Raw genomic sequence first — 56,502 nt, 5'->3', positions numbered from 1 at the left:
TGGGCGCGGGCAGCGTGGCCGCAGCGGCGCCTCAGATCGACGAATGGCAGCGCAACGTCGTCGCCGCGGCTCGCAGCGTCACAAGCGACCTCGGGATCGACGGCGGATACGCCACCATGTTCGGGCAGGCGTTCGGTCAGGTGACGTCGGCCAGCCTCGGCGCCGTCGCCGGTGGCGCGGCGGGCGCCGGGTGGGGCTTCGCCGTCGACACGAACAACCGCCAATTGCACTCGTCCGAAGTCCAGCGGGTCAGGGAGCTCGCCCAAGGTGACAAAGAGAAGGAGCTGCGCCTTCTCGCTGCCGCCTGCGCCATGACGCGGTGTGCCGACGGCGTGCCGACGGACGACCCCCATTACGACTTCCTCTCGAAGCTGCAGGCGGTCGGCGCCAGCATGGCGTCTGAACAGAGCCTGCTGAACCAGCAGTACGGGCGAAAGGGCCGGGTGATCGAGCGGCTGTTTCAGTACTCGTGGGTCGACGACTACCTCATCGACCCCTCGACGAAGGCCAAGCTCGGGACCCGTACGGCTGGCGCCGGCCAGTTCGTGCTCGGAGGCTTGGGCACGCTGGCAAGCGGAAGCGTCTGCGTGACCGGCTGGGGCTGCGCAGCGGGCTTGATCGGCGGGACGGTGAGCCTCGACTACGCTCAGTCCGGACTGACCCAAGCATGGACCGGCCAGGGCAGCGTGCCCTACGGCGAACAGTTGCTTCGATCGGCCGGATTGAGCGACGAGGCAGCAGCCTTGGGGTACGGCTTGCTGGGACTGGCTGCACCGGCAGCGCAGGGCGCCTCGGCGATGGGCAGAACCGCAGGCCAGGGGACACTGGTGGGATCCCAGGGGGTTGCACCCTCCTCCCGCGGCAGGCTTCTGGCGAACGATGGCGGACCGACAATTGCAGGGAACGGTAGTGCGTCTGGAGCGGGATCTTCCCAGGCAAGTGGGCGCCAGTTTGGCAAAGTGGAATCGGTGGCGGTAGGAGCCCCCGGAGCGGCAGTCCCGGAGTTCGTCGGACCCGGCATCGGGCGCTCGGGCTTTACGACTTCTAGTGACTTCGCGGATGCGAGCTTCCAGCGCTACCAGGGCTACGTGACCGATGCTTACGGCGCAGCGCGTGCAGCAGAAGACGCCGGACTGCTGCGCGGGAATCCGAACACTCGAATAGGTAACTTCGTTGACCGCGACAGTGCCGCTCGCTTCCGCGGCTGGCTCAGTTCAGAGGGAATTTCTGAGGGCTCGAGTGAGTTTGTCCAGATGAATCGGTGGCTTAGGGACCCGGCCGGGACTGGACTTTATGTTCGTCCTGATATTAGAATTTCAGCTGCGGAGTCCATACTAGATGCGACCGTCGGGATGAAATGGTCGACCGATACGCAGATTGCGCGATTCAGCGCATTCTCAGGCGGCGATGCGATCACAATCGTCCGGCCTCAGCAGTTGGGTGGCAGCTATAGCATTTGGCCATCAAGAAGGAATCGATATGGCATGGGTAAACAATCTAGACGGCCTATACGACTTCATTGGCTATGTCGTGCTTCGCGCCCCTGATAGTTTTCCCAAGGAGGACTATTTAAAGCCCGAGGAGCAAATGACCTTGGAAAAGGCATTTTCGGAGCTTCGTGCTGGGCTGAATTTTGTTGAGTCCGAAGTAGTAGGTGTCGAAACAAAGCTTCAGCTTTCTTCTTTGTTGGAAGAAGCTCAAACTGCTTATGTGCAAGGCGAGCAAAAAAAGGGAGCACACTTGCTTCAAGATTTCGAAGCGCTGATATTCAAGACATAGTCACAAGTCGACTTGAATTTATTGGACCGCTCGTGGCGGGTCATTTGGCAATACCGGAATTGCCAGCGCCAGCAGCCCAAGATTTCTCGACGATAAGCGCCGCAACCACGCACCATGGACCAACTCCCATGGACCGGCGGCCTCGCTGGACTTGGCCCGATCGGAAAGACGGGAAGCGCACCTCTCACTAATCCCGATTTCCGGTCGCAGGCCGCCAAATGAACTGCGTAAACTGGGTGGTTGAGACCGACGCAACCATTGCTAGTCGCCCGGCAACCGCGCTTCCATAGTTTGGACCCTCGTGGAGTGCCCATCAGCGATATTCCAAACGCACTGGGCGTGGAAAACTAGCTTTGCTCGCGCCTGCTTAATTGAGGGGGATAAACGCGGTGTTCGAAGGGTTCGGCCCGGGTGCGCTTGGCGTTGTTTGGCGACCGAGGGCGAGGGCAAGTCGGCCACGTCTTCAATGTAGTGGTCGACCCACGAGGTGCGGTTAAATGCTGGGACGTTCAGTCCGTGATTCGCCCTGCGTTGAGGGCCAAGGGTAAAGCTTTGGTGGCTGAGGAGCGATCAATGACACACAGGCAGTTAGACCTCGCATTAGCTCGGCAGGCGGCGCAGCGTTTCTTGGACGCATTGCCTCAACCAAGCGGGTTCAGCCACGTCCTACTTGATGAAGATGTGATCGCTAGGGTTAAGTGCTGGGCCTTTTTCTACGAGTCGAGCATGCACCTGGAAAGCGGCCGGTTCGAGGATCGGCTCGTGGGAAATGGCCTGATCTTGGTCAGTTGAGCATCCGGCGACGCTCGTCAACTGGGGCCTGGGAAGCCGGTCGAGGCCTACATCCAAGAATTTGAAGGGGAATGAGAGGACGGGCGGCTCCGCCGACGTCATCGACACAGGACTTCCTCACGCACGGCGCACCGCGTCGAGGGCGAGATAGCGCGGCAACCTGAGCATCGAGATGCCTGCAGGACCGCAGCACCTACGACAGCAAGCAGGAGAGCGCCGGCCTGAATGTGAGCCTCTGCGTGCCGCCCATCTGCTACGGCACCTTCGTCTCCGCCGCCGGCTTTCACTTCGGCAGCACGAAGATCCAGGCCAACCAGCGCTACGTGGCCGAGCAGAGCGGCTTCTTCGCGGGCGACGGCGGCTACGACATCCGCGTGGGCGGGAGCACCGATCTGGTGGGCGGCGTGATCGCCGCCAGCCCGACGGCGCTCGAGCAGGGCCTGACCCGGTTCGAAAGTCGGGGCGGGCTGACGCAGCGGGATGTCGTCAACGTCGCCGAGTTCAATGCCGACGCCTTCGCCATGAGCGCGCAGGTCAGCAGCGAGACCTCCCGGCGAAACCCTGCCAACGGCGCGGCAACCTCTGCGGCACCAAGCAGCGGCGCGCCTGAGCAAGGCGGCAGGCCCACCGCCGGTGTCGGCTTCGGCGCGGACGGCGAGCACCTGGAGAGCGTGACCCGCAGCGGCGTCGGCGTGTCCACCGCCACCGACACCGCCGGCATCCTGCGTCCCACCTTCAACGCCGAGCGCGCCCGCCGCGAGATGGCCGCGCAGGTGCAGATCACCCAGACCTTCAGCCAGAAGGCTCCCCAGGCCGTGGCCCGCCTGTCGGACCATTTGGTGAAATCGGCCGCCGAGCAGTCCCTGCAAGCCCGCCAGTACCTCGCCCTGTGGCGCGAACGCGAAGCCGGCACCCTCACCGACCCGGCGCTGCACGACGAACTCGTTCGGCTGGAGCAAGGGGCGAACATGTCGCCCGAGCGCGCCATCGCGACCCTGGAAGACCCGGCGCTGCGCGAGCGGCAGGAACTGTTTGCCGAGGGTGGCGCGGGCCGCATTGCGTTGCACACGTTGACCGGTGCGCTCGGCGGCGGCCTTGGCGGTGCACTGGGCGCAGGCGGCGTGGCCGCAGCGGCGCCTCAGATCGACGAATGGCAGCGCAACGTCGTCGCCGCGGCTCGCAGCGTCACAAGCGACCTCGGGATCGACGGCGGATACGCCACCATGTTCGGGCAGGCGTTCGGTCAGGTGACGTCGGCCAGCCTCGGCGCCGTCGCCGGTGGCGCGGCGGGCGCCGGGTGGGGCTTCGCCGTCGACACGAACAACCGCCAATTGCACTCGTCCGAAGTCCAGCGGGTCAGGGAGCTCGCCCAAGGTGACAAAGAGAAGGAGCTGCGCCTTCTCGCTGCCGCATGCGCCATGACGCGGTGTGCCGACGGCGTGCCGACGGACGACCCCCATTACGACTTCCTCTCGAAGCTGCAGGCGGTCGGCGCCAGCATGGCGTCTGAACAGAGCCTGCTGAACCAGCAGTACGGGCGAAAGGGCCGGGTGATCGAGCGGCTGTTTCAGTACTGGTGGGTCGACGAGTACCTCATCGACCCCTCGACGAAGGCCAAGCTCGGGACCCGTTCGGTTGGAGCCGGCCAGTTCGTGCTCGGAGGCTTGGGCACGCTGGCAAGCGGAAGCGTCTGCGTGACCGGCTGGGGCTGCGCAGCGGGCTTGATCGGCGGGACGGTGAGCCTCGACTACGCTCAGTCCGGACTGACCCAAGCATGGACCGGCCAGGGCAGCGTGCCCTACGGCGAACAGTTGCTTCGATCGGCCGGATTGAGCGACGAGGCAGCAGCCTTGGGGTACGGCTTGCTGGGACTGGCTGCACCGGCAGCGCAGGGCGCCTCGGCGATGGGCAGAACCGCAGGCCAGGGGACACTGGTGGGATCCCAGGGGGTTGCACCCTCCTCCCGCGGCAGGCTTCTGGCGGACGATGGCGGACCGACAATAGCGGGGAGCGGCAGTGCGTCTGGAGCGGGCTCTTCCCAGTCGGGTGGGCGCCAGTTTGGCAATGCCGGCGCGGGCACCCTAAACGCCGAACCGAACCGCATCTATTCGGCGCGCGAACTGATGCGAAGAGTTGAGGATCCCGGTCCGTTCCATAATTTTCCCGAATCGTTGAATACGGAAATCTACAACGGCACTCGAACGAAAATTAGCGAGACATACGTTTTGTACTCGAAGGAGGGAACCATAGTTCGTCCTGGCGAACCGGTTTTCGGCCGAGCCCACGTGAGAGTTGGCGAAGGTCAGCCCGTTCGAGAGATCGTTGGATACACTGAGCCGCGTGTTTTCGAGGGGACTTACGAAATTGGGGTTCGACCGTCGCCTTCCGGGCGTACTGAGACAATCACGCATAGATTCTTCCGTCCGAAAGTTTCGCGATGAAAATCGAGATGTTTTTTGCCGAGCATCCGTATGCAATTCGGCCTTACAACGAATTAGATGAGTCTCTGGAATGCTATGCTTATCCGGGCGCTCTAAGCGACCGTTGGGTAGCCGGAGTCAGCATCAGAATTGATTCCGCGCTGCGCGATCCGTGGGTTGGACATTTTCTCTCTGGACGTGAATCGCCGAGGTCTACGAGCGTTTGCTGCGATCATCCTGACGGGGTGCATGCCGTAATTGTCGCCGGAGGGGTCGCGTATCAAATATCCCCAGTTAATCCAGAAGAGTGGGCCGAATTACCCATCAGGCCCGTCATGGGTCTTTGCCCCTCCATATCGGCAAAGGCTCTTGCGCTCTTCGATTACTCGCGCATCTTAGTGCTATATGCTGACGGAAGACATTGGATTACCGGCGCCCTTTCATGGGATGGTCTGAAGAACTTGCGAGAAGTTGATGGCGTGATCCTTGGCGAAGGCTGGGACGCTACTACTGGCAGAGATCTGCCCTTCGAAGTGGACCTCGCTTCGCGGAACATCGTAGGTGGCGCCTCTCCGCCAACTGTCTGACTGTCAGTTCGTCTAGAACTTCGGCGAATTCAACGCCGAGGCCTTCGCCACAAGCGCGCAGGTCCGCAATGGGGACTCGAAAAGGCATCTAGTTCCTGGCAGACCGGGCAACAACTCCTCCGGGCAAGGCAGCAGGCAAACCGCCGGCGTCGGCTTCGGCGCGGACGGCGAGCACCTGGAGAGCGTGACCCGCAGCGGCGTTGGCGTGTCCACCGCCACCGACACCGCCGGCATCCTGCGTCCCACCTTCAACGCCGAGCGCACCCGCCGCGAGATGGCCGCGCAGGTGCAGATCACCCAGACCTTCAGCCAGAAGGCTCCCCAGGCCGTGGCCCGCCTGTCGGACCATTTGGTGAGATCAGCCGCCGAGCAGTCCCTGCAAGCCCGCCAGTACCTCGCCCTGTGGCGCGAACGCGAAGCCGGCACCCTCACCGACCCGGCGCTGCACGACGAACTCGTTCGGCTGGAGCAAGGGGCGAACATGTCGCCCGAGCGCGCCATCGCGACCCTGGAAGACCCGGCGTTGCGCGAGCGGCAGGAACTGTTTGCCGAAGGCGGCGCGGGCCGCATTGCCTTGCATACGTTGGCAGGAGCGATCGGCGGCGGTTGGCAAGGCGCGGCCGGCGCAGACGGCGCGGCTGCGGCCGCCCCGCAGCTCGACGCGATACAGAACCGGCTCCAGGGGTCGGTGCTGCAGACGACTCGATCGCTCGGGCTGGACGACGGCTACGCGCGCATGGCAGGCCAAGCCGGCGGCATGCTGGTCAGTGCGGGGTTGGGCTCCGTTCTGGGAGGGGCCACGGGCGCCGGCTTCGCCTTTACGACCGACACCAACAACCGCCAGCTCCACCGCCGAGAGGAGCTTGACCTGGCCGCGCGCCTTGCATGAGCAAGTGGTGGTCGCTTCACCGCGGCACAGATCGAGGACGCCATGCGAGCCTCGGGGCACACCGGCTACGGCGAGTCGATCATCGCCGGCATGGCCGTCGGCGAAGACGGGGTGTACGACAAGGGTGCAGCCTTCTGGCCCAGCAAGACCGGCGACGGTCAGGTGCGCCTCGGGCAGGCCCTGCGCCCCGTTGACCCCGCCGTCGCCGCATTTCTCGTCGCGCAAACCGGCGGCGCCGATTCACCCTATATCAACCTGCGCCCCCGAACTTCTGCTCCGCAACTCGAAACTCAGACCGCCCCAGCACCCCGCTATGGCCGCTTCACCGCCAACGGCGAAACCTTCCATCTCAAGCTTGCGGATTGCCCGGCGGTTGCATGTCAAAACACCTCGCCCATCGCCCGCTTTGACTTGAACGAACGTGATCAGCGCACGCTGCAGTCATATGAGGCAGCCGCTAACAAGGAGGGAGCAAAAGACATCTTCTCTTTCACGATAGGCGCTGCAGGGCTGTCCCTGCCGCCCACCGCGTTGGCCATGATCGGTGGCGGAGCGTTCGTGGGCGGCACTGAGAATCTGTTTGGGCAAGTTGTCGATACTGAGGGACGATGGGACCAGATCGACTATGGAGCCGTGGGCCTCCATACAACCGGTGGCGCGGCATTTGGCGCGATAGCCTTCGGGATCGTGTCCAAAGTGCCCGACGTGTGGGGCTGGGTGGGCTCGAGATTCGGCAATAGTGCGCCTGATCTCGCGATTGGGGCCGGCGGGACCGCAGGACGGCCAAATCTTGTAAACCCAAGCAATGGACGGTACAACTGCACGGCCTGTGTTTCCGCGAATATCACTAACAAGTTGATGGGAAATGCGCCTGCAGACTTGGTTACCGCCGACATGATTGAACTGCGTTTCGGGTCGACCGGTAGACAAATGCAATTCTCGGAAGCGCAATCCCTCGCGTATATTGAAAGAGCTACGGGCACGAGCGCAGTCAAGATGCCAATAGGTGCTCCGAACGCACCGACGGGAAATTATGCCGTCTACGCCACAACCGCAGACGGTGGGCACGTTCTGTACGGTCAAGTTCTTCCGAATGGGAAATACTATTTTTATGACCCGCAAATCGGCGGCCGCGCGATGACGCTCGAACAAGCCCGGGGGACTTACAATCTTCTGCGGACTTACCATATGAGGCCAAATCCATGAGCCGGTTTTGCGAAATCTGTGGCGCTCCCATCGGCGATTCGGAAGGGATTTGCCAATCGTGTGGAGTCTCTCACTTGGCGCCGCATGCCGAAGAAGTCGTCATTGTCGGTAACTCGCGCTGGGGTGTAATTCACATTGAATTGCCGCTTGAGTCCGTGGAGACCGCCTCGCCTCTCATTGCACTTCGAACTGTATGGGTCGCGCTTGAGGCGAGTTCTTTTCAAAGGCTGGCGCCCACGCAGCTTCATTTGATAACTCCTGGCCGCTCCTCGATTGAACTGATTGGTCCTTATACAAGCTTTAGGAAGGTCCAGAATGCGCTGAACGCCGATTGGAAAGCAACCTTCTTAGACAGATCCTCTTCTGAAATCGACGACCTTCTGAGCAAGATCCCTTCGTCGTCCTAGTCGGGCAACGACACATCCTGCGAAGGTTCCGAAGAGTGCGGCACCTCTGCCGCACCAGTCTGCGGCTTTGCTGGACAACGCGGCAGGCCCACCGCCGGTGTCGGCTTCGGCGCGGACGGCGAGCACCTGGAGAGCGTGACCCGCAGCGGCGTCGGCGTGTCCACCGCCACCGACACCGCCGGCATCCTGCGTCCCACCTTCAACGCCGAGCGCACCCGCCGCGAGATGGCCGCGCAGGTGCAGATCACCCAGACCTTCAGCCAGAAGGCTCCCCAGGCCGTGGCCCGCCTGTCGGACCATTTGGTGAAATCGGCCGCCGAACAGTCCCTGCAAGCCCGCCAGTACCTCGCCCTGTGGCGCGAACGCGAAGCCGGCACCCTCACCGACCCGGCGCTGCACGACGAACTCGTTCGGCTGGAGCAAGGGGCGAACATGTCGCCCGAGCGCGCCATCGCGACCCTGGAAGACCCGGCGTTGCGCGAGCGGCAGGAACTGTTTGCTGAAGGCGGCGCGGGCCGCATTGCCTTGCATACGTTGACCGGTGCGATCGGCGGCGGCCTTGGGGGCGCATTGGGCGCGGGCAGCGTGGCCGCGGCGGCGCCTCAGATCGACGAATGGCAGCGCAACGTCGTCGCCGCGGCTCGCAACGTCACAAGCGACCTCGGGATCGACGGCGGGTACGCCACCATGTTCGGGCAGGCCTTCGGTCAGGTGACGTCGGCCAGCCTCGGCGCCGTCGCCGGTGGCGCGGCGGGCGCCGGGTGGGGCTTCGCCGTCGACACGAACAACCGCCAATTGCACTCGTCCGAAGTCCAGCGGGTCAGGGAGCTCGCCCAAGGTGACAAAGAGAAGGAGCTGCGCCTTCTCGCTGCCGCATGCGCCATGACGCGGTGTGCCGACGGCGTGCCGACGGACGACCCCCATTACGACTTCCTCTCGAAGCTGCAGGCGGTCGGCGCCAGCATGGCGTCTGAACAGAGCCTGCTGAACCAGCAGTACGGGCGAAAGGGCCGGGTGATCGAGCGGCTGTTTCAGTACTCGTGGGTCGACGACTACCTCATCGACCCGTCGACGAAGGCCAAGCTCGGGACCCGTACGGCTGGCGCCGGCCAGTTCGTGCTCGGAGGCTTGGGCACGCTGGCAAGCGGAAGCGTCTGCGTGACCGGCTGGGGCTGCGCAGCGGGCTTGATCGGCGGGACGGTGAGCCTCGACTACGCCCAGTCGGGACTGACCCAAGCATGGACCGGCCAGGGCAGCGTGCCCTACGGCGAACAGTTGCTTCGATCGGCCGGATTGAGCGACGAGGTAGCGGCCTTGGGGTACGGCTTGCTCGGACTGGCTGCACCGGCAGCGCAGGGCGCCTCGGCGCTGGGCAGAACCGCAGGCCAGGGGACGTTGGTGGGATCCCAGGGCCTTGCACCGTCGTCAGGCGCCAGGCTCTTGACGGACGATGGCGGCGCGACAATAGCGCGGAGCGGCAGTTCCCACGCAAGTGGGCGCCAGTTTGGCACTGTCGAAGTCGGCGCTGGCAACGCTGCTTCAATGCTGTCGCGAATCGAGGGAAGATTCGCAAACGCATCTCGTGAAGTCGGTTTCGTCGTTGACAGCGAATCCGGCGCCATCTTGGCTATGGCGCGCCAACCTTATGGACAAGCCCGCGCCAGCTTCCGGTTCAGTGATGAACAGTGGGCCACGGCTGAGGGGAACTGGATCACCCACAACCATCCAAGTGGCAACACGTTTGGTATAGAAGACCTTGCCGGAGCGGTTGCGAGCGGCGCACGCGGTATTCGAGCGTCTACGAATTCTGGAGTCTATGAACTCGCGTTCGACGGTTCGTTCGCCTCAGCGTATAGAGGAGAGAAACTTGGAGCAGTCGGGTTCTTGGGCGCCGAAACCAATAAAATCGGCACAGGCATCATTGCCGATGTGCGCGCAGGCACTCTTATAGTGCCTTCAGGTTTGACGGGTTCCGCTCGCAACGGCTTCTTGGCGAATGAGATGTGGACTCGGTACGCGAATCAAACGCCAGGTCTCCAGTACACCTTCAATCCGTGGTGACACAAATGCTTCCAAAGACGTTTAATGCTGCTGTTGCCGCTGGCCTCGCCGTTTTGACGAGCGATGCACGTAAAGAGTTGGCAGAGGTGGGATTCGTTGACCCTCACACAAAGTACCGAATCGACTTCGAGAAGGTAGTTGCTAACGCCCTAGGTTTGAATGATGGATCAAACCAGGAGCTGCTAATAGATGTGGCCAGGAATCATGCAGATGCGTTGAACTTCCTTGAGTCGGACGAGCATAGGGCCGAGCCGCAGGCAGTTTTGCGAATTGTGCTTGCGGAGATGGCGAGGGCCGTGCAAGGCGAATAATTAAATTTGGCAATACTGCCGCTGACCCTGCCATATCACGGTTGCTCAGCGAGGTGGCCTCTATGAAACGGAAGGCACCGAAGTAGCCCGTATGGATAGAAGCCGCAGGGAGGAAGAAATGCTGTCAGCGATACATACAAGCGGCTACGCAAGATGAAGCAAAAAAGCTCTTGGCAGCGTTCCTTGAAATCTATGAACAGCGATACCGGGAAGCAACAACTTCCATAGACACTGAATCTTTGAACCTTGCCGTGAACTAAAGGCCTTCCACGACAAATGTGATTCATTGCATCCCCCTCAAACAGTGGGTTTGGACGTGTCCCCTTGGATGCCTCCCGATACAGCTTTCGTGCGTCCTGTGACGCTTCGCGCGAGACAATCCTGGAACCCGGCGAAATCCATTTGAATACGGCAGTCTGCTGTGCGTGCGTTCACCTCGGTCAAGCGACCGCGACCGCAGGACCGATCCGCCCCGGCGCGAAACCGTTGTGGCGGACTCCATGTTCCAACTCCTCATCCCTCACCGACCGCACCCTGTCCCGCATCGCCATGACCCATTTTTTTCACAAGCATCGCTTGATTGCTGTTGCGACCGCTGCTGTTGCCATCTCGCTGCTGAGCGGCTGCGCCGGCGGCGCCCTTCAGGGCCGCGCCTACGTCGAGCCGGAAGCCTCGCCTTTAACGGCGGTGCTGGTCAATGCCAATGCCGTTCACGCGGACGGCACGATTTCGATTCTGTCGTTCAACCCGAAAGGTTGCTATGCCGGCATGACAGCGATCGAACCCGGAGGCGGGGCAGGCCTGCGCGTCGCCTCAGGCCGTGAGACGCTGCTGACCTTCAGCGTCGCCATGATCATCGAGAAATGCCGCGTCACCGAAGCCTTCGTCCCGGTGGCCGGCGCACGTTACGAAGTCGACAGTGTCGAGAAGGCCGGTGTATGCACGCTAAAGGTGACGCAGCGTCTTCCCGATGGCACGGCGATGACCGTGCCGACGACATCGCGAGCAATGCGCATGTCGCGGCCGGGCTGCGTCAAGCCGGCCCCTTGAATCAGGCGAGCGGGCCCGACGTGACTCATCCGGGGCTATGAGGATCAGGCCTTGCCGATTGCCTCCCTTGTCACGGCAAGTTGCGTCGGTGCTCCTTGAACGAGGCGACTGATGATGTCATGGGTGGTGGCGTCAGTCGTCGGCCCGACAGGTCGAGGTTCACATGGCCGGCGTGCCAGCGCGGACTGCTAAGCCAGGGAATCCACCCGGGCGCCTCTCGCCACGGCTCGGGGCCGCCGCGTCGATCGCAGCCGAGCCGACCTCGGGTTGCGCGGGTCGCAAGCGACGACGGATGGCCAATGACCATGTTGTCGCACCACCGCGGCCACGTGGAGCCTCGTGCCGCTCACGGGAACCAAGCGGCACGACGGCGCCATCAACGGCCCTCACGGGCCGCGCCGCTCAAGGCAGGCGACTCAGGGTCGGGGCCGGAAGCAGCGTCGTGGGATAACCCTCCGCATCCAGGGTGTCGCCGCCGAACGTGATGGCGTTGCCCTCGACAAGGATGATTTCCTTCCATTCCTCGGAGTTGGTGAAGTAGTCACCCGGCAGCACGATGCCGTTGAGCGTGATGGTGGTGCCGGCGGAGAAGCCGGGATCAATGGCCGCGAAGCGGAGGACGACCTTGTCGACCGGCTTGCCGGTGACGGTCGCAGCGCCGGTGACCGTCAGCGAGCTGGCGCCGGCAGTGGCGGGCAGGTTGACGGCAGCGCCCGAGCAGTCTTGCGTCGAATAAACCTTGGGCTGGACCACGACGCTCAAGGCCGTATCGCTCACGCGGGTGAATGCAAACGAGGTGGTGCTCATGAGGTTCACGCTGGGTGCGGAGGCCGCGGCGAAGACGCTCTCGAAGCAGGGGGTGGTCCAGTTGCCAACGTACTTGGCCGAGGCCGCGGGCTGGTTGCCGGTGTCCGGGCCAGGATCGGCAGGCGTGCCTGCCGCGCCGCTGTCGCCGCCACCGCCGCACGCGCTGACGAGAAGGGATGCGGCCAATGCGGCGGCGAGTTGGGTGAATTTCATGTGGTGTGTTCCCTGAACAGAATGCCCTGATGGATGAACGACGCCGTCGCCGGGCCAGCGATGGCGGGGGATCGGTCGACCGGCGGGTGCCGGGCCGGCTCGCGATGTTCGTCGCGGCACGGCGCCGGGCGCAGACCAGTGGCGTGCGCAAGGCGCAGGCCATGCGGCGCTGCGACACACCGCGCAGGCCGTGACCGACTGACCGGGATGACGCCCGGATCAGGCGATATTGGAGCCGGGGTGGCGCTGGAGCGTCGTTTCATTCCGTAAGCGACTCCGGCCTGCAACAGCCCCCTAGGTTTGCGCTTGACGCGGCAGTGCGGGGCGCACCCTCCGCACGCCTCGGCACCAGCACCAGCACCAGCACCAGCACCAGCACCAGCACCAGCACCAGCCATCCGGGGCGGAACTGCGCTGCAGGCCACCCAGCGCTTGCCGGACAATGGCAGCGGGCTTGACCTGTTCGCCCGTTCCGGCCTGTCACCGGCGAAGCCGACAGATGCCTGGATCGCTGCCCCCGCCCCGTCGCCCCACACGCTGCCTGATCACCCTCGCCATGCCGTTCCACTACCGCACCCTGCCCGTCACCGCCTTCCAGCAGAACTGCTCCGTCGTGTGGTGCGACCGCACGCGGAAGGCGGCGGTGATCGACCCCGGGGGCAACCTGCCGCGGTTGCTGGCCTTCGTGGAGGAAGAGGGGTTGGCGCTGGAGCAGATCTGGCTGACCCACGCCCACATCGATCACGCCGGCGGCGCGGGCCAGTTGGCGCGCGAGCGCGGCCTGCCGATCGTCGGGCCGCATCCGGCGGATCAGTTCTGGATCGACGGGCTGCCGCAGCAAAGCCGCATGTTCGGCTTTCCGGCGGCCGAGGCGTTCACGCCGACGCGCTGGCTGCACGACGGGGACACGGTGACGGTGGGCGAGTGCACGCTGCACGTGCGCCACTGCCCCGGGCACACCCCGGGGCATGTGGTCTTCTTCGAGCCGGAGAGCCGTCGCGCCTTCGTGGGCGACGTGCTGTTTGCGGGGAGCATCGGCCGCACGGACTTTCCACAGGGCAACTTCGACCAGCTGATCGCGTCGATCACGCAGCGGCTCTGGCCGATGGGTGACGACGTGGTGTTCATTCCCGGGCACGGGCCGGAGAGCAGCTTCGGGGAGGAGCGGCGCAGCAACCCCTATGTGCACGGCACTTGAACGCTGACCACTCGCGCGCGGACCGGCGAGCAGGCGACGGCCGCCCTCCCGGACGGCCGCGTCGGCTCAGCGCTTGGGCGGCGGCGAGAAGCGCCGGCTCGGCTTGGGCGCCCGTGCGTACAGCGGGGTCACCTGCGGCAGCGCCGTCTGGATCTCCTTGATGCGAGTGGGACCCGACGGGTGGGTCGACAGGAACTCGGGCGGCGCGCCCTTGCTCGCCTGGCCCATCTTCTCCCACAGCGACACGCCGGCACGCGGGTCGTAGCCGGCACGGGCGGTGAGCTCCATGCCGACCAGGTCGGCCTCGGACTCGTCTTCGCGGCCGAAGCGCAGGGTGAGGAGCTGGCCACCGATGTCGGCCGCCATGCGCCCGCCGTTGCCCAGGCCGAAGATGGCCGCGCCGATCTCGATGGCGCCGCGGGTGGCGACGTTCTTGCCCATGCGCTCGCGGGCGTGCTCGCGCAGGGCATGGGCGATCTCATGGCCCATGACCATGGAGACCTCGTCGTCGGTGAGCTGCAGCTCTTCGAGGATGCCGGTATAGAAGGCGATCTTGCCGCCCGGCATGCAGAAGGCGTTCACCTGCTTGGCGTTGAGGAGGTTGATCTCCCACTTCCAGTCGCGGGCGCGGGGGTTCCATTCGTAGCTGAACGGGATGAGGCGCTGGGCGATGGTGCGCAAGCGCTGCACCTGGGGATCGCTCTCCGGCACGAGGGCGTTCTTCTGGCGGGCCTCCTGCTTGAGCTGGCCGTACTGCTGGAACGCGGCGGCCTCGATCTCTTCGGCCGGAACGATCTTGGAGAACTTGGACTGGCTGCCCACGTCCACGCCTTCGCGGGCGAGCGCGGGCCAGGCGGCGGAGGCACCCGCACCCAGCAGGGCGCCGGTGAAGAGACGCCGGCTGTGGAGCCGGCAACCGCACATGAAGGAGTGAGTGCCGGCTCGCGGCTGGACGATGTCGTTCGGCATGTCGTTCGAGTCGTGGTGTGGCATGGGAGGTTGAGACCCTTGGGCGGTGAGGATGTTCCGGCGGTCAGTCATCTTGAAGCAAGGGCGCGTCCGGGTCCACCTCGAGGGCCTGGACCGGTGTGCGAAGCACCCACAGCAAGGCCAACGCAGGCACGGCCACGACGGTGGACACGAGGAAGAACACCGGCCAGCCGATGGTCTCGGCCAGCACGCCGGCCAGCGGCCCTACCCACACCCGGCCGACCGACGCGAAGGCGGACAGCAACGCGTACTGCGTGGCGGTGAACCGCTGGTTGCACAGGCTCATGAGAAAGGCCACGAAGGCGGCGGTGCCCATGCCGCCCGAAAGGTTCTCGAAGGCGATGACCATGAGCAGGCCGCCATCGACCACGGTGGGCTGGGCCAGCGACACGATGCCCCAGTCGAAGGCCGGAATGGTGAGGCCGGCCATCGCCCCCTTGCCGTTCACCGCCAGCCACCAGAAGCCGAGGTTGCTCAGCATCTGCAGCACGCCGAAGGCCATCAGCGAGCGCCACAGGCCGAGCTTGAACATCAGGGCGCCGCCCAGCAGCGCCCCGCCGATCGTCAGCCACAGCCCGATCAGCTTGTTGGCCACGCCGAACTCGGCCGGCGAGAACGCCATGGACTTGAGCAGGAACGGCGTCATCAGGGAGCCGGCGAAGGCGTCGCCCAGCTTGTAGAGCACGATGAAGGCGAGGAACGCTCCGGCGCCGGGTTGCTGGAAGTAGCTTTGCAGGCCGCCGAGCAGCGTCTCGAAGCGGGCCCGGCGGGCGGCCCAGGCCGCGAGCGGCAAGGTGAAACCGATGCCCATGAGCAGCGTGAGCAGGTCGATCCAACGCTCCTGCAAGGAGGCTGACAGCGACGTGGTGACCAACCAGGGCGACAGCAGCGCGGACGCCACCGGCCGGAAGATGCCGCCGGCGAGCAAGGGGTGGGCACGCCCGAAGTCGCCCAGGCCGGCGGTGAGCACGTAGCCCACGCCGATCGCCAGCGCCATGCAGGCGAAGCCGCGCAGGTCGTTCGAGGCAACGCTGACCGGGCGTGGCGCAGCGGGCAGGCGAGGCAGGAAGATGGCGGACAACACCGCGGTGCCGGCCATCAGCGCGGCCATCACGCGGTAGACCTCCGGCCAGGTCCAGCCGCCACCCTGCACCGGATCGACCCAGATGAGGGCCACGCCGCCGGAGAGGATCATGGCCAGTCGGTAGCCCAGCACGTTGAGCGACGAGCCCAGGCCGCGTTCGTTCGCGGGCAGCAGGTCCGTGCGGTAGGCGTCGATGACGATGTCCTGCGACGCGGAGACCAGCGCCACCAGCACGGCGAGCAGCGCGAAGAGCCGCGTGGCGTCGGTGGGCGAGGTGGCGGCCATCCACCACAGCGCGCCGGCCAGGCCGAACTGGGTGAGCACGAGCCAGCCCCGGCGGCGCCCGAGCCACGGCAGCTCGAAGCGGTCCATCAGCGGCGCCCAGAGGAACTTGAAGGTGTACGGCAGGCCGACCAGGCTCAGGAAGCCGATCGTGGCGACGTCGATGCCCTCACCGCTCAGCCATGCCTGCATCGCCTGGCCGGTGAGGGCCAGGGGCAGGCCCGAGGCGAACCCGAGCACCGTGACGACCACGAGGCGATGCAAGGCCAGGGCGCGCGCATGGAGGGGAGACAGCGGACGGCCTGCGGTCAGTTCGGTCATCGGAACATTCTAGGAGGCGCCGCGTCGGCGACAGCAAGCGGCGGGCACTTCGCGGACAATGGCCGAATGAGTCGTTCCTCGCGTGTCGTGCCACCCAGTTTCTCGTCGCTCGAGTTCCGGCGCGCGCTGGGCATGTTCGCCACGGGCGTCACCATCGTGACGGCGCGCGACGCCACCGGCGCGCTCGTCGGCCTCACGGCCAACTCGTTCAATTCGGTGTCGCTCGACCCGCCGCTGGTGTTGTGGAGCCTCGCGCTGCGCGCCGGCTCCATGCCCACCTTCACCCGCGGTTCGCACTACGCCATCCACATCCTCGCGGCCGACCAGGTGGCCTTGGCGGAACGATTCGCCACGAAGGACATCGACCGCTTCGCCGGACTGCCCTGGCGCGAAGGCGCAGGCGGCGTGCCGGTGCTCGACGGCGCGGTGGCCCGCTTCGAATGCTTCAACCGCAGCCAGTACGAGGAGGGCGACCACGTCATCTTCGTCGGCGAGGTCGAGCACTGCGAACACCGCGTGGGTGGCCAGCCGCTGCTCTACCACGGCGGGCGCTATTACACGGAGCTCCCGTTGTCCTGAGGCGGCGGGGCGCGCCGAGGCGTTCCTCAGCGGCCACCGAGCGTTTCGTACTCCTGCGCCACCGCCGACACCAAGGTGGACGCGAGGGACTCCCGACTCAGCCAACCCGGGCTGTCGTGGCCTGAATGCACGAAGCCGCTGGGCGCATCCACCAGTTCGATGATGGCCAGCCGCGGCTGGCTCGCACGCAGCTCGTCGATGAAGTCGACGATGTCGGGATCGGCCACCGGAAAGCCGGTGAGCAGCACGTCCGGCTCACGATCGCGCAACGCCAGACGGGCCTGCTCCACGTTGGCCGCGGCGTCGGCATGCAGGCCGGCGGCCAGCAGCAGTTCCCTGGCCTGCAGCCGCGAACGGGATCGCGGGTCGAGGACCAGCACCTGGCAGCGGTGCAGGTTCTTGCGCGGGGTTGACAGCCCGGCGGCCGGCTCGGCGCCGTACCAGTTCCCCAACTCGGCCGCCGGGAAGGTGAGCACGAGGCTCAGCATGCTGCCGGATCGCTCGCGACGGCTGGCGATGCCGCTGGCTCGGGCCAGCTGACTCAGCATCAACCAGCGCAGGTCGTCGCTGCCGTCCTGTTCGGCGCCGACGGGCATGGCGCGCGACGTGGCGGGGGTGATGGCGCCGCTTCGCTGCACATCGATGAGCAGCAAGGTCTGCCGGCTCGACGGCTGGGACCGGAGGCGCAGGCTGATGGCGTCGCCGGTGACGAGGGCGTGGTCGAGCGCGAGGTCAAGCAGTTGCTCCAGCACGGCCGGGTCGACCGAGACACGGCTGGCGAGTTCGTCAGGGGCCGCCAGCACCGCGCCGCGGGCCTCGGCCTGTGGCGCCCACAGCACGACGGCGCGCTGCACCGCGTCGGCCAGGTCGACCGACTCGAGCGAACCGACGCTCTCGTGCCCCATCACCCGGGCGACCTGCTGCACCTGCACGCCGAGGTTCTCGAGGCGCCCGAGTTCGGCCAGGCATGCCTGGTAATCCGCGGCGTCCGCCGTGCGCAGCCGTTCCTGGAGCGAGGCCAGCGCGGCGGCGAAGGCCTCGCCCACCTTCGCCAGCAGCCGCGGCGAGACGGGCATGGCAGGTGGCCTCGTGACCGACGGACGCCAAGGCGCCGGCTGCGCGGCTGCGTCGCCCAGCCACATCGGGTCGAGGGGCGCCGGAGCAGCGTGATTCGGGGAGCGGGCATCGACGGCCATGGGCATCTCCTCGGGCCGGCGGAGGTCAGCCCGTGCGGGCCATCCTATGCCCGGCCCGTGGTCGCGTCCACACCGCGCGCAGGGTGAGGTTGAAATCGGTCCGTCCGGCGGCATGTGCAGAAATGGAGTCGACTTCGGAGTTCGCCATGCACCTTGCCTGCCCTCACTGCCTTTCCACCAACCGGGTGCCCGAGGAACGGCTCGGCGACGAGCCGGTGTGCGGCCGCTGCGGCAAGGCCCTGCTCGCGGCGCATCCGATCGAACTGACGGACGAGAACTTCGACGCCTTCGTGGCGCGCACGGAGCTTCCCGTGGTAGTGGACTTCTGGGCCGCGTGGTGCGGCCCGTGCCGCATCATGGCGCCGCAGTTCGAGGCGGCGGCGCGAGAGCTGATGGGCCGCGCCGTGCTGGTCAAGGTGGACAGCGACGCCAGCCCGCGCACGGCCGGCCGCTTCGCCATCCGCAGCATTCCCACGCTCATCAAGCTGGACGCGGGACGGGAGGTGAAGCGCCAGGCCGGGGCGGTGCAATCGGCGCAGATCGTCGCCTGGGCCACGCGCTGAGCGAGCGCCGTTGCGTGGCGCCGCGGCGGGCTCAGCGCTCGCGCCGCATCGTCATGTCGACGTCCATGCGGTGCCACTGGTTGCGCCAGAACGTGGGGCGCCGGTAGCCGATCACCCAGGGCTGCGTCAGGTCGGTGTACAGCCGGTGCACGTTGAACTTGTAGGGCATGTAGGCCACCATCAGCTTCTTGGCTTCGCGGAAGGCCGCCATCCGCTCGGGCCCGTCAGGCAGCTGGTCGATGCGGCGGTACAGGGCATCGAACGCCTCGAGCTTGAAGCGCGAGAGGTTCGAGCCGCCGGAACCGGGACCGTAGGCAAGTTGCAGTGAACCCTGGCCATCCGGCGAGGTGGATGACGAACCGAGTTGCCAGACCATCAACTGACCGGCGCGGGCGCGCTTGAGCTGCTCGGGCCACTGGCGGACCTCGAACTCGAGGCGCACGCCGAGCGCGTCCATGTTCTTCTTCCACAGTTCGTCGAACTGCCGCGAGATCTGGTCGGGCTGGGTGGCGTACCGGATGACGAGCGGCTGGCCATCGGACTGGTCGCGCCAGCCGTCGCCGTTGCGGTCGACGTAGCCGTTGAGGTCGAGCAGCGCCTTCGCACGCGCCAGGTTGAATTCGCTGTTCTCTGACTTGAAATCCGGGTCGTAGCCATAGGTGTGCGGTGCCACGCCGGACTGCGCCGGGATCGCCTGGCCGCGCCGGGCAAGCCGGATCTCGCGTTCAACGTCGGTGGCCAACCCGATGGCACGCCGCAGCGCCACCTGCTGCGGCGTGTAGCCGCCCACCAGCGGGTCTTCCATGTTGAAGTAGAAGAGCGTGACATCGGAGGCCAGGCCCTGGTACATGCGGATGCCGCGCTTGGCGAGGTGCGGTGCGAGTTCCCCGTTCGGCGCGGCGACGTTGACGAACTCGAGCGGCACGCCCACGAGGTCGAATTCGTTGTTGAGGAACGCCAGCCAGCGCGGCTGGCTTTCCTCCACCACGCTCACCTCGACGCGATCGACCATCGGCAGGCGCCGTCCCTTGAAGCGCGCCAGCAGCGCCTGGCCCTCGGCATCGTCCGCGTTGGGCTCGGCGTCGTACAGCACTTCACGGTAGTTGGGATTGCGCTCGAAGACCATCAGCGAGCTGCGCCGCCATTGCGTCAGGCGGAACGGGCCGGTGCCGACGGGGTGTTCCATGATGCGGTCGCCATAGTGCTCGACGACCTCTCGCGCCATGCCGGGCAGGTCGGCCAGCACGTACATGAAACGCGGGCGCGGCGCCTCGAGGCGGATCTGCAGGGTGTAGCGGTCAAGGGCGCGCAGGCCCTCCACCTCGCGGTCGTAGTCGAAGGGCTTCTTCGCCTTGAGGGCGGTCTCGCGCAAGGCGTCGAGGCCGATGATGCCCTCTTCGCTCATGCCGGTGTAGCTCGGACTCTTGAGCGCCGGGTCGAACAGGCGCTTGATGGCGTACACGTAGTCGTCTGCCACCAGTTCGCGCTTGCGGCCCTTGAAGGCCGGGTCGTCGCTGTAGAAGATGCCGGGCTTGAGCCGGACGGTGTAGGTGCGGAAGTCGGCCGAGATCTCCGGCATGGCCGCGGCCGTGGCCGGCTTGATCTTGAAGGGCCGTGCGAGGTGGTCGTACTCGTAGGGCGACTCGAAGATGTGCGAGATGGCGATGTTCGAGTACAGGTCGCTCACCTGCGCCGGATCGAAGCCGGTTTCGGGGGCGACGAAGGGAATGCGCAGAACCTTCGGGGTGGCGGGCGCGGGGGCCTGCTGCGCCCATGCCAGCACCGGCGCCAGCAGCAGCGCCCCACCCAGCCGCCGGAAAAATGCGAGCCATGTGTTCATGCGCCAAGTCTAGGGCCTGTGGCCGTAGACTCGACACCGCATCCACCAACCCTGGTCCCGAGGCTCCCACCGCATGACGGCCTACCTGTTGCGACGACTGTGGCAGATGATCCCGACCCTGATCGGGGTCGTGCTGCTGGTGTTCTTCCTCTTCAAGCACTTCGGAAGTGACCCGGCCGAAATCCTGGCCGGCCAGAACGCCTCGGCCGAGGTGGTGCAGGCCATCCGCGAACAACTGGGCCTGAATCGACCGGTGTGGGAGCAGCTGTGGATCTTCACCAAGCAGATCCTCACCTTCGACTGGGGTCGCAGCTGGGCCACGAACGAGTCCGTCGCCGGACTGTTCGCCAACCGCCTGCCCGCCACCCTCACGGTGATGGTGCCCATCCTCGTGTTGGAAGTGCTGCTGGCGATCCCCTTCGCGCTGGGTGTCGCCTACCTGCGCGGCTCGCTCACCGACCGCGCCATCATGGTGGTGACGACCATTGCCCTGTCGATCTCGTTCCTGGTGTACGTCATCGTCGGGCAGTACGTGTTTGCCTTCCGGCTGGGCTGGTTCCCGGTGCAGGGATGGAGCGATTCGCTGTGGACCAACCTCGTGCGCTATGCGCCGCTGCCGGTGCTGCTGGCGGTGTTCGTGTCGCTTTCGCCGCAGACGCGCCTGTACCGCAGCTTCTTCCTCGACGAGATCGGCAACGACTATGTGCGAACCGCGCGGGCCAAGGGGCTGACCGAGAAGCGCATCCTGCTCACTCACGTGATGCGCAACGCGATGATTCCCATCCTCACCGGCATCGGCGGCGCGCTGCCGGGCATCTTCCTCGGCTCCTTTCTCATCGAGGTGTTCTTCTCCATTCCCGGGCTGGGCCGCGAGGTGCTCCTGGCGGTGAACCGCAGCGACTATCCCGTCATCCAGGCGGTGACCATCTACCTCGCCGTGATCACGATGGTGGTGAACCTGCTGACCGACGTGCTCTACAAGGTGGCCGATCCGCGGGTGGTGCTCAAATGAGCAGGACGACGCAGGGCATCTGGGGCGCGGCATGGCAACGGCTGCGCCAGGACCACGTGGGCATGGTGTCGCTGGCCATCGTGCTGGCCTTCGGGGTGATGGTGCTGCTCGCGGCCACGGGGCTCGTGGCCTCCGACTGGCAACGCGAGCGCGGCGTGTCGAATGCACCGCCCTCCTTCCTCGGGCCGGCGACTGCAACCCAGCTGGCGGCGGTCGCCGTGCCGAAGGGGCCGAACGTCGACCTGGCCGACGTGGACCCGCTGGCGCCGCAGTACGAGGCCTGGCGCGAGCGCGCGGCACAGTACGAGCACAGCGAGCCCGACCGTGCCGAGACCCTCCCCTTCGGCGCCGATCGCCTGGGCCGCGACGTGCTGGCCAAGGCCGTGCAGGGCGCCAAGATCTCGGTGTTCGTCGGCGTGCTCGCGGCGCTGGTCGCCACGGCCATCGGCACCGTGCTGGGAGCGCTCGCCGGCTTCTTCGGCGGCAAGGTGGGCGACCTGCTCGAATGGGTCTACAACGTGTTCACCTCCATCCCGGGCATCCTGCTCATCTTCGCCTTCGCGGCCGTGGCGGGGCGCGGTACCCAATCGGTCGTGCTGATCCTCGGCCTCGCCGGCTGGACCGGCATCTACCGCCTGGTGCGCGCCGAGTTCCTGAAGCACTCCGTGCGCGAGTACGTGCGGGCCGCCGAAGCGGTGGGCGCGAGCACCAGCTCGCGCATGTTCCGGCACATCCTGCCCAACATCAGCCACGTCCTGCTGGTGCAACTCTCGATCCACGTCGTCGGCTTCATCAAGGCCGAGGTCATCCTGTCGTACCTCGGGCTCGGCGTGGCGGTCGACGAGGTCAGCTGGGGCACCATGCTGGCCGAGGCCCAGAGTGAACTCATCCTCGGCCATTGGTGGCAACTGGCCGCGGCCACCGCCTTCATGGCCGTCTTCGTCACCGCGTTCTCGCTCTTCACCGATGCACTGCGCGACGCCCTGGACCCCAAGCTGCGAGGACTCGAATGAACACCCAGCCGCTGCTGCTGAGCCTTCAGGACCTGCATGTGGCCTTTCGCACCGGCGTCGAGGACGGCGTCGTGCAACGGGTCGAGGCGGTGGGTCGCGGCGACACGGGGGTCAGCTTCGACATCCCGGAGCACACGACCGTGGCCCTGGTCGGGGAGTCGGGGTCGGGCAAGTCGGTGACGGCCATGTCGATCCTCAACCTTCTGCCGGACAACGCCGAGCGTCGCGGCCGCATCCTGTTCCAGGGCCGGGACCTGCTGCAGGCCGACCTGCGGGCGCTGCAGGCGCTGCGCGGGCGGGAGATCGCCTGCGTGTTCCAGGACCCGATGAGCTCGCTGAACCCGGTGTTCACCATCGGCCGGCAGGTGAGCGAGCCGCTGCGCCGGCACCTGGGCATGTCCGCACGACAGGCGCTCACCCGTGCCGAGGCGCTGCTGGAGGAGGTCGGCCTGCCGGAACCGCGGCGCCGCCTGGCGAGCTACCCGCACGAGTTGTCGGGCGGCCAGCAGCAACGCGTGATGATCGCCATGGCGCTGGCCTGCGAGCCGCGGCTGCTGATTGCCGACGAGCCCACCACGGCACTCGACGTCACCATCCAGCGCCAGATCCTCGAGCTGCTCGCCACGCTCAAGGACAAGCACCGCATGAGCATGCTCTTCATCAGCCACGACCTGGGGGTGGTCGGCGAGATCGCCGATCAGGTGGTGGTCATGCGCCAGGGCACGGTGCGCGAGCAGGGGCCGGTCGCCCGCATCTTCTCGGCGCCACAGGACGCCTACACCCGCGCGCTGCTGGCCTGCCGGCCGGCGCTGCAGGTGCAACGCTCACGCCTTGCCGCGATCGACGACGTGCCTGGCCCGCCCCCCGCGCCGCCCAAGCCGAAGGATCCGGAGGCCCCCGTGGTGCTGCGGGTGCAGGGCCTGACCAAGGGCTTCTGGGTGCGCGAGGGCATCTTCGGCCGCCGGGCCTTCCAGGCGGTCAAGGGTGCGAGTTTCACGCTGCGGCGAGGCCACACCCTGGGCGTGGTCGGCGAGTCCGGATCGGGCAAGACCACCATGGGCCTCACCTTGCTGCGGCTGCACGATCCGACCGGGGGCCCCGAAGCCGGCGAAGTCCTCTTCGACGGGCGCGACCTGCTCAAGTTGTCGGCACGCGAGATGCTGCCGGTGCGCCGACGCATCCAGGTGGTGTTCCAGAATCCCTATGCCTCGCTGAACCCGCGCTTCGCGATCGGCAAGACGCTGGTCGAGCCGATGGCCATCCACGGCATCGGCGCCTCCACGGCCGAGCGTGAGCAGCGGGCGCGCGAGCTGCTCGCCCGTGTCGGGCTCGACCCCTCGGCCATGGACAAGTACCCCCACGAGTTCTCCGGCGGGCAGCGCCAGCGGGTGGCCATCGCACGCTGCCTGACGCTGGACCCCGACGTGCTGGTGCTCGATGAAGCGGTGAGTGCCCTGGACGTCTCGGTGCAGGCCCAGGTGCTGAACCTGCTGAAGGACCTGCAGGACGAGCGCGGCCTCGCCTATGTCTTCATCAGCCATGACTTGGCGGTGGTGCGCTTCATGGCCGACGAGGTGATGGTGATGAAGGACGGTGCCGTCGTCGAGCAGGCGGGCGTCGAGCAGGTGCTCAACCACCCCCGCGAGGACTACACCCGGCGGCTGCTGGGAGCGATCCCGCGCGGCTATGTCGCGGGATCGACGACAGCCTGACCGGGCCTGCGCGGCCGCCCGGGCCCTCCCGCCGCACGGGCTTGCACTTCGGGACATAGGCGGTCACGGGGATCGCAACCCGGACGCATCGGCCGTCGGCGAAAGAAACCCGCATCGCGGCCCCTTGCGCTCTCGCACGATCGTGCTAAATTCGGTGTCATGGAAACCCGAACCGAACGCAGTGAAGCCACCCTCGGGGCGATCGTCGAGACGGCCTTGCAAATGGCCCTTGCCGATGGCCTCGAAAGCCTGAGCCTGGGCGAGGTGGCCAAACGGCTCGGGCTGTCCAAGAGCGGCGTCTTCTCGCGCATCGGCTCCCGGGAGGCCTTGCAGAAGGCGGTGATCGACGAGTACGCCAAGCGCTTTCTGCAGGACGTCTTCATGCCGGCCATGCGCCAGCCGCGCGGATTGCCCCGGTTGAACGCCATCATGGAGCGCTGGATGGCCCGGCTCGAACCGTTCGACTCGGCCGCAAGCTGCCTGTATTGCGCTGGCGCCTTCGAACTCGACGACCGCGAGGGCCCGCTGCGCGACCTGCTCCTGGAGCACGAACTGTATTGGCGCGCCTCGCTGCGCCGCACGGTGGAGCAGGCCATCGAGGCCGGCCATCTGCGCGCTGACACCGATGCCGATCAGCTTGTGTTCGAGCTCGACGGCCTGTTCATCGCACTTCTTCGCGAGACGCGCTTCTTCCGTGACCAGGCTGCCCACGCGCGCGCGTGGAAGGCCTACGAGCGGCTGATCGGATCCCACGCCCCCTGACGGCGACACGGAACGCGGCCGCGGCCAACCGCGGCCTTTTGTTGGCTCACACTTCGCACGCTCGTGCGAGATCAGGAGATTCTCATGACTGCATGGTTCATCCTTGCCGGCTTGCTGGTTTGCAGAGGGGCCTTGATCGCGGCCCGCCTCTGGCGCGCCGTGCCGCGGAACAACAGCGACTTCGGGTGGCCGCAATGAGCGCCGCGCCCGACGCGACGGCCAATCCGGTGGCGGCGTTCTACGGAGGCCAACGCCTTTCCCGCGCCCTGGGCCGCGGCCTGGCCACGCTGCAGTGCCTGGCCCCGCGCTGGGCGGAGCGCCTGGCCTTCCGGCTGTTCTTCACGCCGCTGCCGACCAAGCAAGCCGCGCGACGCAAGGCGCTGCCGCCGGGCTGGTCCGTCGATTCCTGGGCCTTCGAGGCGGGCACGATGGCGGTCTATCGCCGACAGGCTGCCGACACCAGTCGGCCGCGCGTGCTGCTGGTCCACGGCTGGGCCGGCCACGCCCTGCAGATGCACCCGCTCGCCGAAGCGGTGGCAGCCGCGGGCCTGGAGCCCGTGCTGCTCGAGTTCCCGGGGCACGGCCGTGCGGCCGGCTGGGGCTCCACCCTGCCGCAGTTCGTGCGCGGCCTCTGGGCCGCTTCGGCGCGGCTCGGACCGCTGCACGCCGTGATCGGGCATTCGATGGGCGCCCTGGCCGCGGCCCATGCAGCCGCACATGGCTTGCCGGTCGCCAGGCTGGCACTGGTGGCCACGTCGCCCCCGCCTCAGTTGGTGCTGGGCTGGTTCGCCCGAGGTTTCGGCCTGGATGCCGCGCTGGCCGCGGGCCTGCGTCGGCTCATCGAGCAGCGCGAGGGCCTGCCGCTCGAGCAGTTCGAGGCCGAGCGCCTCGGGCCGCGCCTGCCGGCCGCCACCCTCCTCGTCCATGATGAGGACGACTTCGCCGCGCCTGCGGCGCTGGCGCGCCGGCTGCTGGCACACATGCCTGGTGGCGATTGGCTGACCACCCGGGGGCTCGGGCACCGCCGGCTTCTGAGCGACAGCGAGGTACTGCAACGGGTGGCCGAACACGTCACACGCCCCGTTGCCCTTGACGTTTCGAGTCAGTGATGTAACCGCCGGCTTACCGCTTGGCCACAATTTGGCGGCCCTTGCGGCCCGGGTGGCCCCGAAGGGGCGAAAAAAGCACTGGCACGGAAGCTGCGCTTGGACGGCCATGCCGACCGCCCACCCGGTGGTCGAAGCACCCGAAACAAGGACGTCGTTGTCATGCCCAAGAAGCCGCCCCGCGCCACCCGCACCCGGTGCCTTGCCCGCCCTGCCATGCCCAGCTGCCGCGGGGGTGTTTCCTCGCTGCTGCGCCTGGCCCAGCCCGTCTCGCCGCGCAAATCCTCGCACGGCATGGACGTCTCCGGCTGGTTCGCCCGCGCCGCCAGTGTGCTGACGCCGCTGCCCGGCCAGGTGCTCGACGTTCGTCCCAGCGAATTCGCCCCCAGCCAGTGGCTCGTGGGTCACTGATTTCCGAACTTCCCTGACCGAGGCTCCTCATGGCCCTGCCCGATCTGCGTCCGGTGTCCCAGCTCGAAGGCGCGCGCAAGCCCGCCATGCCTAGCACCATCCGTCCGCTCACGCCGCCCGCCGGGCGCGTGGCGCCGGTGCTGCAGCGGCACAGCGTGCCGAGCCAGTTGTCGCTGTTCCCGCCGCCGGGCCTGCGGGCCGGGGCGCGCTGAACGGCGCCTGGGCAGCCCGCCAGCCGGCGTGCCGGCGGCACCTGACTCCCGGCCGTGCGGGCCGGCGAGCAACGTATTTCTTTCGATTTCCTGGCGCGTGTCACACGACCAAGGGAAGCGGGCAAACCGAGGTGGATGAGAGCGAGTCCTCGGCGCCCTGTCCCGCTTCCCTTCTTTTTTGACACCCGCACCCTGGGGCTTGCCCGGGGAGCTTCCGCCGGCGGATGGCTGCAAACTGGCCTTTTCGCTTTCGGGACGCTCGATGACTTCACTGCCTCGTCGCCACCTGTTGGTGGCCGCCGGTGCCGGCCTCTTCAGTTCGCCGTTCTCGCAGGCAGAGGCTGCCTGGCCCGCCAAGCCGGTACGCATCGTCGTGCCGTTCGCACCCGGCGGCACGACCGACATCCTGGCCCGCACGATGGCGCCCGAACTCGGCCGAGCGCTCGGCCAGACCTTCGTCGTGGAAAACAAGCCGGGCGCCGGCGGCAACGTGGGCGCCGACATGGTGGCCAAGTCCCCGGCGGACGGCTACACGTTGCTCATGGGCACGGTGGGCACCCATGCCATCAACCAGTCGCTCTACCCGAAGATGCCCTTCGACCCGCTGAAGGACTTCGCCCCCGTCACTCTGGTGGCCGGCGTGCCGAACGTGCTGGTCATGAACCCCGCCAAGGCCGAGGCGCTCGGCATCCGGTCGGTAGCCGACCTGATCCGCCACGCCCGCGCCAATCCGGGCAAGCTCAACATGGCGTCCAGCGGCAACGGCACCTCCATCCACCTGAGCGGAGAGCTGTTCAAGAGCATGACGGGCACCTTCCTGCTGCACTTCCCGTACCGCGGCTCCGGTCCGGCGTTGCTCGACCTGATCGGCGGCACCATGGACCTGATGTTCGACAACCTGCCGTCGGCCATGCCGCACATCAAGGCGGGCAAGCTCAAGGCGCTGGCCGTCACCTCCGCCGAGCGAAGTGCGGCCTTGCCCGAGCTGCCGACCATCGCGGAAGCCGGCCCGGTGAAGGGCTTCGATGCCAGCTCGTGGTTCGGCTTGCTGGCGCCGGCCGGAACGCCGGCCGAGATCGTCTCGCGCCTGCAGCAGGAGAGCGCCCGCGCCCTGGCCACGCCCGCCGTGAAGGAGCGGCTGCTCTCGCAGGGGGCCATTCCGGGCGGCAACACGCCCGCGGAGTTCGCCAGCTACATCGCCGCCGAGACGCGCAAGTGGGCGGCGGTGGTGAAGCAGTCCGGGGCCAAGGTGGATTGAGCGCCTCCCGCGGTGCCTCTGGCGGCCTCGGCCATCACTCCACGCGCACGCCCTTCCAGAACGCGACCCGGCCCTTGATCTCGGCCGCGGCCTCCAGCGGCTCCGGGTAGTACCAGACCGCGTCCGGGTTCATCTCCCCGTTCACCAACAGGCTCATGTAGTGGGCCTGGCCCTTCCAGGGGCAGCTCGTTCGATGGTTGCTGAAGGCGACGTACTCCCGGCGCAGGGCGCTTTCAGGGAAGTAGTGGTTGCCTTCGACAACCACGGTGTCGTCACTCTCGGCGATGGTGACGCCGTTCCAGGTGGCTTTCATGGGACTCCTCGGGATCGATGGGCCCGACGGCCGGGCATCGTTCGATGGTAACGGGGCCGCCGTTACCATGGGCGCGGAAGGACTGCCTCGATGAAACGGATCGCCCGGACCCTCGCTGCCTGGCTTCGCCGGGCCCTCGCCGCCGTTCGCCGGCTGTGGCGAAAGCCCCTGCCCTCCGTGCCGACGGACGGGCGTTTCGACGCCGGCGTGCTGCTCGCCGCCAGCGGTCCGCGGGCCTACAAGCTGTTCATCCCGGGGCGGCGCGGGCGGGCGATGCCCCTGGTGGTGATGCTGCATGGCTGCACCCAGGACCCCGACGATTTCGCCCGCGGCACCCGCATGAACCAGCTGGCCGACGAACGGGGCTTCCTGGTGCTCTATCCGGCCCAGCCGGCCCGCTCCAACGCCGCCAAGTGCTGGAACTGGTTCTTGCCCGGCGACCAGCGGCGCGACGCCGGGGAGCCGGCCATCATTGCCGGCATGGTGCGCCAGGTGGCCCAGCAGCACCCAGTGGACGCGGAACGCATCTATGTCGCCGGCCTGTCCGCGGGCGCTGCCATGGCCGCCATCCTGGCCAGCGAGTACGCCGACCTCTTCGCGGCAGCGGGCGTCCATTCCGGTCTGCCACCGGGGGCGGCCGAGGACGTCGCATCCGCCTTCGCGGTGATGCACACCGGTCGATTGCGCCCGGGCCCGCGCCGCCCGGCACCGGCCCGGCCGTCCCGACCCACCATCGTCTTCCACGGCGACAACGACAAGACCGTGCACCCGGTCAACGGCCAGCACGTCGTCGACCACACGCTGGCCGGCGTCTCGGCGGCGCGTTCGATGCAGCGCGGCGAGGCCGGCGGACGGCACTACACCCACACCGTCTACGAGGCCGCGGACGGCACGCCGCTCGTCGAGCACTGGGAGGTGCACGGTGCGGGGCATGGCTGGTCGGGCGGGGATCCGGCCGGCAGCTTCACCGAGACCGCCGGTCCTGATGCAAGTCGCGAGTTCATCCGCTTCTTCGAGCGGCACCGCCGGGCGCGGCAGGCACGCTGAACCAGGCGAGCGGCCGGGCGGGTGCGGCGGATCTGGCCGGGCCGCGTCAGCGGTACTGCGCCAGGGCCTTCGCGAGCCGGGCCTTGATCGCCAGGGCCAGGGCGCGATCGCCCACCACCACGACGCGGTCGCCGTGCCGAAGGATGTCCATGGTGAGTTCGGTCGGGTCGCTGTAGGGCACCTGCAGCTCGTAGCGCCCGTCGTCCAGCCAGCGCGACTTCTGCCGCGCATGCCATTCCTCGCCAGCCACCCACTGGGCGGCATCGGCATCGAAGACCAGAGTCGCCCATTTCAGCTTGGCGTCGCCGCCGCCGTAGATGCCGTAGCCGGCGTCCAGCTCGGCTTCCAGGTCGCGGATGGCGACATTGCGGGCGCGGGTGTCGAGCGCGCGGGCGTCCTGCACGGCGTCGAGCGCGAACCGCCGCAGGCCCTCGCTGCCGTGGCACCAGGCATCGAGGTACCAGGTGTTGCGGTGGTTCACCAGACGCTGCGGTGAGACTTCCCGTTCGCTCGTGCTGCGGTCGCTTCGCTTGAAGTAGCGCAGCCACACGCGCCGGCGCTGCACCAGGGCGCTGCCGAGCAGCTCGAAGTAGCGGCTGGGCGAACGCCGTCGGGCCGTGACGATCACCTTCACCCGGCGCATGAGTTCGCGCGCCTCGCTCTCGTCGGCGCCGAGCATGCCCTGCAGCTTGTCCATCATCGGCTGGAGGTGGCGCGCCAGCACGCCGTCGTCGTCGAGCCCGGCCATCAGCTGGTGCATGGTCAGGAGGGCGTGGATCTCCTTCTCGCTGAACCACAGGCCCGGCAATTCGTGGCGACCGGCCGCACCCGGGGCGGCGTCGAAACGGTAGCCGTTGTCGAAGCGGTCGTAGACGATGGGGGCGCTGAGGCGGTCGCGCAGGTACTGCAGGTCGCGCTTGAGCGTGGCGCGTGACACCCCGAGTTCCTCCAGGAGGGCGTCGAACGACACGCAGCCGCGGCTGCGCAGCAGCAGTTCGATCTTGTAGAAGCGTTCGGTCCGGTCCATGGTGTCCTCCATGCGCAGGGCTCATGGAATGAGCCGGCCCACGTGATGAGCGCTCTCGGACGGAACAGGATATCAAAACGGCGGGATCACTTTCTGCTGGCAGGCTCACCTGGTGAGCCACCGGGCCGAGACACTGGCTTCATCGCTGCAACGGTTGCAGTGAACAGGAACGGAGCCCCCGAATGACCGCCGATCTGCAGATCTCGCACGACCACGCCGCCAGCACCCTGACGACCCACGAGCACATCGGATTCGAGCTGGGCTGGGACTTTGCCCACTACGACGTGCACCTCCCGGCACCCTACGACCATGAGCCCTCGCCGCTGCGAAACGGCCGCCTGGCCGGCGCGGCGACCTTCGGCCGCCGCACCCTGCAGCCGACCCGCCACGTCCGCAAGTGGCTGCAATTGCGCTTGCACGCCTGGCTTCGCGGCCGCAGCGTGGAGCTGGTGCAGGTGACGCCGCACTACCTGCAGCAGATCGACACCTCGCACTGCCCGATCACCCGCGTGGCCCTGAGCAGCGCCACGCTCGAAGGCACCGATCCGTCCATCGACCGCGTGCGCAGCGACGCCGCCTACGCCGCCGGCAATCTCGTGGTGATGAGCACCAAGGCCAACCATGCGAAGGCTGCCCACGGCTACCGCGACGCCCTCGGGTTCGTGCGGCGCATCGAGGCCGAGGGCCTGGGCGGGCTGGGCGGCCTCACCGCGGCCCAGTGGGCCCGCACCGCCGTGCTCTGCAGCTTCGTGGAGAAGCTGCCGCATGCCGAGGCCTGCACCTTGCCGCTGCTGGTGCTGCCGCCCAACCGCCTGCGGCTCTTCAACCCGGTGCAGGCCCTGCAGGCCTTCATCAGCCTGCAACTCGCCACGCCCGGCTGGAGCAGCCGCCTGGCCCGGTTCGAGGACCTGCTGCCCGGCAAGGCCGTGAAGCGCGCCTTCCAGATGTTCTTCCATGCGCTGCTGCCGCGTGTGCTGGAGGCCGGCAAGACGAACGAACCGCAGGCCGTGCGCTGGGCCATCGAGGATGCGTGGCGCAACCCGCTGGCCCTGCAGCGCTGGACGGCCTTTGCCAGCCAGCTGAGCGAGGCCCAGTGCGAAGCGCTCGTCACCCGGGCCAGCCAGCGCAAGCTCGGCACGACCCGCGTCGACCGCGTCACCGACGCCCAGGCGGTGGACGGCTGGAACCTAGACTCCCGCGGCTATGTGCCGCACGGCGTGCTGATGCGCCGCCGGATGGCCCGCTCGGTACCGGCCACGGCGCAGGCCGCGCTGCGCGCACCGCAGCAGGCGAACCTGCCGCTGCAGTGATTTCGCGGCGAGCGCCCGAGGTGCTGCTGACACAAGGGTGTCAGCAAGCCCGGGGCAAGATGCCGGATTGGCGCGAAGCGGCATCGGCGGCTGCGTGCCAAGCGCCCGGTCCGGGCCTACACGCTGGTCCGGCTCGGGGCTATCCCTAGTTTCTTTACAGATGAGACGCGTACCGGCACACGAAACGCTGCCGGTTTCAGTACGATGCGCCGCTTGTGCTCGCTGCCTGCGCCGGTGGTGGCAGCCAGGCTGAGGTGCGCGACTCAACAGGGGCCGGTGCCCGACGTGCGCCAGCCGCCCGCTCGTTCGTTCGTCCGCTCGTTCGTCCGTCCGGCATTTTCCCTTCTGCGCTCAGCGCTCCGAGGCGCCGCGCATCCCTCCCGAAAGCATCGACGTCGTGACCTGCCGCCGTTCTGCCCCGCTTGCCCTGGCGCCTCTCGTGGCCACCGTGTTGCTCCTGTCCGCCTGTGCCAGCGGCCCGCCACCCCAGGCCGTCACCGAGGACGCGACCGTCTCGGCGCAGTGGCATGCCCCGTTGCCTCATGAAGGGCGCGTCGGCGAGCTCGGCCGCTGGTGGCAGCAGTTCGAAGACCCGCTCCTCGACTCGCTGATGGCAGCCGCACAGGCGGCCAGCCCGACGCTGGCATCCGCGCGCAGCCGCATCGAGCAGGCGCGCGCCAACCGCGTGTCGGCGGGCGCCGCGCTCGGCCCCACGCTCGACGCCACTGCCAGTGCCTCGCGGGGCCGCCAGGAGTTGTCGATGCCCATCGCGAACACCGCCACCGCCGGACTGGCCGCGGGATGGGAACTCGACCTCTTCGGTGGCGGACGTGCCGCCCTCGCGGCAGCGAGCGCCCGCTTCGAAGGCGCCCAGGCCGACTGGCATGCGGCCCGGGTGGCCGTGGCGGCGGAAGTGGCCAACGCCTACCTGGGCTTGCGCGCGTGCGAAGCGCAGCGGGTCAAGACGGAGGCCGATGCGCGTTCGCGCGCCGAGACCGCACGCCTCACCGACCTGGCCGCCGACGCCGGGATGGAGGCGCCGGCCAATGCGGCGCTGGCGCGAGCGAGCGCCGCGCAGGGCGAGAGCGTCCATCTGGCCCTCAAGGCGCAGTGCGACAACACGGTGAAGTCCCTTGTCGCCCTGACCGCCCTCGACGAGACCGACCTGCGCCGCCGCCTGGCCGAGCGCAGCGGCACCCTTCCCGCTCCCGCCGGCCTGACCGTGGCCGCGGTGCCGGCGGAGGTGCTCAACCAGCGGCCCGATCTCTACACCGCCGCGCGGGACGTGTCGGCTGCGAGTGCCGACCTCACGCAGGCCCGGGCAGCACGCTGGCCGCGGGTGAGCCTTGCCGGCTCGATCGGCCGGGTGCGCGTCGAGACCTCGGCGGCCACGGCCGAAGGCACGACCTGGGCCGTCGGCCCCGTGGCCATCACCCTGCCCCTGTTCGATGGCGGCGCGCGCCGGGCCAATGTGGACGCTGCCCGTGCACGCTACGACGAGGCCGTGGCCCTGTACCGCGCACGGGTGCGCGATGCCGTGCGCGAAGTGGAACAGGCCCTCGTCCTGCTCGAGAGCACGTCGGCACGACGCGAGAACGCCCGCATTGCCGCCGAAGGCTTCGACACCTCGTTCCGGGCTGTCGAGGCGCGTTACCGCGGCGGCCTGGCGAGCCTCTTCGAACTGGAAGACGCCCGCCGCAGCGCCCTGCAGTCGCAAGTGAACCTGATCGACCTGGAGCGCGACCGCGTGTCCGCCTGGGTCTCGCTCTATCGCGCGCTGGGCGGCGGCTGGTCATCCGACGCGCCGCCCCCGACCGAGCCCGACCGCGCTGCGGCCGAGGCGCGCACCAATGCCACGCCGCGCTGATTCGCTCGCCCCTTCCGTGAGTTGCCCCGAACCCCGTCCCCGGATCCTGCCCATGAACGCTCGTCTGCAGCCCTTCGTTCTCACCATCGCCGCCGCCTTGCTCCTGCTCGGCGCCCTCACCTACAGCGCCCGCGCGGCCGACCCGGAGCCGGCTGAGGCCCCACGCCCCGCACTGACGGTCACCGTGGTGCAGCCGCAGCGCATGGCCATCCCGATGCGCATCGCCGCCAACGGCAACATCGCCCCCTGGCAGGAGGCGAGCGTGGGCACGGAGGCGAATGGCCTGCGGCTGGCCGAAGTGCGCGTCAACGTGGGTGACAGCGTGAAGCGGGGCCAGGTGCTGGCCACCTTCGCGCCGGAGACGGTACTGGCCGAACAGGCGCAGATCAAGGCGTCGGTGGCCGAGGCCGAGGCGGCACTCGCCGAGGCGGCCGCCAACGCGCAACGGGCGCGCGACCTGCAGACGACCGGCGCGCTGAGTGCACAGCAGATCAACCAGTACCTGACGGCGGAGCGCACCGCCCAGGCGCGGCTGGAGGCGCAGCGCGCCATGGCCCGGGCCCAGCAGCTGCGGCTCGGCCAGACCCGCGTGGTGGCCCCCGACAACGGCATCATCTCCGCCCGTTCCGCCACCGTCGGGGCGGTGCTGCCCGCAGGGCAGGAACTCTTCCGACTGATCCGCCAAGGCCGACTCGAATGGCGCGCCGAGGTGCCCGCGACCGACCTGGGCCGGGTCAAGCCGGGCCAGGCCGTGGAGGTGATCGGTGCCTCCGGCTCGCGGCTGGCCGGCAAGGTGCGCATGGTCGGTCCGACGGTCGATGTGCAGACCCGCAATGGCCTGGTGTACGTCGACCTGGCGAGCAGCGACGAGGCGCGTGCCGGCATGTTCGCCCGTGGTGAGATCGAGATCGGCAGCAGCCAGGCCACGACCCTGCCGCAGAGCGCGGTGAACCTGCGTGACGGCTTCCACTACGCCCTGCGCGTCGGTCCGGACAACAAGGTCAGCCAACTCAAGCTCAAGGTGGGCCGCCGACTGGGCGACCGCATCGAGGTGCTGGACGGCCTGCCCGCGGACGCCCGGGTGGTGGCCAGCGGTGGCGGGTTCCTCGGCGACGGCGACCTGGTGCGCGTGGTGCAGGCGGCGAACGCCGCCTCTGCGCCAACGCCCGCGCCGGCCCAGGCTGCCGCACCGGCCGGCCGCTGAGCGAAGGAACTTCCCATGATGAACGTTTCCTCGTGGTCGATCCGCAACCCGATTCCCGGGGTGCTGCTGTTCATCATGCTCACGCTCGTGGGCCTGGTGAGCTTCAGCGCGATGAAGATCCAGAACTTTCCCGACATCGAGCTGCCCACGGTGACGGTGGTGGCCTCCCTCCCGGGAGCGTCGCCCGCCCAGCTCGAAACCGAGGTCGCGCGCAAGATCGAGAACTCGCTTGCCACGGTGCAGGGCATCAAGCACATCTACACCAAGGTGCAGGATGGCACGACCACCATCACCGTCGAGTTCCGCCTGGAGAAGACGGTGCAGGAGGCCGTGGACGACGTGCGCGACGCGGTGTCGCGCGTGCGCTCCGACCTGCCCGCCGACCTGCGCGACCCCATCATCTCGAAGGTCGAGCTGTCCGGCTCACCCATCCTCACCTACACCGTGGCCTCCTCGCGCATGGACGAGGAGGCGTTGAGCTGGTTCGTCGACAACACGGTCGTGAAGTCGATGCTGACCGTCAAGGGCGTGGGCGCCGTGTCGCGCGTGGGCGGTGCGGCGCGCGAGGTCCATGTCGAGCTTGACCCGGAGCGCCTGCTCGCCCTGAACGCCACCGCGGCCGACATCTCGCGCCAGCTGCGCCAGACGCAGACCGAGGCCTCGGGGGGCCGCACCGACGTTGGCGGCGCCGAGCAGTCGGTGCGCACCATCGCCACGGTCCGCTCGGCCGATGAGCTGGCCGCGATGGAGATCGCCCTCAGCGATGGCCGGCATGTGCGCCTGGACCAGGTGGCCGAAGTCTCGGACACCGTGGCGGAGAAGCGGTCCGCCGCCCTGCTCAACGGCCAGCCGGTCGTGGGCTTCGAGATCACCCGCACCCGCGGCGGCGGCGAGACCGAAGTGGCCGCGGGCGTCCGCCAGCAGCTGGAAGTGCTGCGCGCGGCCCACCCCGAGGTCACCTTCACCGAGGCGTTCAACTTCGTCGACCCCGTTCAGGAGAACTACGACGGCTCGATGATGCTGCTCTACGAAGGCGCGGTGCTGGCCATCATCGTGGTGTGGTTCTTCCTGCGTGACTGGCGCGCCACGCTGGTGGCCGCGACCGCCTTGCCGCTGTCGGTCATCCCCGCCTTCGGGGTCATGTACCTCTTCGGCTTCACGCTCAACGGCGTGACCCTGCTCTCGCTGTCGCTGGTGGTCGGCATCCTGGTGGACGACGCCATCGTGGAGATCGAGAACATCATGCGCCACCTGCGCATGGGCAAGACGCCGTTCCAGGCGGCCATGGAGGCCGCCGACGAGATCGGCCTGGCCGTCATCGCCACCACCTTCACGCTCATCGCGGTCTTCCTGCCGACCGCCTTCATGAGCGGCGTGCCGGGCAAGTTCTTCGTGCAGTTCGGCTGGACGGCCGCCATCGCGGTGTTCTTCTCGCTCGTGGTGGCCCGCATGCTCACGCCGATGATGGCCGCGTACGTGCTGCGCCGGCCGCGCAAGGAGCACCATGAGGGGCGCTGGATCTCGATCTACATGCGCTGGGCGCAGTGGTGCCTGAAGCACCGCATCAAGACGACGCTCGCCGCGGTCGTGTTCCTCGTCGGTTCGTTCATGCTGGTGCCGCTGCTGCCCACCGGCTTCATCCCGCCGGACGACCTGTCGCAGACGCAGGTGACGCTCACGCTGCCGCCGGGCAGCACCTTCAAGCAGACCTTTGCCGCGGCCGAGCAGGCGCGGGCCATTCTCGAGAAGAACGAGCACATCAAGCTGATCTACACCACCGTGGGCGGCGGCGCGACGGGCGCCGACCCGTTCGCGCCGGCCGGCGTGCCCGAGGTGCGCAAGGCCACGCTCACCATCAACATGACGCCGCGGGGCGAACGCAAGGGCTTGAGCAAGCAGGCCATCGAAGGCCAGCTGCGCGAGGACCTTGCCGTGGTGCCCGGCGCGCGGGTGAAGGTGGGCCTCGGCGCCTCGAGCGAGAAGTACGTGCTGGTGCTGGCCGGCGAAGACGGCCGGGTGCTCAGCGAGCACGCGGCCAAGGTCGAGCGCGAGCTGCGCACCATCAAGGGCATCGGCGGCATCACCTCCACCTCCAGCCTCGTGCGCCCGGAGCTCATCGTCCGACCCGACTTCGCCCGTGCGGCCGACCTCGGCGTGACGTCGACGGCCATGGCCGAGACGCTGCGCATCGCGACCGCGGGCGACTATGACCAGGGGCTCGCCAAGCTGAACCTGTCGCAGCGGCAGGTGCCCGTGCTCGTCAAGCTCGCCCCCGAGGCGCGGGCCGACCTCGACCTGCTGTCACGGCTGGCGGTGCCCGGCGCGCGCGGCCCGGTGATGCTGGGCAACGTGGCCTCGCTGAACATCGAGAGCGGCCCGGCCGAGATCGACCGCTACGACCGCCAGCGCAACATCAACTTCGAGATCGAGCTCAACCAGCGTCCGCTCGGCGAGGTGGAGCGCGAGGCACTGGCCTTGCCGAGCCTGCGCCAGCTGCCGCCGGGCGTGATCCAGACGACGGTGGGCGACGCCGAGGCCATGGCCGAGCTCTTCGCGAGCTTCGGCCTCGCCATGCTCACGGGCGTGCTGTGCATCTACATCGTGCTGGTGCTGCTGTTCAAGGACTTCGTGCAGCCGGTGACCATCCTCGCCGCCCTGGTGCTGTCGATCCCGGGCGCCTTCCTGGCGCTGTTCCTCACGCGCACGGCGCTGTCGATGCCCTCGATGATCGGGCTGATCATGCTCATGGGCATCGCGACCAAGAACTCCATCCTGCTGGTGGAGTACGCCATCATGGCGCGCCGCGACCGGGGCATGTCGCGCTGGGACGCCCTGCTCGATGCCTGCCACAAGCGGGCGCGCCCCATCGTGATGACGACCATCGCGATGGGTGCCGGCATGATGCCGATTGCGCTGGGCATCGGGGTCGACCCGAGCTTCCGGGCCCCCATGGCCATCGTGGTGATCGGCGGGTTGATCACGTCCACCTTCCTCAGCCTGCTCGTCATTCCGGTGGTGTTCACCTTCGTCGACGATGCGGTGCAGTGGGTCGGCCGGCGGTTCCATCGCCACCCGCATGCGCATGACGACGCCGGTGAGCCGGGTGGGCCGGGGCCGCAGTCGGCATCCGGGAGCAGCCCGGAGCCGGCCATCACGCCCCCACGAAGCTGAATCGGCAGCCGGGCACAGGCGGGGGCCCGGTGGGCACAACGCCTGCGTGCCGCGGCGCGGCGCGGCATGGTCAGCGTGAAACGAGGACGTCGTTCCGCTCGTACTGGGCCGGGACGACGCGGGCCCGCTCGAGGCGGTCTTCCAGTTCGCCGATGTAGGCGGACAAGGTGTTGGCCGTCTCCTCCTGGGAGGCGCGGGCCGCATCCTGCACACGGTCCATGCGCGAGACGAGCACGGCGCGCATCTGTTCCTGGGCGACGGACACGGTGGACAGCTCGTTGCTGAGGAAGGCACGCAGTTCGGTGAAGCGGGATGCCTCGGCCTTGTCGGCCAGCTCGCGCTGCGTCTGCAGTTCGCGTGTGAGGCGACGGGCCTCCATCAGGGCGCCCGCCTGAAGGGACATGGCCCACACGACGAACACCACGCTGAAGAAGACGAGCATCCCTAGCATCACCAGGCCCAGCGGCGCCTGCACCGTGGTGACGCCGAGCGACAGCGCGGTCGGCGTGGTGAACGCATCCCAGTTGAGCAGGGCGAACAAGCCCACGAGCGTGAGCCCGAGGAAGACGACGATGGCACGAATCATGTTGGACTCCCGGTCTGGCAATGAGTCCCAGCGTAGTCCCCAGCCCGGTGCGGCGCTGTAGGACGCGAGCGCGTCCGGCCCCTCAAGAATCAGTGAAGGGGCGCGGCCGCATCGGTCTCGTCGGCCACCGCCTCGCGGGGCTCGCCTTCGGCGCGCAGCTGCTGTTGCAGGGCCAGCATCGCCTCGCCCAGGGTGTCGAGCTCGGCCGGGTCCATCAGCTTCTGCACCTGGGGAAAGAGGTGGTTCTCCTCTTCCTTGTGGTGGTGCTCGGTCTGCTCCTGCAGCACCTTGGCCTTGGGCTTGAAGGTCGCCTCCCCGGGGTCGAGTGCCAGCAGGTCGGCGAGCAAGCGCTTGAGCGACAGGTGCTCTTCGAGGGACTCCATCAGGATGTCCTTCGTGCGCCGGGCCTTCACCGCCGGATAGAACACCTGCTCTTCCGAGGCGATGTGCACCGTCAGGTCGTCGCCCGCCTCGGCGAGGAGCGCCCGGCAGCGGGCGGCCGATCCGGCGTCGACGGCGGTCATCAGGTCGTCGAACTTGGATTCGAGCGTGCGGTGCTGGGTGATCAACAGGTCCACGGCGTTCATGGCGGCTCCTCGGCGGGGTGAATGAGCGACTCGCAGGCGGAATCGCGGTGTGTGAATAGCGCGCAGCGTAGGCCGGACAGCGACGCCCCGCGAGCGTGTAGGACGAGATTCCCCCGCGTCCCGCTCAGTCAGCCGGCATCGTCCGCACACGCTGCGAGGCGGCGATGCGTTCGGCGCGCAGGCGCACCGAGCGGGCCTCGGCCGCCTGGCAGCGGGACGGCGAGAACTCGGCTTCCAGTGCGTCGAGGAACACCCGCGTGCGGGCCGGCATCAACCGACGGCCGGGAAACACGGCCCAGGCCTCGATGGGCGGCAGCTGCCATTCGGCGAGCACGGGCACGAGCTCGCCAGCGGTCAGGTACGGTTCGGCGAAGTGGTCGGTGACCACGGTGATGCCGGCACCCGCGCGCGCCAGCCGGATGAGCAGTTCCGGCGAGTTGGCCGTGGCCCGGCTCGGTGGCACGCCGCTCCAGACGGCGTCGCCCCGCGTCAGCAGCCACGGCCAGGGCTCGCGCTGCTGGGTGGTGAGCTGCAGGGCATCGTGCCGCAGGAGGTCTGCCGGTTCGGCAGGAACACCGCGGCGTTCCAGGTAGGCCGGCGAAGCGTACAGGCCCGACGAGAAGGTGGCGAGCCGCCGGGCGGCCAGGTTGGCGTCGTCGTCCAGGTCGCCGATGCGGATGGCCAGGTCGAAGTTCTCGCCGATGAGATCCACGCGGCGCGGCGACACGTCGACCTGCAGGGAGATCGCGGGATAGCGGGCGGTGAAGTCGGTCATCAACTGACCGAGCACGATGTTGGCGAAGTCGCCGGGCATCGAGATGCGGAGCCGCCCGCTCGGCTCCACCTGGCGGTGCTGGGCCAGCTGCGCGGCGGCCTCGACCTCGGCCACCACCTGGCGCGCATGCTCGAGCACGCTGTGGCCGAAGTCGGTGAGGGTGAGCTTGCGGGTGGTGCGCAGCATCAGGCGCTCGCCCAGGTTCGCCTCCAGGCCGGCGATGCGGCGCGACACGGTCGACTTGGGCAGGCCGAGCCGCTCACCGGCGCGGCTGAAGCTGCCTTCTTCGGCGACACGCGCAAACATCAGCAGGTCATTGGGTTCCAAGGTGCTCATCGCCACTCCGTTCCGTTGATGGAACAATGTTATCCATTTAGACGACTTCCGGGTTGCAAACGGGACAACTACAGTCAAGCCATCGACTCACCCCCCGTACCGCTTCCGAAAGGTCCCCGCCATGAACATCCTGCAGATCAACTCCAGCGCCCGCGCCGACGCCTCCCACTCCAGCCGCCTCGCTGGCGAGATCGTCCAGCGCCTGCGCCAGTCCCACCCCGAAGCTTCGTTCAATCTGCGCGACGTCGCTCGCCATCCTCACCCCGCCCTCGACGAAGCCGCGCTGCAGGCGCTGTTCACCCCCGCTGAGCAACGCACGCCCGAGCAGGCCGCGCGCGTGGCCCTCGATGACGCGCTGATCGCCGAACTCCAGGCCGCCGACGTGGTGGTGCTGGGCGTGCCCATGTACAACTTCGGCGTGCCGGCGGCCCTGAAGAACTGGATCGACGCCGTCACCCGCGCCCGGGTCACCTTCGCCTACACCGACAAGGGACCGGTCGGCCTGTTGACCGGCAAGAAGGTGTACGTGGCGCTCACGCGCGGCGGCGTGTACCGCGACGCGCCCGCCGACACGCAGGTGCCGTACCTCAAGACGCTGTTCGGTTTCCTGGGCATGACCGATGTGGAGTTCATCTATGCCGAGGGCCTGGCCATGGGCCCGGAGGCGGAGCAGAACGGCCTGGCCACGGCACGCGAACAAATCGCCGCCACCGTCTGATTCCTGCACGGCCGGCGGCGGCGGCGCCAGGGCGGCTCGGCTATAGTGCGGGCCGCTCCTGGTTCCGGCCGCCTCCGGCATGTTCGTCTCGCCCCTCGGTCCCGCCCTCCCGCCCGCCCTCGCCAGTTTCGTGCGGCAAGCCGTCGAGAACGGGGCGGCACCCCTGCCGCTGGTGCCGCTGAACACCAGCGTGCCGAGCCTCGGCCCGATCACGCTCGACCACGGCGGCGCCTACACCTTGACGGTTTACCCCGGCGCGGTGATGAAGTTCGCGGCGTCGCCCAAGCTGGGCCGGTTCATCGACATGACGTCCTGAACGTCTCGGCCAAGACCCTGCGGCGCGCGGCGCTCGGGCGCCTCACTACGATGGCGCCATGAAGATTCCCCTTTCCGTTCTCGACCTCGTGCCGGTGGGCACCGGTGGCAGTGCCGCGGAGTCGGTGCGCCGCGCCGTCGACCTGGCCCGCCTCGCCGACGACCTGGGCTACGAGCGCCTCTGGTTTGCCGAGCACCACGGCATGCCGGCCGTCGCGAGCGCCGCCCCCGAAGTGCTCATCGCCCATGTGGCCGCCCACACCCGACGCCTGCGCATCGGTTCCGGCGGCGTGATGCTCCCGAACCATGCCCCACTGCGCGTGGCCGAGGCCTTCCGCACCTTGTCGGCGTTGCATCCCGGCCGCATCGACCTCGGCCTGGGTCGGGCGCCCGGCTCCGATGCCCAGGCCACGCGTGCCCTGCGCGCCTTCGATGGCGAGCAGTTTCCCGCACTGCTCGGCGAGCTGCTGACCTGGTCGGGCGAACGCCCCCTGCCGGACGGCCACCCGATGGCTCGCCTCAAGGCCATGCCGGACGATGCGCCGCTGCCCCCCATCTGGCTGCTGGGGTCGAGCGGTGCGAGCGCAGAGATGGCCGCCGAGGCCGGCATGGGCTATTCGTTCGCGAGCCACTTCAGCCCGACGCCCGCGGCACCGGCCTTCGAGGCCTACCGGCGGGCCTTCGTGCCGTCGCGCCAGTTCCCCGAGCCGCACACCATCCTCGGCGTGTCGGTGGTCTGCGCGCCCACGGCCGAGGAGGCCGACTACCTCGCCTCCAGCATGGACCTGGCCTGGCTGCGCATCCGCAGCGGCCGGTTCAGCCCGCTCCCCTTCCCCGACGAGGCGCGCGCCTACCCGTACACGCCCGACGAGCGACGGGTGGTGGCGTCGTACCGGGCACTCGCCCTCATCGGAACGCCCGACGAGGTGGCCGAGCAACTGCTTGCGCGGGCCCGGGACTGCGGCGCCTCGGAGGTGATGGTGGTCTCGAACCTGCCGGACCAGACCGCCCGCTTGCGGGGCTATCGCCTGCTGGCCGAAGCATTGGCCTGAGGCACCCGGCTCGCGTGGTGCCCAGCCGACAGGTTTGCGCCGGGGTTTTCCCGGGCGGGTTAACCTCGGTCCTCACCCTGGAGCCTGGCCGATGACCCCCCGACTGTCCGTCCCGAAAGAGAAACTCAAGTTCGTCCTGCTCGAGGGCATTCACCCCTCCGCGGTGGAGGCCCTGCAGCACGACGGCTACTCGCAGATCGTCACCTCGCCGAAGGCACTGGCCGGCGAGGAATTGAAGGCCGTGCTGGCCGATGCGCATTTCGTCGGCATCCGTTCGCGCACCTTCCTCACCGAGGAGGTGTTCGCTGCGGCCCCGAAGCTCGCCGCCGTCGGCTGCTTCTGCATCGGCACCAACCAGGTGGACCTGCGCGCCGCCATGGCGCGCGGCATCCCGGTCTTCAACGCGCCTTTCTCCAACACGCGCAGCGTGGCCGAGCTGGTGCTGGCCGAACTCATCCTGCTGATGCGCGGCATTCCCGAGAAGAATGCCATCCTGCACCGCGGCGGCTGGGTCAAGAGCGCCGCCAACTCCTACGAAGTGCGCGGCAAGACGCTCGGCATCATCGGCTATGGCCACATCGGCACGCAGATCGGCGTGCTGGCCGAGCACGTCGGCATGAACGTGCTCTTCTATGACATCGAGGCCAAGCTGCCGCTCGGCAACGCGCGCCAGGCGCCCTCGCTCGACGCCTTGCTGCAGGCGAGCGACGTGGTGAGCCTGCACGTGCCCGAGACGCCGCAAACGCAGAACATGTTCGGTGCGGCGCAGATCGCCCGGATGAAGGCCGGCAGCCACCTCATCAATGCCTCCCGCGGCACCGTGGTCGACATCGACGCGCTGACCGCCGCGCTGGAAAGCAAGCACCTGCTGGGCGCCGCGATCGACGTGTTCCCCGTGGAGCCCACCGGCAACGACGCCACCTTTACCTCGCCGCTGACGCGCTTCGACAACGTCATCCTCACGCCGCACATCGGTGGCTCCACCGCGGAGGCGCAGGAGAACATCGGGCGGGAGGTGGCGGCCAAGCTCATCCGCTACAGCAACAACGGCTCGACCACCTCGGCGGTCAACTTCCCCGACGTCGCGCTGCCCGAACACGGTGGCCGCAGCCGCCTGCTGCACATCCACCGCAACGTGCCCGGGGTGCTGGCGCGCGTCAACGAGCAGTTGTCGGCGGCCGGCATCAACATCGCCGCCCAGTACCTGAGCACCAACGAGGCCGTGGGCTACGTCGTGATCGACGTCGACACCGACACCAGCAAGACGGCACTCGACACCTTGTGCGCCGTGCCCGACACCATCCGTTGTCGCGTCCTCTACTGACAGCTTCTGGCGCGTAGCACGCAGCCGCGAGGGCTGCAATCGGACACCATCCATTGTTGATGCGATGGCGGGCTCGCGCCCGTTTGTCGTTGCGATCGGGGATGTCGGCTGCTAAGGTGATCCGTTCCGGCACGCGCCCTGCGAGCCGGATCCCCTGACCGGAGCGCCGACCTTGCCCTCGCCGACCTATGCCAATGAGCCTTCCCGTCCCGCGACGCGCGCCGAGCTGAGTGCCGCCTTCGCGGCCGTTCGGGCGCACTCCTGCGCGCTGGCCGCTCCGCTCTCGGCCGAGGACCAGTGCGTGCAATCGATGCCCGACGCCAGTCCCGTGAAGTGGCACCTGGGGCACACGACCTGGTTCTTCGAGACCCTGGTGCTCCAGGCCTTCGGCGCCGAGCACACCCGGCTCGATCCGCGCTACGCCTTCATCTTCAACTCCTACTACGAGTCGCTGGGCCCGCGACATCCGAGGCCCGCGCGCGGCATGCTGACGCGGCCGTCGGCCGCCGAAGTGATGCACTACCGCGAGACGGTCGACCACGCGGTGCGCCGCTTCATCGACACCGCGCCCGACGCCGTACTCGACCGCGCGCGCAACGCCTTGCTGCTCGGCCTGCACCACGAGCAGCAGCACCAGGAACTGCTCCTCACCGACGTCCTTCACCTGTTGTCGCTCAACCCGCTCTGCCCGGCCTATCGCGAGGCAGGGGCACCGGCTCCGCAGCGCATGCCGCAGCCGCTGGCCTGGACACCCGTCGACGGTGGCGTGGTGTCGGTGGGTCATGCCGGCGGCGGCTTTGCCTTCGACAACGAAGGCCCGCGCCATGACGTGCTGCTGCAGCCGTACCGCATCGCCAGTCGCCCGGTGAGCTGCGGCGAGTACCTGGCCTTCATCCGCGACGGCGGCTACCGTGACCCGCAGTGGTGGCTGAGCGACGGCTGGGCCCTGGCCCGCGCCGAGGGCTGGCAGGCGCCCGCCTACTGGTCCCACGAGGAAGGGCCGGAACCACGGCACTTCACCCTGGCCGGTGAGCAGCCGGTCGACCCGGCCGAGCCGGTCTGCCACCTGAGCTTCTACGAGGCCGCCGCCTATGCCGCGTGGGCCGGCGCGCGGCTGCCCTCGGAGTTCGAATGGGAGGCGGCCCTCGCGCGCGGCCTGATCGATGCCGGCAGCGTCGGCGCCGTGTGGGAATGGACGCGCTCGGCCTACGGCCCCTACCCCGGCTTCAAGCCCTTCGCCGGCGCGGCCTCCGAATACAACGGCAAGTTCATGGTGGGTCAGATGGTGCTGCGCGGCGGCAGCTGCGCGACGCCGCCGGGCCACGTCCGGCCGACCTACCGCAACTTCTTTCCGCCGCCCGCGCGCTGGCAGTTCTCCGGGCTGCGCCTGGCCTGCGACGCATGACCCTTCGAGAAAGGCACCCGATGACCGCCACGATGCCCCGAGGCCCCGAATCCCTGGCGCACGACCGCCGCAGCCTCACCGACGCGGCCCACGGCCTGCCGCCCATGCCCGAGGCCGGCGAGTTCGAACGTGAACTGGTGGCCGGGCTGTCGGCACGTCCCCGATCCATCTCGCCAAAGTTCTTCTACGACACGACCGGCTCGCAGCTCTTCGACCGCATCTGCGACCTGCCGGAGTACTACCCGACGCGCACCGAGTTCGGCCTGCTGACCGCGCATGCGGCCGAGATGACCGCGCTCTTCCCGCCGCGGGCCGACCTGATCGAATTCGGGGCCGGCTCGGTGACCAAGGTGCGGCTGCTGCTCGACGCATGGGGCGCGCGCGGTCGCTTCATCCCGCTCGACATTTCGGCCGAGCATCTGCACGCGTCCGCGGCCCAGCTGCGTGCCGACTACCCCGGGCTCGACGTGCTGCCGCTCGCCGCCGACTTCACGCGGCCGCTGGCACTGCCGCACGGCGATCGACGGGTCGGCTTCTTTCCCGGGTCGTCGATCGGCAACCTCGGCCCGGTGGCCGCCGTGCGCTTCCTGCGCCAGGCCGCCCAGTGTCTGACCGGGGGTGGCCTGCTGGTCGGGGTCGACCTGGTCAAGGATCCGGCGGTGCTGCACCGCGCGTACAACGACGCCGCCGGCGTGACGGCCGCCTTCAACCGCAACCTGCTGCAACGCGCCAACCGGGAGCTGGGGGCGGACTTCGACGTCGAGGCCTTCGACCACTACGCGTTCTACGACCCGCTGCGCCAGCGGGTCGAGATGCACCTCGTCAGCCGGCGCCGGCAAACGGTTCATGTGGCAGGTCAGGCCTTCGAGTTCGCTCAGGGCGAGAGCCTCCACACCGAGAACTCGCACAAGTACACGGTGGAGGGGTTCCGTGAGCTGGCCGAGCAGGCCGGCTTCGTGCCCGGCCCGGTCTGGATGGACGACGAAGAGCGCTTCAGCGTGCACTGGCTCGCCGCGCCCGGGCTGCCACGCCGCGGTTGAGCGCCCGGCCTGCCCCTTCAGCGCCCGCCCTCTTGGCGGCCCCGGGCTTTCAGGCCATCGAGATAGTCGTTGACCAGTTGGCCGCCCACCTTGACGAGGTCGAATGCCCCAGGGTCCAGCAGCCAGTTCTGGATCAGCCCGTCGAACAAGGCGTGCAGGCCCAGGGCCACCGTGGCCGCCGGCATGCGCAGCACGATCTGTCCGCGGGCGGCGGCCAGCTCGAGCGCCCGTGCGAGATTCCCCTCGAACTCGTTGCGCACCGACAGGTGCCGGTCGCGCACGGCCGTCAGTTCGTCCACGTATTCGACCTTGTGAGTGGCAATCTCGAAGACGCGCCGGACCTGGGGGTCGTTCATCGCCTTGTCGAGCACCATGGCGAAGATCTCCCGCAGGTTGGCCAAGGGATCGCCGTCCGGGTCGTCGCTGTGGCGGGTGGCCTCCTCGAAGGGCAAGGTGACCCGGATCATCATCGCGTTGAAGACGTCCGCCTTGTCCTGGAAGTGCCAGTAGATGGCGCCGCGGGTGACGCCGGCGGCGGTCGCGATCTCGTTCAGCGAGGTGCGCGCGACCCCGCGTTCGACGAAAACGCGCTCGGCCGCATCCAGGATGCGGTTGCGGGTTTCCTGCGCTTCTTCCTTGGTTCTACGTACCATTTCTCGGTCCAGCGGCGCTTGACGCGCGGTTCATACATACATTCAACGATGTATGTATACTAGCTCACTCCATGGGACATGGCTGGCTTTTCCGCGCGCTGCTCCCGTCTATTTCTCTTTTTTCCGGCGCTCCGGCGCCTCACCGGAAGGTCTCGCATGTCTGCGTTGAAAAACGTCTTGGCTCCGTCGTTCGTGCTTCCCATCGGCGCCCGCCGGGGCGCCCTGCCCGCCGCCGTGGCGGCCACCCTGTTGCTGGCCGCCTGCGGCGCCAAGGAGGGGGCTCCGGGCGGCGCGCCACCGGGAGGCGGCATGCCACCGCCCGAGGTCGGCGTGGTGCGCGTGAGCGAGCAGACCATTGCCCTGCAGACTGAATTGCCCGGCCGGGTGGAACCGGTTCGCGTGGCGCAGGTTCGCGCCCGCGTCAACGGCGTGGTGCAGAAGCGCCTGTTCCGCGAGGGCAGCGAAGTGAAGGCGGGCCAGGCCTTGTTCCAGATCGATGCCGCGCCGTACCAGGCCTCGCTCGACAGCGCCCAGGCCGCGCTCGCCAAGGCCCAGGCCAACGTCACGCAGACCACCGCCCAGGCCGAGCGCTACAAGCCGCTCGCCGAAGCGAACGCCGTGAGCAAGCAGGACTACATCAACGTCGTCGCCGCACAGCGCCAGGCGGAAGCCGACGTGGCGAGCGCCCGCGCCGCCGTGCAGACGGCCCGCATCAACGTGGGCTATGCCCGCGTGAGCGCACCCATCTCCGGCCGCATCGGACGGGCCCTTGTCACCGAGGGTGCACTGGTCAGTTCGGCCGAGGCCACGCAGCTGGCCGTGATCCAGCAGATCGACACCGTCTACGTCAACTTCACCCAGTCGACCACCGAGGTGCTGCGCATGCGCCGTGCCCTGCAGGCCGGCCAGCTGCGCAGCGCGGGTGACGGGGCCATCGCCGTGCGCGTGGTGCTGGACGATGGCACCGAGCTGCCACGCCAGGGCAAGCTGCTGTTCTCCGACCTGACGGTCGATGCCACCTCCGGCCAGATCACCCTGCGGGCTGAAGTCCCCAATCCGGACGGCCTGCTGCTGCCCGGCCAGTACGTGCGCGTGCGCCTTGCCCAGGCCGAACTGCCGGACGGGATCCTCATTCCCCAGCAGGCCGTCACCCGCGGGACCCAGGGCGACAGCGTCCTGGTGGTCGGCGCCGACGGCAAGCCGCAGCCGCGCCCGGTCAAGATCGGGTCCGCGCAGGGCACCAACTGGGTCGTGCTCGACGGCCTGAAGCCGGGCGAGCAGGTGATCGTCGAGGGCTTCCAGAAGATGATGGTGCCGGGCGCACCCGTGAAACCCGTGCCCTGGAGCAAGGGCGCAAGCGCCCCGGCCGGTGCCGCCTCGGCCGCGAATCCCGCGGCATCTGCAGCGTCCGCGGCGCCGTCGGCGTCTGCCGCCTCCGCGCAGTAAGGATCCGGCACCATGGCCAAGTTCTTCATCGACCGACCCATCTTCGCCTGGGTGATCGCCCTGTTCATCCTCGTGATGGGCGGCGTGGCGATCAAGCAGCTTCCGATCGCGCAGTACCCGCCGGTCGCCCCGCCGTCCATCGTCGTCTCCACCGCCTACCCGGGCGCCTCCGCACAGGTGCTCGAAGATGCCGTGCTCAGCGTGATCGAGCGCGAGATGAACGGCTCGCCCGGCCTCATCTACATGGAGTCGGTGGCTCAGGCCGACGGCAGCGGGCAGATCACGCTCAGCTTCGAGCCGGGCACCAGCCCCGAGCTCGCCCAGGTGGACGTGCAGAACCGGTTGGGCCGCGCGACGCCGCGCCTGCCGGCAGCGGTGACGCAGCAGGGCGTGCGCGTGGACAAGTCGCGCGCCAACTTCCTGCTCTTCGCCATCCTGTCCTCGGACAACCCGGCCATCGACCCGATCGCGCTCGGCGACTACGCTTCACGCAACGTGCTGCCGGAAATCCAGCGCATTCCGGGCGTCGGCCAGGCGCAGCTGTTCGGTACCGAGCGCGCCATGCGCATCTGGATCGACCCGGCCAGGCTGGTCGGCTTCAACCTGTCATCGGCCGACGTGGTGGCGGCACTGCGCTCGCAGAACGCCCAGGTGTCGTCCGGCACGATCGGTGACCTGCCCAACGTGCCCGGTCAATCCATCTTCGCCACCGTGGTGGTCAAGGGGCAGTTGAACTCGGTCGAACAGTTCAACAACGTGGTGGTGCGCGCGAATCCGGACGGCTCCACCGTGCGCATCAAGGACGTTGCCCGCGTCGAGCTCGGCGCGCAGGGCTATGCCACCTCGGCACGGCTGAACGGCAATCCGTCGACCGGCATCGGCGTGCAGCTCGCCCCCACGGGCAACGCCATGGCCACGGCCAAGGCGGTGCGGACCCGCATGGACGAACTGCAGCGCTACTTCCCGCAGGGCGTGAAGTACACCATTCCCTACGACAGCTCGCGCTTCGTCGACATCTCCATCACGCAGGTGGTCGAGACGCTCATCGAAGCCGTGGTGCTGGTGTTCCTCGTGATGTTCCTGTTCCTGCAGAACTTCCGCTACACCATCATTCCGACGGTGGTGGTGCCCATCACCTTGATGGGAACCTTCGCGGTGCTGCTGGCGCTCGGCTTCTCGATCAACGTGCTCACCATGTTCGGCATGGTGCTGGTGATCGGCATCGTGGTGGACGACGCCATCGTGGTGGTGGAGAACGTCGAGCGCATCATGAGCGAGGAAGGGCTCTCGCCCCTGGCGGCCACCCGCAAGGCCATGGGCCAGATCTCGGGCGCCATCATCGGCGTGACGGTGGTGCTGGTCTCGGTGTTCGTGCCGCTCGCCTTCTTCGGCGGCGCGGTGGGCAACATCTACCGCCAGTTCTCGGCGGTGATGGTGACCTCCATCCTCTTCTCGGCCTTCATGGCGCTGTCGCTGACGCCGGCACTCTGCGCCACGCTGCTCAAGCCCGTCGAGGCCGGCCATCACCATGAGAAGAAAGGCTTCTTCGGCTGGTTCAACCGTGGCTTCTCGCGCACGGCCAAGGGCTACGAGCGCGTGGTCTCGCGGCTGCTGCGCCGTGCCGCCCGCTACCTCGTCATCTACGCCGCCATCATCGGTGTGGTGGTGCTGCTCATCGCGCGCATGCCGACCTCCTTCCTGCCCGCCGAGGACCAGGGCACGATGCTGGTGAACGTGCAACTGCCGCCGGGCGCCACGCAGAACCGCACGCTGGACGTGATGAAACAGGTCGAGGGCTACATGCTCAAGCAACCGGAAGTGCAGAGCATGGTGAGCGTGCTCGGCTTCAGCTTCGCCGGCACCGGACAGAACGCCGCGCTGGCGTTCGTCACCCTCAAGGACTGGGATGAGCGCGAAGGTGCCGAGCATTCGGCGCAGGGCGTCGCCGGCCGGGCCTTCGGGGCACTGATGGGCATCAAGGACGCGTTCATCTTCCCGCTGAGTCCGCCACCCATTCCCGAACTGGGCACCGGCTCGGGTTTCAACTTCCGCCTGCAGGACCGCGGCGGCAACGGGCACGATGCCCTGCTCGCCGCGCGCAACCAGCTGCTCGGCATGGCGTCCAAGAGCCCGGTGCTCACCGGCATGCGCCCGGACGGCCTGGAAGACGCGCCGCAGCTGCAGCTCGACATCGACCGCGACAAGGCCAGCGCCCTGGGCGTGCCGTTCGAGTCCATCAACTCGGCCATCTCCACCGCCCTCGGCTCGACCTACGTCAACGACTTCCCGAACGCCGGTCGGCTGCAACGGGTGGTGGTGCAGGCGGATGCGCCGGCGCGGATGCAACCGGACGATCTGCTGCGCATCAACGCGATGAACAGCAAGGGCCAGCCCGTGCCGCTGTCGGCCTTCGCCACGACGCGCTGGGTCACGGGGCCGATGCAGACCATCCGCTACAACGGCTACCCGACGATGCGCATCACCGGTGAGGCCGCCCGCGGCTACAGCAGCGGTGACGCCATGGCCGAGATGGAGCGCCTGGCGGGCCAACTGCCGGCCGGCTTCGCCTTCGAGTGGACGGGCCAGTCGCGGGAGGAGAAGCTCTCGGGCTCGCAGGCCTTCATCCTCTTCGGCTTCTCGCTGCTGGCGGTGTTCCTGTGCCTGGCAGCGCTGTACGAGAGCTGGTCGATCCCGCTGGCCGTGATCCTGGTGGTGCCGCTCGGCGTGCTGGGCGTGCTGCTGGGGGGCAATCTCGGTGGCCTGTCGAACGACGTGTACTTCAAGGTGGGCTTGATCACCATCATCGGCCTGTCGGCCAAGAACGCGGTGCTGATCATCGAGTTCGCCAAGGACCTGCATGCGCAGGGACGCGGGCTCGTCGAGGCCACGCTGGAGGCGGCCCACCTGCGCTTCCGCCCGATCATCATGACCTCGCTGGCCTTCATGCTGGGCGTGCTGCCACTGGTGCTGGCCAGCGGCGCCGGCTCGGCCGGCCAGCGCGCGATCGGCACCGGCGTGATGGGCGGGATGATGACCGCCACCTTGCTCGCCGTGTTCTTCGTGCCGATCTTCTTCGTGGTGGTGCGCCGCATCTTCAAGGGCAGCGAGCGCCAGCGAAAGATGTACGCCCATGAATCCGATGACGGCGCCCCGAAGGCGCCCGCCCAGGGAGACTCCCATGCGTGAGCCCGTTGCATTGATGAAGACCGTCGCCGCGGCGGCGGCCCTGGCCGCGCTCGGCGCGTGCGCCTCGATGGCGCCTGACTACGAGCGCCCCGCGGCGCCGGTGGCAGGGGCCTTTCCCCAGCCGGCGGTGATTCCGCCGCCGGCTGGCGCCTCGGCGGTTGCCCAGACCACCGCGGCCTCCGCATCGGCCACGGCGGCACCGGACCTCGCCTGGCAACAGTACTTTGCCGATGCACGCCTGCGGCGGCTGATCGAGGTCGCGCTCGAGAACAACCGCGACCTGCGGGTGGCCGTGCTCAACATCGAGCAGGCACGCGCCACCTACCAGGTGCGGCGCGCCGACCAGCTGCCGACGGTGGGCGTGGGTGCCACCGCGCAGCGGCAGAACACCGGGGTGGAGAGCCTCTACACGGTGGGCGCCTCCGTGACCGGCTATGAACTCGACCTGTTCGGCCGCGTGCGCAGCCTGAGCGACGCAGCGCTCGCCCAGTACCTGGGCACCGAGGAGGCCCGCAAGGCGGTGCAGATGAGCCTCATCGCCTCCGTGGCCAACGCCTACTACGCGATGCTCGCGGACGACGCGCTGCTCGAGGTGACGAAGCAGACGCTGCAGACCCGCGAGGAGTCGTTCAAGCTCACCAAGCTGAAGTTCGACAACGGCGCCGCCTCGGAGATCGACTTCCGCCAGGGTGAGTCCCTGCTGGAATCGGCCCGCGTCAGCTTCGCCCAGCAGACGCGCCAGCGCGCGCTGGACGAGAACGCGCTGGTGCTGTTGCTCGGCCAGGGCCTGCCGGCCGACCTGCCTGCGGGCCTGCCCCTCACCCAGCAAGGCCTCGTGGCCGACCTGCCGGCGGGCGTGCCGTCCGAGGTGCTGGCCCGGCGGCCCGACGTGCGCCAGGCCGAGCAGCAACTGCTGGCGGCCAACGCGAACATCGGGGCGGCCCGAGCGGCGTTCTTCCCCCGCATCACGCTCACAGGCAGTGCGGGCACCGCGAGCACCGAACTGTCGGGGTTGTTCAAGAGCGGCAGCGGCGCCTGGAGCTTCTCGCCCCAGATCGTGCTGCCGATCTTCGATGCAGGCCGCAACCGCGCCAACCTCGACGTCGCCAAGGTGAACCGCGACATCGCCGTGGCGCAGTACGAGAAGTCGATCCAGGCCGCCTTCCGGGAGGTGGCCGACGCCCTCGCGGGCCGGGCGACACTGGTGGAGCAGGCACGTGCCCAGACCGCGGTGACGCAGGCGGAGGAAACCCGCTTCCGTCTGGCGGACCTGCGCTACCGCAACGGCGCGGCCAGCTACCTCGACGTGCTGGACGCGCAGCGGGCACTGTTCCAGTCGCAGCAGGCCGCGCTTCAGGTGCAGGCGGCCCAGGTGCAGAACCTCGTCACGCTGTACAAGGCGCTGGGTGGCGGCTGGACGGAGCCCGCACCGGCGCGCTGACCCCGCCAACGTCCCGCAATGAAAAAGGTCGCCCGAGGGCGACCTTTTTTTTGATTCGGCGGTACCGCCAGGAGAGGCCGGCCGGACCCGCGAATCACTTCTCCACGAACGCGCGCTCGATGACGAAATGGCCGGGAGTGCTCATGTTGCCCTCGGTCATGCCGAGCTTCTCGAAGTAGACGCGGGTGTCGCGCAGCATCTCGGGGCTGCCGCACAGCATGAAGCGGTCGTTCTCTAGGCTGATGGGCGGCAGGCCGAGGTCGGAGGCGATCTTGCCGGATTCGAGCAGCACCGGAATGCGGCCCTGGTTGCGGAACGGCTCACGGGTGACGGTGGGGTAGTAGAGCAGCTTGTCCCGCACCTGGTCACCAAAGAACTCGTTGGCCGGCAACTCTTCGGTGATGACCTTGTCGTAAGCCAGTTCGGCCACCTGACGGCAGCCGTGCACGAGGATCACCTTCTCGTAGAGCTCGTACACCTCCGGGTCACGGATCATCGCCATGAAGGGCGCGAGTCCGGTGCCGGTGGACAGCAGGTAGAGGTGGCCGCCGGGCAGCAGGTTCTGCGTGAGCAGGGTGCCGGAGGCCTTGCGGCCGATCAGCACGGTGTCGCCTTCCTTGATGTGCTGCAGGCGCGAGGTGAGCGGGCCGTCCTGCACCTTGATGCTGAGGAACTCGAGCTCCTCGTGCCAGTGGGGGCTCACCACGCTGTAGGCGCGCAGCAGCGGCTTGCCGTCGACCATCAGGCCGATCATGGTGAACTGGCCGCTCTGGAAGCGAAAGCCCGGATCGCGCGTGGTCGTGAACGAAAACTGGCGGTCGGTCCAGTGGTGGACCGTCAGGACTTTGGCTTCGTAGAAATTGCTCATGGTCGTGGCAAGGGGAGGTGGAATGGCCGGCAGGCCAACCCGGAAGCATAACGCCTGGGCACGGGGACACCATGCGCAGCGTCAGGGTTCGAAGGGATGGACAGTGTCGCCGAGTGACATCCCCCCGCCAACGATCAATGCGGCATATGGGTATGGAGCCTGCACGGGGCCCGGCGGAACGGGATCGGGACGCCGGTTCAGCGGTTCAACCGGGCCTCGCCGATGCCCTCGAACGCCACGTGCACGGACTGCCCTGCGGCCGCCGGCAGCAGGCCGCACCAGGTGCCGGTGGTCACGACGGTGCCGGCGGGGACGCGCGCGCCGCCCCGGGTGAAGTGGCGCAGCCAGGCCGGCAGCACCCAGGCCGGGTCGCCACAGGCATGGCTGCCGGTGAATGCTTGCGGGGGCTGGTCGCCGACCGTGACGGTGCAGCGCTGCGTCGACCAGTCGCGGCGGGCGTAGGGCACCCACTCGCCCAGCACCAGCGCACCGTGGCACTGCAGGTCCGCCAGGCGCAGCAGCGCCGGCGCCGCGAGACCCTCCGACCAGCGGGAATCGACAAGTTCGATCGACACCGCCATCGCGTCCACCAGCTCGCTGGCGGTGTCCATGTCGAGGTCGGCCGCCAGTTCGGCGTCGACGTCGCGCCCCAGGCGCAGGGCCAGCTCCGCCTCCACGTGGCCGATGCGCAACCGCAGGTCGCTGAGGTCGGCCGGGCTCCGGCGCACGCCCGCCGGTGGCAGTCCCGAGTGCCCGGGCACGGCCTGGCGCGACGGTCCGCCCGACTTCCAGTGCGGTGCCAGCGCCCCGCCGAACCAGCCCAACGTGCGGGCGACACCGGCCTGCACGGCGTAGGCCGACTCGGCGTCGCCCAGGGCGTCGGCCAAGGGAGCCGCCTCCACGGGCGTGCCCTGGCGACGGGCGGCAACAAGGGCTTCGATGACTTCCTGGACGCGTGCGGACATGGGCTTCTCGTTTTCAGGGGGCAATGGGACGCAGTGTCTCGTCCAGCAGCCCGACCAGCAAGGCCCGGCCGTCGTCCTGCACGCGGAATTCGCCGAAGCGGGCGGCCTCGAAGCGGGCCGCGTCGCCTTCGCGGAAGAACCAGGCGTCGGTGACCAGCGTCCAGCGGCCCGACTTGCGCACGAGGACGACCCGCTGCTCGCCCGCTGCCAGCGGTGCGGGGGTCGTGCCAGCGGGCTCGACCCGCACGGCGCGGGAGACCCCGCGGCTGTCGCGCTGGAACACCACCGCGGGAGCGGCCCCGTCGAGGGACATCCCGCCCACTTCGGCGGGCAACTGGAACGCCAGGCGCATGAAGTCGCCCTGCATCAATGAGCGCGGATCCGCCGGCGCCAAGGCCACGCGCAGCGGCTCGCCGCGCGCGATGAGGCGCTCCTTCTGGCCGATGGCGACGTTCGCCACGACGAGGCACAGCAGAACGGCCGCCAGCACCAGCACGCCGGGCCCGCGCCACTGCAGGCGCCCGGGGACCCGCGGGGCCGCACCGACCGGCGCGGGCCGCAGGCCCCAGGCCGCCAGCCCGAGCAGCAGCGCGGCGCCGGCCACGCCGGCGGCCTTGGTGGCCAGCGGCCAGTCGAGCCGGTAGTAGAACGCGCCGATGATCCACACCGCCGCCACGGCAGCGGCCGCGGCCACGCGCCACCGGCCGCTGCCCACACACACCGCCAGCACCACCAGCACCGCGCCGAGCGTGGGCAGCGCGGCCGCCAGGCCGGCGCCCACCACCGTCGCCACGGCAAAGGCAGGGCGTCGCAGCTCCGGCCAGGTCCAGGCCAGCCAGGCACCCGAGGCGAGGGCAAGCAGCGTCGACACCCCCGCCAGGGCGTCCCTGAACGCCGGGCCACCGCCGAAGCCGAAGGCACCCAGGCCGAGCGCGCCCCCCATCAGGAACGTCATCCCGGCCAGCAGTGCCAGGCCGGCCAGCAACGCCAGCAACCAGCCGCTGAGCACCGCTTCCACGGCCGCCGCCAGGCGGGCCGGCAGGAAGGGCTGGGCGCGCAGGGCCGCCAGCCCGATGGCGAGCAGCCCGTGCAAGGCCCACCACAGCGACGTGGAGAACGGCGAGACGTGCCGGTGCCCCGGCGGCATGAGGGCGAAGGCCGTGAAGCCGGCCGCTGCCGCACCGAGCAGCACGCGCAACCAGGCGCGCGGGAGACAAGCGGCCAGGGCGAGGACCGTGGCCACCACCATCAGGGCGGCGGGCCGATCGGGCAGGTCGCGGTAGAAGCGGTAACCGAGCAGCAGCGCGCCGGTCAGCAGCGCCGGAACGGCCAGCTGCTCGAGGAACAGCGGCAGGGACGGCCGGCGCAACGCCCACACCGCGCCCGCCAGCAGCAGCGCCGCCACGCCATACGGCACGGGTCCGTCGCGCATCCAGTCGCCGAGCAGGACGCCGAAGAAGGCCAGCAGCGGCAGTGCGGCCAGCCAGGCGCCGAACCCGGTGAGCAGCACGACCGGCCAGGGACGCTCGTCGCGGCCCGGGTGGGCCGGTGGCAACGCGATGCCGGCGCGCGCGGCGATGGCGGAGAGCCGGCGTTCGAGGTCGACGTTCATGCCGCACCGCCTTCATCGTGCGCGGCCACTGTGCGGGCGACGTGCATGACGGCCTGCACCGAGGCGGCCAGCACACCGGCGGCCAGGAGTCCCAGCAGCAGCCAGATGCCCGCCGAGTCACGGGCGCCGCTGCCGTCGAGCAGCACGCGGGCGAAGCCGGCCACGAGCAGCGCGTCCAGCGCGAGCGCCACCG

At 68.5% G+C, this 56,502-nt stretch carries 49 protein-coding genes and 1 pseudogene (2 of these 50 cut by a window edge); 35 read left to right on the top strand and 15 right to left on the bottom strand.

Translation table 11 applies throughout. The features are described 5' to 3' along the window. The 9 genes and pseudogenes from ACSQ2F_RS21050 to ACSQ2F_RS21010 form a co-directional block, all read left to right on the top strand. Positions 1-1,547: pseudogene (locus ACSQ2F_RS21050) on the top strand (hemagglutinin repeat-containing protein) (its annotated part extends 1,267 nt beyond the left edge of the window); the annotation flags it as partial. A 40-nt stretch (positions 1,548-1,587) separates the two neighbouring features. Further along, positions 1,588-1,779: a hypothetical protein gene (locus ACSQ2F_RS21045; RefSeq protein ID WP_436026191.1), complete on the top strand. Its 192-nt coding sequence runs from the start codon at positions 1,588-1,590 to the stop codon at positions 1,777-1,779. A 1,031-nt stretch (positions 1,780-2,810) separates the two neighbouring features. Beyond that, positions 2,811-5,012, top strand: a complete 2,202-nt coding sequence (locus ACSQ2F_RS21040) for a hypothetical protein (RefSeq protein ID WP_436026190.1) — start codon at positions 2,811-2,813, stop codon at positions 5,010-5,012. Beyond that, positions 5,009-5,578 (top strand): hypothetical protein, encoded by a 570-nt coding sequence (locus tag ACSQ2F_RS21035; RefSeq protein ID WP_436026189.1) that lies wholly within the window; start codon positions 5,009-5,011, stop codon positions 5,576-5,578. Before ACSQ2F_RS21040 ends, ACSQ2F_RS21035 begins: the two co-directional genes overlap by 4 nt. Before the next feature lie 205 nt (positions 5,579-5,783). Further along, a complete protein-coding gene (locus ACSQ2F_RS21030) occupies positions 5,784-6,467 on the top strand; it encodes a hypothetical protein (protein ID WP_436026188.1) in 684 nt (227 codons plus the stop codon). A gap of 90 nt (positions 6,468-6,557) precedes the next feature. Further along, positions 6,558-7,673: a hypothetical protein gene (locus tag ACSQ2F_RS21025; protein WP_436026187.1), complete on the top strand. Its 1,116-nt coding sequence runs from the start codon at positions 6,558-6,560 to the stop codon at positions 7,671-7,673. A 542-nt stretch (positions 7,674-8,215) separates the two neighbouring features. Beyond that, complete coding sequence (locus tag ACSQ2F_RS21020) at positions 8,216-10,141, top strand: hypothetical protein (RefSeq protein ID WP_436026186.1); 1,926 nt, start codon at positions 8,216-8,218, stop codon at positions 10,139-10,141. Continuing rightward, the gene (locus tag ACSQ2F_RS21015) at positions 10,138-10,452 is read left to right on the top strand and encodes a hypothetical protein (protein ID WP_436026185.1); all 315 of its coding nucleotides are present in this window, start codon (positions 10,138-10,140) and stop codon (positions 10,450-10,452) included. Before ACSQ2F_RS21020 ends, ACSQ2F_RS21015 begins: the two co-directional genes overlap by 4 nt. Positions 10,453-11,001: 549 nt before the next feature. After that, positions 11,002-11,502 carry a hypothetical protein gene (locus ACSQ2F_RS21010; RefSeq protein WP_436026184.1) on the top strand — a complete coding sequence of 167 codons (501 nt, stop codon included), beginning with the start codon at positions 11,002-11,004 and terminating at the stop codon, positions 11,500-11,502. Between the two features lie 402 nt (positions 11,503-11,904). Here ACSQ2F_RS21010 and ACSQ2F_RS21005 read toward each other — a convergent pair whose 3' ends face one another. Next, positions 11,905-12,522, bottom strand: a complete 618-nt coding sequence (locus ACSQ2F_RS21005) for a hypothetical protein (RefSeq protein ID WP_436026183.1) — start codon at positions 12,520-12,522, stop codon at positions 11,905-11,907. A gap of 29 nt (positions 12,523-12,551) precedes the next feature. Between ACSQ2F_RS21005 and ACSQ2F_RS21000 the strand changes: the two genes are divergently transcribed. Both ACSQ2F_RS21000 and ACSQ2F_RS20995 read left to right on the top strand, forming a co-directional pair. Continuing rightward, the gene (locus ACSQ2F_RS21000; protein WP_436026182.1) at positions 12,552-12,716 is read left to right on the top strand and encodes a hypothetical protein; all 165 of its coding nucleotides are present in this window, start codon (positions 12,552-12,554) and stop codon (positions 12,714-12,716) included. A gap of 362 nt (positions 12,717-13,078) precedes the next feature. Next, the gene (locus tag ACSQ2F_RS20995) at positions 13,079-13,720 is read left to right on the top strand and encodes an MBL fold metallo-hydrolase (RefSeq protein WP_436026181.1); all 642 of its coding nucleotides are present in this window, start codon (positions 13,079-13,081) and stop codon (positions 13,718-13,720) included. 66 nt (positions 13,721-13,786) lie between these two features. Here ACSQ2F_RS20995 and ACSQ2F_RS20990 read toward each other — a convergent pair whose 3' ends face one another. Together ACSQ2F_RS20990 and ACSQ2F_RS20985 are read right to left on the bottom strand one after the other, a co-directional pair. Next, entirely contained in the window at positions 13,787-14,644 is an 858-nt protein-coding gene (locus ACSQ2F_RS20990; RefSeq protein ID WP_436026904.1) for a M48 family metallopeptidase, read from the bottom strand. A gap of 109 nt (positions 14,645-14,753) precedes the next feature. Then, positions 14,754-16,397: an AmpG family muropeptide MFS transporter gene (locus tag ACSQ2F_RS20985; protein WP_436026180.1), complete on the bottom strand. Its 1,644-nt coding sequence runs from the start codon at positions 16,395-16,397 to the stop codon at positions 14,754-14,756. A 66-nt stretch (positions 16,398-16,463) separates the two neighbouring features. On the opposite strand from ACSQ2F_RS20985, the gene ACSQ2F_RS20980 reads away from it, so the two are divergent. Then, entirely contained in the window at positions 16,464-16,976 is a 513-nt protein-coding gene (locus ACSQ2F_RS20980) for a flavin reductase family protein (RefSeq protein ID WP_436026179.1), read from the top strand. 26 nt (positions 16,977-17,002) lie between these two features. Here the strand turns inward: ACSQ2F_RS20980 and ACSQ2F_RS20975 are convergent, their stop codons facing one another. After that, entirely contained in the window at positions 17,003-18,172 is a 1,170-nt protein-coding gene (locus ACSQ2F_RS20975) for a hypothetical protein (protein WP_436026178.1), read from the bottom strand. 122 nt (positions 18,173-18,294) lie between these two features. Here ACSQ2F_RS20975 and trxC point away from each other — a divergent pair, with 122 nt between their 5' ends. Then, positions 18,295-18,735, top strand: coding sequence for a thioredoxin TrxC (gene trxC, locus ACSQ2F_RS20970; RefSeq protein ID WP_436026177.1), 441 nt, complete (start codon positions 18,295-18,297; stop codon positions 18,733-18,735). 31 nt (positions 18,736-18,766) lie between these two features. On the opposite strand, the gene ACSQ2F_RS20965 is transcribed toward trxC, so the two are convergent. Continuing rightward, positions 18,767-20,575 carry an ABC transporter substrate-binding protein gene (locus ACSQ2F_RS20965; protein ID WP_436026176.1) on the bottom strand — a complete coding sequence of 603 codons (1,809 nt, stop codon included), beginning with the start codon at positions 20,573-20,575 and terminating at the stop codon, positions 18,767-18,769. A gap of 73 nt (positions 20,576-20,648) precedes the next feature. On the opposite strand from ACSQ2F_RS20965, the gene ACSQ2F_RS20960 reads away from it, so the two are divergent. From ACSQ2F_RS20960 to ACSQ2F_RS20925, 8 genes are all read left to right on the top strand, one after another. Further along, positions 20,649-21,587 carry an ABC transporter permease gene (locus ACSQ2F_RS20960; RefSeq protein WP_436026175.1) on the top strand — a complete coding sequence of 313 codons (939 nt, stop codon included), beginning with the start codon at positions 20,649-20,651 and terminating at the stop codon, positions 21,585-21,587. Further along, on the top strand, positions 21,584-22,600 hold the full coding sequence (locus ACSQ2F_RS20955) for an ABC transporter permease (protein WP_436026174.1): 1,017 nt from the start codon (positions 21,584-21,586) through the stop codon (positions 22,598-22,600). Before ACSQ2F_RS20960 ends, ACSQ2F_RS20955 begins: the two co-directional genes overlap by 4 nt. After that, positions 22,597-24,312, top strand: a complete 1,716-nt coding sequence (locus ACSQ2F_RS20950; RefSeq protein WP_436026173.1) for an ABC transporter ATP-binding protein — start codon at positions 22,597-22,599, stop codon at positions 24,310-24,312. Before ACSQ2F_RS20955 ends, ACSQ2F_RS20950 begins: the two co-directional genes overlap by 4 nt. A 159-nt stretch (positions 24,313-24,471) precedes the next feature. After that, complete coding sequence (locus tag ACSQ2F_RS20945; protein ID WP_436026172.1) at positions 24,472-25,074, top strand: TetR/AcrR family transcriptional regulator; 603 nt, start codon at positions 24,472-24,474, stop codon at positions 25,072-25,074. A 194-nt stretch (positions 25,075-25,268) separates the two neighbouring features. Then, the gene (locus ACSQ2F_RS20940; protein ID WP_436026171.1) at positions 25,269-26,183 is read left to right on the top strand and encodes an alpha/beta hydrolase; all 915 of its coding nucleotides are present in this window, start codon (positions 25,269-25,271) and stop codon (positions 26,181-26,183) included. A gap of 159 nt (positions 26,184-26,342) precedes the next feature. Continuing rightward, on the top strand, positions 26,343-26,591 hold the full coding sequence (locus ACSQ2F_RS20935) for a hypothetical protein (RefSeq protein ID WP_436026170.1): 249 nt from the start codon (positions 26,343-26,345) through the stop codon (positions 26,589-26,591). Positions 26,592-26,620: 29 nt separating this feature from the next. Beyond that, complete coding sequence (locus tag ACSQ2F_RS20930) at positions 26,621-26,803, top strand: hypothetical protein (protein WP_436026169.1); 183 nt, start codon at positions 26,621-26,623, stop codon at positions 26,801-26,803. A 262-nt stretch (positions 26,804-27,065) separates the two neighbouring features. Further along, positions 27,066-28,061, top strand: coding sequence for a Bug family tripartite tricarboxylate transporter substrate binding protein (locus ACSQ2F_RS20925; RefSeq protein ID WP_436026168.1), 996 nt, complete (start codon positions 27,066-27,068; stop codon positions 28,059-28,061). Between the two features lie 34 nt (positions 28,062-28,095). On the opposite strand, the gene ACSQ2F_RS20920 is transcribed toward ACSQ2F_RS20925, so the two are convergent. Next, positions 28,096-28,374, bottom strand: coding sequence for a DUF427 domain-containing protein (locus ACSQ2F_RS20920; RefSeq protein ID WP_436026167.1), 279 nt, complete (start codon positions 28,372-28,374; stop codon positions 28,096-28,098). 90 nt (positions 28,375-28,464) lie between these two features. Here ACSQ2F_RS20920 and ACSQ2F_RS20915 point away from each other — a divergent pair, with 90 nt between their 5' ends. After that, the gene (locus ACSQ2F_RS20915) at positions 28,465-29,421 is read left to right on the top strand and encodes an extracellular catalytic domain type 1 short-chain-length polyhydroxyalkanoate depolymerase (protein WP_436026166.1); all 957 of its coding nucleotides are present in this window, start codon (positions 28,465-28,467) and stop codon (positions 29,419-29,421) included. A gap of 46 nt (positions 29,422-29,467) precedes the next feature. Here the strand turns inward: ACSQ2F_RS20915 and ACSQ2F_RS20910 are convergent, their stop codons facing one another. Then, entirely contained in the window at positions 29,468-30,448 is a 981-nt protein-coding gene (locus tag ACSQ2F_RS20910; RefSeq protein WP_436026165.1) for a helix-turn-helix transcriptional regulator, read from the bottom strand. Between the two features lie 182 nt (positions 30,449-30,630). Between ACSQ2F_RS20910 and ACSQ2F_RS20905 the strand changes: the two genes are divergently transcribed. The 4 genes from ACSQ2F_RS20905 (at position 30,631) to ACSQ2F_RS20890 (ending at position 38,000) form a co-directional block, all read left to right on the top strand. Beyond that, positions 30,631-31,758 (top strand): hypothetical protein, encoded by a 1,128-nt coding sequence (locus tag ACSQ2F_RS20905; protein WP_436026164.1) that lies wholly within the window; start codon positions 30,631-30,633, stop codon positions 31,756-31,758. Positions 31,759-32,155: 397 nt separating this feature from the next. Beyond that, on the top strand, positions 32,156-33,625 hold the full coding sequence (locus ACSQ2F_RS20900) for an efflux transporter outer membrane subunit (RefSeq protein ID WP_436026163.1): 1,470 nt from the start codon (positions 32,156-32,158) through the stop codon (positions 33,623-33,625). A gap of 52 nt (positions 33,626-33,677) precedes the next feature. Then, positions 33,678-34,829: an efflux RND transporter periplasmic adaptor subunit gene (locus tag ACSQ2F_RS20895; RefSeq protein ID WP_436026162.1), complete on the top strand. Its 1,152-nt coding sequence runs from the start codon at positions 33,678-33,680 to the stop codon at positions 34,827-34,829. Between the two features lie 18 nt (positions 34,830-34,847). Continuing rightward, on the top strand, positions 34,848-38,000 hold the full coding sequence (locus ACSQ2F_RS20890) for an efflux RND transporter permease subunit (RefSeq protein ID WP_436026902.1): 3,153 nt from the start codon (positions 34,848-34,850) through the stop codon (positions 37,998-38,000). 70 nt (positions 38,001-38,070) lie between these two features. On the opposite strand, the gene ACSQ2F_RS20885 is transcribed toward ACSQ2F_RS20890, so the two are convergent. The 3 genes from ACSQ2F_RS20885 to ACSQ2F_RS20875 all read right to left on the bottom strand — a co-directional run bounded on the left by ACSQ2F_RS20885 (position 38,071) and on the right by ACSQ2F_RS20875 (position 40,284). Further along, on the bottom strand, positions 38,071-38,586 hold the full coding sequence (locus ACSQ2F_RS20885) for a LapA family protein (RefSeq protein WP_436026161.1): 516 nt from the start codon (positions 38,584-38,586) through the stop codon (positions 38,071-38,073). Positions 38,587-38,675: 89 nt separating this feature from the next. Continuing rightward, positions 38,676-39,173, bottom strand: a complete 498-nt coding sequence (locus tag ACSQ2F_RS20880) for a hemerythrin domain-containing protein (protein WP_436026160.1) — start codon at positions 39,171-39,173, stop codon at positions 38,676-38,678. Positions 39,174-39,297: 124 nt separating this feature from the next. Further along, on the bottom strand, positions 39,298-40,284 hold the full coding sequence (locus ACSQ2F_RS20875) for a LysR family transcriptional regulator (RefSeq protein WP_436026159.1): 987 nt from the start codon (positions 40,282-40,284) through the stop codon (positions 39,298-39,300). Between the two features lie 121 nt (positions 40,285-40,405). Here ACSQ2F_RS20875 and ACSQ2F_RS20870 point away from each other — a divergent pair, with 121 nt between their 5' ends. The 6 genes from ACSQ2F_RS20870 (at position 40,406) to egtD (ending at position 46,138) form a co-directional block, all read left to right on the top strand. Next, complete coding sequence (locus ACSQ2F_RS20870; RefSeq protein WP_436026158.1) at positions 40,406-41,002, top strand: FMN-dependent NADH-azoreductase; 597 nt, start codon at positions 40,406-40,408, stop codon at positions 41,000-41,002. A 79-nt stretch (positions 41,003-41,081) separates the two neighbouring features. After that, positions 41,082-41,318 carry a hypothetical protein gene (locus tag ACSQ2F_RS20865; RefSeq protein WP_436026157.1) on the top strand — a complete coding sequence of 79 codons (237 nt, stop codon included), beginning with the start codon at positions 41,082-41,084 and terminating at the stop codon, positions 41,316-41,318. Positions 41,319-41,376: 58 nt separating this feature from the next. Continuing rightward, positions 41,377-42,369 (top strand): LLM class flavin-dependent oxidoreductase, encoded by a 993-nt coding sequence (locus tag ACSQ2F_RS20860; protein ID WP_436026156.1) that lies wholly within the window; start codon positions 41,377-41,379, stop codon positions 42,367-42,369. 91 nt (positions 42,370-42,460) lie between these two features. Next, entirely contained in the window at positions 42,461-43,693 is a 1,233-nt protein-coding gene (gene serA / locus ACSQ2F_RS20855; RefSeq protein WP_436026155.1) for a phosphoglycerate dehydrogenase, read from the top strand. Between the two features lie 172 nt (positions 43,694-43,865). After that, complete coding sequence (egtB, locus tag ACSQ2F_RS20850) at positions 43,866-45,098, top strand: ergothioneine biosynthesis protein EgtB (RefSeq protein ID WP_436026154.1); 1,233 nt, start codon at positions 43,866-43,868, stop codon at positions 45,096-45,098. A 104-nt stretch (positions 45,099-45,202) separates the two neighbouring features. Next, positions 45,203-46,138 (top strand): L-histidine N(alpha)-methyltransferase, encoded by a 936-nt coding sequence (egtD, locus tag ACSQ2F_RS20845; RefSeq protein WP_436026901.1) that lies wholly within the window; start codon positions 45,203-45,205, stop codon positions 46,136-46,138. 17 nt (positions 46,139-46,155) lie between these two features. Here egtD and ACSQ2F_RS20840 read toward each other — a convergent pair whose 3' ends face one another. Then, complete coding sequence (locus ACSQ2F_RS20840; RefSeq protein ID WP_436026153.1) at positions 46,156-46,791, bottom strand: TetR family transcriptional regulator; 636 nt, start codon at positions 46,789-46,791, stop codon at positions 46,156-46,158. Positions 46,792-46,947: 156 nt separating this feature from the next. Here ACSQ2F_RS20840 and ACSQ2F_RS20835 point away from each other — a divergent pair, with 156 nt between their 5' ends. Genes ACSQ2F_RS20835 through ACSQ2F_RS20825 form a run of 3 tightly spaced genes read left to right on the top strand, consistent with a single transcriptional unit; the run spans position 46,948 to position 52,864 of the window. Beyond that, the gene (locus ACSQ2F_RS20835) at positions 46,948-48,237 is read left to right on the top strand and encodes an efflux RND transporter periplasmic adaptor subunit (protein WP_436026152.1); all 1,290 of its coding nucleotides are present in this window, start codon (positions 46,948-46,950) and stop codon (positions 48,235-48,237) included. A gap of 12 nt (positions 48,238-48,249) precedes the next feature. Further along, a complete protein-coding gene (locus ACSQ2F_RS20830; RefSeq protein WP_436026151.1) occupies positions 48,250-51,423 on the top strand; it encodes an efflux RND transporter permease subunit in 3,174 nt (1,057 codons plus the stop codon). Next, complete coding sequence (locus ACSQ2F_RS20825; RefSeq protein ID WP_436026150.1) at positions 51,416-52,864, top strand: efflux transporter outer membrane subunit; 1,449 nt, start codon at positions 51,416-51,418, stop codon at positions 52,862-52,864. The genes ACSQ2F_RS20830 and ACSQ2F_RS20825 overlap by 8 nt, the downstream gene beginning before the upstream one ends. Positions 52,865-52,958: 94 nt before the next feature. On the opposite strand, the gene ACSQ2F_RS20820 is transcribed toward ACSQ2F_RS20825, so the two are convergent. The 4 genes from ACSQ2F_RS20820 to ACSQ2F_RS20805 form a co-directional block, all read right to left on the bottom strand. Then, a complete protein-coding gene (locus tag ACSQ2F_RS20820; RefSeq protein WP_436026149.1) occupies positions 52,959-53,732 on the bottom strand; it encodes a ferredoxin--NADP reductase in 774 nt (257 codons plus the stop codon). A 197-nt stretch (positions 53,733-53,929) separates the two neighbouring features. Then, on the bottom strand, positions 53,930-54,697 hold the full coding sequence (locus ACSQ2F_RS20815) for a fumarylacetoacetate hydrolase family protein (RefSeq protein ID WP_436026148.1): 768 nt from the start codon (positions 54,695-54,697) through the stop codon (positions 53,930-53,932). A gap of 13 nt (positions 54,698-54,710) precedes the next feature. After that, entirely contained in the window at positions 54,711-56,309 is a 1,599-nt protein-coding gene (locus ACSQ2F_RS20810) for a GDYXXLXY domain-containing protein (RefSeq protein WP_436026147.1), read from the bottom strand. Further along, positions 56,306-56,502, bottom strand: the end of a protein-coding gene (locus ACSQ2F_RS20805) for a DUF2157 domain-containing protein (protein ID WP_436026146.1). It continues 793 nt past the right edge of the window; the window shows 197 of its 990 coding nt (coding positions 794-990); the start codon falls outside the window, past its right edge — the gene reads right to left on this strand; its stop codon occupies positions 56,306-56,308. Before ACSQ2F_RS20805 ends, ACSQ2F_RS20810 begins: the two co-directional genes overlap by 4 nt.

The sequence above is a fragment of the Rhizobacter sp. LjRoot28 genome, assembly GCF_964253025.1.
Taxonomy (GTDB): domain Bacteria; phylum Pseudomonadota; class Gammaproteobacteria; order Burkholderiales; family Burkholderiaceae_C; genus Rhizobacter.
The sequence above is the reverse complement of the archived record's forward strand: the minus strand, read 5'-3'. Positions and strand labels throughout refer to the sequence as shown.

Coding starts and splice junctions, on each gene's coding strand:
- egtD (WP_436026901.1), top strand. CDS start 45,203: ATGCCCGAGGCCGGCGAGTTCGAACGTGAACTGGTGGCCGGGCTGTCG.
- ACSQ2F_RS20975 (WP_436026178.1), bottom strand. CDS start 18,172: ATGGCCGTCGATGCCCGCTCCCCGAATCACGCTGCTCCGGCGCCCCTC.
- ACSQ2F_RS20940 (WP_436026171.1), top strand. CDS start 25,269: ATGAGCGCCGCGCCCGACGCGACGGCCAATCCGGTGGCGGCGTTCTAC.
- ACSQ2F_RS20925 (WP_436026168.1), top strand. CDS start 27,066: ATGACTTCACTGCCTCGTCGCCACCTGTTGGTGGCCGCCGGTGCCGGC.
- ACSQ2F_RS20965 (WP_436026176.1), bottom strand. CDS start 20,575: ATGAACACATGGCTCGCATTTTTCCGGCGGCTGGGTGGGGCGCTGCTG.
- ACSQ2F_RS20935 (WP_436026170.1), top strand. CDS start 26,343: ATGCCCAAGAAGCCGCCCCGCGCCACCCGCACCCGGTGCCTTGCCCGC.
- ACSQ2F_RS20890 (WP_436026902.1), top strand. CDS start 34,848: ATGAACGTTTCCTCGTGGTCGATCCGCAACCCGATTCCCGGGGTGCTG.
- ACSQ2F_RS20870 (WP_436026158.1), top strand. CDS start 40,406: ATGAACATCCTGCAGATCAACTCCAGCGCCCGCGCCGACGCCTCCCAC.
- ACSQ2F_RS20895 (WP_436026162.1), top strand. CDS start 33,678: ATGAACGCTCGTCTGCAGCCCTTCGTTCTCACCATCGCCGCCGCCTTG.
- ACSQ2F_RS20955 (WP_436026174.1), top strand. CDS start 21,584: ATGAGCAGGACGACGCAGGGCATCTGGGGCGCGGCATGGCAACGGCTG.
- ACSQ2F_RS20880 (WP_436026160.1), bottom strand. CDS start 39,173: ATGAACGCCGTGGACCTGTTGATCACCCAGCACCGCACGCTCGAATCC.
- ACSQ2F_RS20875 (WP_436026159.1), bottom strand. CDS start 40,284: ATGAGCACCTTGGAACCCAATGACCTGCTGATGTTTGCGCGTGTCGCC.
- ACSQ2F_RS20910 (WP_436026165.1), bottom strand. CDS start 30,448: ATGGACCGGACCGAACGCTTCTACAAGATCGAACTGCTGCTGCGCAGC.
- ACSQ2F_RS20865 (WP_436026157.1), top strand. CDS start 41,082: ATGTTCGTCTCGCCCCTCGGTCCCGCCCTCCCGCCCGCCCTCGCCAGT.
- ACSQ2F_RS20815 (WP_436026148.1), bottom strand. CDS start 54,697: ATGTCCGCACGCGTCCAGGAAGTCATCGAAGCCCTTGTTGCCGCCCGT.
- ACSQ2F_RS20960 (WP_436026175.1), top strand. CDS start 20,649: ATGACGGCCTACCTGTTGCGACGACTGTGGCAGATGATCCCGACCCTG.
- serA (WP_436026155.1), top strand. CDS start 42,461: ATGACCCCCCGACTGTCCGTCCCGAAAGAGAAACTCAAGTTCGTCCTG.
- ACSQ2F_RS21035 (WP_436026189.1), top strand. CDS start 5,009: ATGAAAATCGAGATGTTTTTTGCCGAGCATCCGTATGCAATTCGGCCT.
- ACSQ2F_RS20915 (WP_436026166.1), top strand. CDS start 28,465: ATGAAACGGATCGCCCGGACCCTCGCTGCCTGGCTTCGCCGGGCCCTC.
- ACSQ2F_RS20930 (WP_436026169.1), top strand. CDS start 26,621: ATGGCCCTGCCCGATCTGCGTCCGGTGTCCCAGCTCGAAGGCGCGCGC.
- ACSQ2F_RS21005 (WP_436026183.1), bottom strand. CDS start 12,522: ATGAAATTCACCCAACTCGCCGCCGCATTGGCCGCATCCCTTCTCGTC.
- ACSQ2F_RS20820 (WP_436026149.1), bottom strand. CDS start 53,732: ATGAGCAATTTCTACGAAGCCAAAGTCCTGACGGTCCACCACTGGACC.
- ACSQ2F_RS20990 (WP_436026904.1), bottom strand. CDS start 14,644: ATGTGCGGTTGCCGGCTCCACAGCCGGCGTCTCTTCACCGGCGCCCTG.
- ACSQ2F_RS20905 (WP_436026164.1), top strand. CDS start 30,631: ATGACCGCCGATCTGCAGATCTCGCACGACCACGCCGCCAGCACCCTG.
- ACSQ2F_RS21045 (WP_436026191.1), top strand. CDS start 1,588: ATGACCTTGGAAAAGGCATTTTCGGAGCTTCGTGCTGGGCTGAATTTT.
- ACSQ2F_RS20825 (WP_436026150.1), top strand. CDS start 51,416: ATGCGTGAGCCCGTTGCATTGATGAAGACCGTCGCCGCGGCGGCGGCC.
- ACSQ2F_RS20860 (WP_436026156.1), top strand. CDS start 41,377: ATGAAGATTCCCCTTTCCGTTCTCGACCTCGTGCCGGTGGGCACCGGT.
- ACSQ2F_RS20950 (WP_436026173.1), top strand. CDS start 22,597: ATGAACACCCAGCCGCTGCTGCTGAGCCTTCAGGACCTGCATGTGGCC.
- ACSQ2F_RS21000 (WP_436026182.1), top strand. CDS start 12,552: ATGGATGAACGACGCCGTCGCCGGGCCAGCGATGGCGGGGGATCGGTC.
- ACSQ2F_RS20995 (WP_436026181.1), top strand. CDS start 13,079: ATGCCGTTCCACTACCGCACCCTGCCCGTCACCGCCTTCCAGCAGAAC.
- ACSQ2F_RS20835 (WP_436026152.1), top strand. CDS start 46,948: ATGTCTGCGTTGAAAAACGTCTTGGCTCCGTCGTTCGTGCTTCCCATC.
- ACSQ2F_RS20920 (WP_436026167.1), bottom strand. CDS start 28,374: ATGAAAGCCACCTGGAACGGCGTCACCATCGCCGAGAGTGACGACACC.
- ACSQ2F_RS21025 (WP_436026187.1), top strand. CDS start 6,558: ATGGCCGTCGGCGAAGACGGGGTGTACGACAAGGGTGCAGCCTTCTGG.
- ACSQ2F_RS20980 (WP_436026179.1), top strand. CDS start 16,464: ATGAGTCGTTCCTCGCGTGTCGTGCCACCCAGTTTCTCGTCGCTCGAG.
- ACSQ2F_RS20945 (WP_436026172.1), top strand. CDS start 24,472: ATGGAAACCCGAACCGAACGCAGTGAAGCCACCCTCGGGGCGATCGTC.
- ACSQ2F_RS20885 (WP_436026161.1), bottom strand. CDS start 38,586: ATGATTCGTGCCATCGTCGTCTTCCTCGGGCTCACGCTCGTGGGCTTG.
- ACSQ2F_RS20830 (WP_436026151.1), top strand. CDS start 48,250: ATGGCCAAGTTCTTCATCGACCGACCCATCTTCGCCTGGGTGATCGCC.
- trxC (WP_436026177.1), top strand. CDS start 18,295: ATGGAGTCGACTTCGGAGTTCGCCATGCACCTTGCCTGCCCTCACTGC.
- ACSQ2F_RS20840 (WP_436026153.1), bottom strand. CDS start 46,791: ATGGTACGTAGAACCAAGGAAGAAGCGCAGGAAACCCGCAACCGCATC.
- ACSQ2F_RS20810 (WP_436026147.1), bottom strand. CDS start 56,309: ATGAACGTCGACCTCGAACGCCGGCTCTCCGCCATCGCCGCGCGCGCC.
- ACSQ2F_RS21010 (WP_436026184.1), top strand. CDS start 11,002: ATGACCCATTTTTTTCACAAGCATCGCTTGATTGCTGTTGCGACCGCT.
- ACSQ2F_RS20985 (WP_436026180.1), bottom strand. CDS start 16,397: ATGACCGAACTGACCGCAGGCCGTCCGCTGTCTCCCCTCCATGCGCGC.